Origin of the sequence: Kitasatospora sp. NPDC058184 (genome assembly GCF_042883725.1) — a bacterium.
Taxonomy (GTDB): domain Bacteria; phylum Actinomycetota; class Actinomycetes; order Streptomycetales; family Streptomycetaceae; genus Kitasatospora.
Map to the genome: position 1 here is coordinate 115,344 of NZ_JBHVVE010000001.1, position 55,669 is coordinate 171,012.

General features: G+C 73.9%; 51 protein-coding genes (1 of these 51 running past the window's edge). 31 read left to right on the forward strand and 20 right to left on the reverse strand.

Annotation, left to right across the window (positions count from 1 at the left end):
* The 3 genes from ACFVXH_RS00455 to ACFVXH_RS00465 form a co-directional block, all read right to left on the reverse strand.
* On the reverse strand, nt 1-931 hold the start of the coding sequence (locus tag ACFVXH_RS00455) for an error-prone DNA polymerase (RefSeq protein ID WP_387819298.1). The gene continues 2,336 nt to the left of window position 1, outside the view; the window shows 931 of its 3,267 coding nt (coding positions 1-931); its start codon is at nt 929-931; its stop codon lies beyond the left edge, outside the window.
* Between the two features lie 122 nt (nt 932-1,053).
* Nucleotides 1,054-2,742 carry a DNA polymerase Y family protein gene (locus tag ACFVXH_RS00460; RefSeq protein WP_387819300.1) on the reverse strand — a complete coding sequence of 563 codons (1,689 nt, stop codon included), beginning with the start codon at nt 2,740-2,742 and terminating at the stop codon, nt 1,054-1,056.
* Between the two features lies 1 nt (nt 2,743).
* A complete protein-coding gene (locus ACFVXH_RS00465; protein WP_387819302.1) occupies nt 2,744-3,379 on the reverse strand; it encodes a hypothetical protein in 636 nt (211 codons plus the stop codon).
* 383 nt (nt 3,380-3,762) lie between these two features.
* On the opposite strand from ACFVXH_RS00465, the gene ACFVXH_RS00470 reads away from it, so the two are divergent.
* The 3 genes from ACFVXH_RS00470 (at nt 3,763) to ACFVXH_RS00480 (ending at nt 5,890) form a co-directional block, all read left to right on the forward strand.
* Nucleotides 3,763-4,443, forward strand: a complete 681-nt coding sequence (locus ACFVXH_RS00470) for an ArsR/SmtB family transcription factor (protein WP_387819304.1) — start codon at nt 3,763-3,765, stop codon at nt 4,441-4,443.
* Entirely contained in the window at nt 4,440-5,213 is a 774-nt protein-coding gene (locus ACFVXH_RS00475) for an SRPBCC domain-containing protein (RefSeq protein ID WP_387819306.1), read from the forward strand. The genes ACFVXH_RS00470 and ACFVXH_RS00475 overlap by 4 nt, the downstream gene beginning before the upstream one ends.
* A gap of 104 nt (nt 5,214-5,317) precedes the next feature.
* The gene (locus tag ACFVXH_RS00480; protein ID WP_387819308.1) at nt 5,318-5,890 is read left to right on the forward strand and encodes a dihydrofolate reductase family protein; all 573 of its coding nucleotides are present in this window, start codon (nt 5,318-5,320) and stop codon (nt 5,888-5,890) included.
* A 58-nt stretch (nt 5,891-5,948) separates the two neighbouring features.
* Here the strand turns inward: ACFVXH_RS00480 and ACFVXH_RS00485 are convergent, their stop codons facing one another.
* A complete protein-coding gene (locus tag ACFVXH_RS00485; RefSeq protein ID WP_387819310.1) occupies nt 5,949-6,788 on the reverse strand; it encodes a class I SAM-dependent methyltransferase in 840 nt (279 codons plus the stop codon).
* A gap of 123 nt (nt 6,789-6,911) precedes the next feature.
* On the opposite strand from ACFVXH_RS00485, the gene ACFVXH_RS00490 reads away from it, so the two are divergent.
* Complete coding sequence (locus tag ACFVXH_RS00490; RefSeq protein ID WP_380738457.1) at nt 6,912-7,502, forward strand: DinB family protein; 591 nt, start codon at nt 6,912-6,914, stop codon at nt 7,500-7,502.
* 76 nt (nt 7,503-7,578) lie between these two features.
* Here ACFVXH_RS00490 and ACFVXH_RS00495 read toward each other — a convergent pair whose 3' ends face one another.
* Complete coding sequence (locus tag ACFVXH_RS00495) at nt 7,579-8,136, reverse strand: ATP-binding protein (protein ID WP_387819312.1); 558 nt, start codon at nt 8,134-8,136, stop codon at nt 7,579-7,581.
* A 93-nt stretch (nt 8,137-8,229) separates the two neighbouring features.
* On the opposite strand from ACFVXH_RS00495, the gene ACFVXH_RS00500 reads away from it, so the two are divergent.
* From ACFVXH_RS00500 to ACFVXH_RS00510, 3 genes are all read left to right on the forward strand, one after another.
* On the forward strand, nt 8,230-8,478 hold the full coding sequence (locus ACFVXH_RS00500) for a hypothetical protein (protein WP_387819314.1): 249 nt from the start codon (nt 8,230-8,232) through the stop codon (nt 8,476-8,478).
* Nucleotides 8,479-9,219: 741 nt separating this feature from the next.
* Nucleotides 9,220-10,356 carry an SUKH-4 family immunity protein gene (locus ACFVXH_RS00505; RefSeq protein ID WP_387819316.1) on the forward strand — a complete coding sequence of 379 codons (1,137 nt, stop codon included), beginning with the start codon at nt 9,220-9,222 and terminating at the stop codon, nt 10,354-10,356.
* Between the two features lie 144 nt (nt 10,357-10,500).
* On the forward strand, nt 10,501-10,797 hold the full coding sequence (locus tag ACFVXH_RS00510; RefSeq protein ID WP_387819865.1) for a DUF6191 domain-containing protein: 297 nt from the start codon (nt 10,501-10,503) through the stop codon (nt 10,795-10,797).
* On the opposite strand, the gene ACFVXH_RS00515 is transcribed toward ACFVXH_RS00510, so the two are convergent.
* Nucleotides 10,711-10,977 (reverse strand): hypothetical protein, encoded by a 267-nt coding sequence (locus tag ACFVXH_RS00515; RefSeq protein ID WP_387819898.1) that lies wholly within the window; start codon nt 10,975-10,977, stop codon nt 10,711-10,713. The genes ACFVXH_RS00510 and ACFVXH_RS00515 overlap by 87 nt on opposite strands.
* A gap of 259 nt (nt 10,978-11,236) precedes the next feature.
* On the opposite strand from ACFVXH_RS00515, the gene ACFVXH_RS00520 reads away from it, so the two are divergent.
* Both ACFVXH_RS00520 and ACFVXH_RS00525 read left to right on the forward strand, forming a co-directional pair.
* A complete protein-coding gene (locus ACFVXH_RS00520; protein WP_387819318.1) occupies nt 11,237-12,304 on the forward strand; it encodes a DUF2332 domain-containing protein in 1,068 nt (355 codons plus the stop codon).
* A 141-nt stretch (nt 12,305-12,445) separates the two neighbouring features.
* Nucleotides 12,446-13,204, forward strand: a complete 759-nt coding sequence (locus tag ACFVXH_RS00525; protein WP_375875231.1) for a MerR family transcriptional regulator — start codon at nt 12,446-12,448, stop codon at nt 13,202-13,204.
* Nucleotides 13,205-13,333: 129 nt separating this feature from the next.
* On the opposite strand, the gene ACFVXH_RS00530 is transcribed toward ACFVXH_RS00525, so the two are convergent.
* Nucleotides 13,334-15,727, reverse strand: a complete 2,394-nt coding sequence (locus ACFVXH_RS00530; protein ID WP_387819320.1) for an FtsX-like permease family protein — start codon at nt 15,725-15,727, stop codon at nt 13,334-13,336.
* Nucleotides 15,724-16,437 (reverse strand): ABC transporter ATP-binding protein, encoded by a 714-nt coding sequence (locus tag ACFVXH_RS00535; protein ID WP_234348522.1) that lies wholly within the window; start codon nt 16,435-16,437, stop codon nt 15,724-15,726. The genes ACFVXH_RS00530 and ACFVXH_RS00535 overlap by 4 nt, the downstream gene beginning before the upstream one ends.
* A gap of 301 nt (nt 16,438-16,738) precedes the next feature.
* On the opposite strand from ACFVXH_RS00535, the gene ACFVXH_RS00540 reads away from it, so the two are divergent.
* From ACFVXH_RS00540 to ACFVXH_RS00555, 4 genes are all read left to right on the forward strand, one after another.
* Complete coding sequence (locus ACFVXH_RS00540; RefSeq protein WP_241852852.1) at nt 16,739-18,187, forward strand: histidine kinase; 1,449 nt, start codon at nt 16,739-16,741, stop codon at nt 18,185-18,187.
* The gene (locus ACFVXH_RS00545) at nt 18,139-18,786 is read left to right on the forward strand and encodes a response regulator transcription factor (RefSeq protein ID WP_049655241.1); all 648 of its coding nucleotides are present in this window, start codon (nt 18,139-18,141) and stop codon (nt 18,784-18,786) included. Before ACFVXH_RS00540 ends, ACFVXH_RS00545 begins: the two co-directional genes overlap by 49 nt.
* A 370-nt stretch (nt 18,787-19,156) precedes the next feature.
* A complete protein-coding gene (locus tag ACFVXH_RS00550) occupies nt 19,157-20,221 on the forward strand; it encodes an isopenicillin N synthase family dioxygenase (protein WP_387819323.1) in 1,065 nt (354 codons plus the stop codon).
* 232 nt (nt 20,222-20,453) lie between these two features.
* Nucleotides 20,454-21,221 (forward strand): MerR family transcriptional regulator, encoded by a 768-nt coding sequence (locus ACFVXH_RS00555; RefSeq protein WP_387819325.1) that lies wholly within the window; start codon nt 20,454-20,456, stop codon nt 21,219-21,221.
* 78 nt (nt 21,222-21,299) lie between these two features.
* On the opposite strand, the gene ACFVXH_RS00560 is transcribed toward ACFVXH_RS00555, so the two are convergent.
* From ACFVXH_RS00560 to ACFVXH_RS00575, 4 genes are all read right to left on the reverse strand, one after another.
* Entirely contained in the window at nt 21,300-23,525 is a 2,226-nt protein-coding gene (locus tag ACFVXH_RS00560) for a 3-hydroxyacyl-CoA dehydrogenase NAD-binding domain-containing protein (RefSeq protein ID WP_074002250.1), read from the reverse strand.
* An 85-nt stretch (nt 23,526-23,610) separates the two neighbouring features.
* The gene (locus ACFVXH_RS00565) at nt 23,611-24,825 is read right to left on the reverse strand and encodes an acetyl-CoA C-acetyltransferase (protein ID WP_387819327.1); all 1,215 of its coding nucleotides are present in this window, start codon (nt 24,823-24,825) and stop codon (nt 23,611-23,613) included.
* Nucleotides 24,826-24,908: 83 nt separating this feature from the next.
* Nucleotides 24,909-26,051, reverse strand: coding sequence for an acyl-CoA dehydrogenase family protein (locus tag ACFVXH_RS00570; protein ID WP_355259289.1), 1,143 nt, complete (start codon nt 26,049-26,051; stop codon nt 24,909-24,911).
* Nucleotides 26,052-26,053: 2 nt separating this feature from the next.
* On the reverse strand, nt 26,054-27,256 hold the full coding sequence (locus tag ACFVXH_RS00575) for a CaiB/BaiF CoA transferase family protein (RefSeq protein WP_387819329.1): 1,203 nt from the start codon (nt 27,254-27,256) through the stop codon (nt 26,054-26,056).
* Between the two features lie 259 nt (nt 27,257-27,515).
* On the opposite strand from ACFVXH_RS00575, the gene ACFVXH_RS00580 reads away from it, so the two are divergent.
* From ACFVXH_RS00580 to ACFVXH_RS00625, 10 genes are all read left to right on the forward strand, one after another.
* Nucleotides 27,516-27,998: a hypothetical protein gene (locus ACFVXH_RS00580; RefSeq protein WP_049654670.1), complete on the forward strand. Its 483-nt coding sequence runs from the start codon at nt 27,516-27,518 to the stop codon at nt 27,996-27,998.
* 22 nt (nt 27,999-28,020) lie between these two features.
* On the forward strand, nt 28,021-30,171 hold the full coding sequence (locus tag ACFVXH_RS00585) for a hypothetical protein (protein WP_387819331.1): 2,151 nt from the start codon (nt 28,021-28,023) through the stop codon (nt 30,169-30,171).
* Between the two features lie 5 nt (nt 30,172-30,176).
* A complete protein-coding gene (locus ACFVXH_RS00590; RefSeq protein ID WP_387819333.1) occupies nt 30,177-31,190 on the forward strand; it encodes a hypothetical protein in 1,014 nt (337 codons plus the stop codon).
* A 49-nt stretch (nt 31,191-31,239) separates the two neighbouring features.
* Nucleotides 31,240-32,355, forward strand: coding sequence for a hypothetical protein (locus ACFVXH_RS00595; RefSeq protein WP_387819335.1), 1,116 nt, complete (start codon nt 31,240-31,242; stop codon nt 32,353-32,355).
* Nucleotides 32,356-32,451: 96 nt separating this feature from the next.
* Complete coding sequence (locus ACFVXH_RS00600) at nt 32,452-33,516, forward strand: hypothetical protein (protein ID WP_387819337.1); 1,065 nt, start codon at nt 32,452-32,454, stop codon at nt 33,514-33,516.
* A gap of 81 nt (nt 33,517-33,597) precedes the next feature.
* Entirely contained in the window at nt 33,598-34,146 is a 549-nt protein-coding gene (locus tag ACFVXH_RS00605; protein ID WP_387819339.1) for a GNAT family N-acetyltransferase, read from the forward strand.
* A gap of 128 nt (nt 34,147-34,274) precedes the next feature.
* A complete protein-coding gene (locus tag ACFVXH_RS00610; protein ID WP_387819341.1) occupies nt 34,275-35,252 on the forward strand; it encodes a hypothetical protein in 978 nt (325 codons plus the stop codon).
* The gene (locus ACFVXH_RS00615; protein WP_387819343.1) at nt 35,249-36,547 is read left to right on the forward strand and encodes a sensor histidine kinase; all 1,299 of its coding nucleotides are present in this window, start codon (nt 35,249-35,251) and stop codon (nt 36,545-36,547) included. The genes ACFVXH_RS00610 and ACFVXH_RS00615 overlap by 4 nt, the downstream gene beginning before the upstream one ends.
* Nucleotides 36,548-36,564: 17 nt before the next feature.
* Nucleotides 36,565-37,272: a response regulator transcription factor gene (locus tag ACFVXH_RS00620; protein WP_117491580.1), complete on the forward strand. Its 708-nt coding sequence runs from the start codon at nt 36,565-36,567 to the stop codon at nt 37,270-37,272.
* 157 nt (nt 37,273-37,429) lie between these two features.
* On the forward strand, nt 37,430-38,080 hold the full coding sequence (locus ACFVXH_RS00625; protein ID WP_387819345.1) for a Pr6Pr family membrane protein: 651 nt from the start codon (nt 37,430-37,432) through the stop codon (nt 38,078-38,080).
* 27 nt (nt 38,081-38,107) lie between these two features.
* Here the strand turns inward: ACFVXH_RS00625 and ACFVXH_RS00630 are convergent, their stop codons facing one another.
* Nucleotides 38,108-38,320, reverse strand: a complete 213-nt coding sequence (locus tag ACFVXH_RS00630) for a hypothetical protein (protein WP_074002239.1) — start codon at nt 38,318-38,320, stop codon at nt 38,108-38,110.
* Between the two features lie 406 nt (nt 38,321-38,726).
* On the opposite strand from ACFVXH_RS00630, the gene ACFVXH_RS00635 reads away from it, so the two are divergent.
* Nucleotides 38,727-40,166 carry a S41 family peptidase gene (locus ACFVXH_RS00635; RefSeq protein WP_387819347.1) on the forward strand — a complete coding sequence of 480 codons (1,440 nt, stop codon included), beginning with the start codon at nt 38,727-38,729 and terminating at the stop codon, nt 40,164-40,166.
* A 21-nt stretch (nt 40,167-40,187) separates the two neighbouring features.
* On the opposite strand, the gene ACFVXH_RS00640 is transcribed toward ACFVXH_RS00635, so the two are convergent.
* Nucleotides 40,188-41,801, reverse strand: coding sequence for an ABC-F family ATP-binding cassette domain-containing protein (locus ACFVXH_RS00640; protein ID WP_387819349.1), 1,614 nt, complete (start codon nt 41,799-41,801; stop codon nt 40,188-40,190).
* Between the two features lie 523 nt (nt 41,802-42,324).
* Here ACFVXH_RS00640 and ACFVXH_RS00645 point away from each other — a divergent pair.
* The 4 genes from ACFVXH_RS00645 to ACFVXH_RS00660 all read left to right on the forward strand — a co-directional run bounded on the left by ACFVXH_RS00645 (nt 42,325) and on the right by ACFVXH_RS00660 (nt 46,881).
* Nucleotides 42,325-43,557, forward strand: coding sequence for a hypothetical protein (locus ACFVXH_RS00645; RefSeq protein WP_387819351.1), 1,233 nt, complete (start codon nt 42,325-42,327; stop codon nt 43,555-43,557).
* Nucleotides 43,558-43,709: 152 nt separating this feature from the next.
* Complete coding sequence (locus ACFVXH_RS00650; RefSeq protein WP_074002235.1) at nt 43,710-45,347, forward strand: ABC-F family ATP-binding cassette domain-containing protein; 1,638 nt, start codon at nt 43,710-43,712, stop codon at nt 45,345-45,347.
* Between the two features lie 145 nt (nt 45,348-45,492).
* Nucleotides 45,493-46,176, forward strand: coding sequence for a nitroreductase family protein (locus ACFVXH_RS00655; RefSeq protein WP_049658730.1), 684 nt, complete (start codon nt 45,493-45,495; stop codon nt 46,174-46,176).
* Nucleotides 46,177-46,278: 102 nt separating this feature from the next.
* Nucleotides 46,279-46,881: a GNAT family N-acetyltransferase gene (locus tag ACFVXH_RS00660; protein WP_117487287.1), complete on the forward strand. Its 603-nt coding sequence runs from the start codon at nt 46,279-46,281 to the stop codon at nt 46,879-46,881.
* A 28-nt stretch (nt 46,882-46,909) separates the two neighbouring features.
* Here the strand turns inward: ACFVXH_RS00660 and ACFVXH_RS00665 are convergent, their stop codons facing one another.
* A complete protein-coding gene (locus ACFVXH_RS00665; RefSeq protein WP_049658731.1) occupies nt 46,910-47,863 on the reverse strand; it encodes an aldo/keto reductase in 954 nt (317 codons plus the stop codon).
* Between the two features lie 345 nt (nt 47,864-48,208).
* Here ACFVXH_RS00665 and ACFVXH_RS00670 point away from each other — a divergent pair, with 345 nt between their 5' ends.
* The gene (locus ACFVXH_RS00670; protein WP_387819355.1) at nt 48,209-49,744 is read left to right on the forward strand and encodes a carbohydrate binding domain-containing protein; all 1,536 of its coding nucleotides are present in this window, start codon (nt 48,209-48,211) and stop codon (nt 49,742-49,744) included.
* A 105-nt stretch (nt 49,745-49,849) separates the two neighbouring features.
* Here the strand turns inward: ACFVXH_RS00670 and ACFVXH_RS00675 are convergent, their stop codons facing one another.
* A complete protein-coding gene (locus ACFVXH_RS00675) occupies nt 49,850-50,272 on the reverse strand; it encodes a hypothetical protein (protein ID WP_387819357.1) in 423 nt (140 codons plus the stop codon).
* A gap of 61 nt (nt 50,273-50,333) precedes the next feature.
* Nucleotides 50,334-51,077 carry an SDR family oxidoreductase gene (locus tag ACFVXH_RS00680; RefSeq protein WP_049651400.1) on the reverse strand — a complete coding sequence of 248 codons (744 nt, stop codon included), beginning with the start codon at nt 51,075-51,077 and terminating at the stop codon, nt 50,334-50,336.
* A 115-nt stretch (nt 51,078-51,192) separates the two neighbouring features.
* On the opposite strand from ACFVXH_RS00680, the gene ACFVXH_RS00685 reads away from it, so the two are divergent.
* A complete protein-coding gene (locus ACFVXH_RS00685; RefSeq protein WP_387819359.1) occupies nt 51,193-51,864 on the forward strand; it encodes a TetR/AcrR family transcriptional regulator in 672 nt (223 codons plus the stop codon).
* On the opposite strand, the gene ACFVXH_RS00690 is transcribed toward ACFVXH_RS00685, so the two are convergent.
* The gene (locus tag ACFVXH_RS00690; RefSeq protein ID WP_387819361.1) at nt 51,861-52,460 is read right to left on the reverse strand and encodes a TetR/AcrR family transcriptional regulator; all 600 of its coding nucleotides are present in this window, start codon (nt 52,458-52,460) and stop codon (nt 51,861-51,863) included. The two genes, ACFVXH_RS00685 and ACFVXH_RS00690, sit on opposite strands and share 4 nt — an antisense overlap.
* A 130-nt stretch (nt 52,461-52,590) precedes the next feature.
* Here ACFVXH_RS00690 and ACFVXH_RS00695 point away from each other — a divergent pair, with 130 nt between their 5' ends.
* Nucleotides 52,591-53,610, forward strand: coding sequence for a hypothetical protein (locus ACFVXH_RS00695; RefSeq protein WP_387819363.1), 1,020 nt, complete (start codon nt 52,591-52,593; stop codon nt 53,608-53,610).
* A gap of 74 nt (nt 53,611-53,684) precedes the next feature.
* On the opposite strand, the gene ACFVXH_RS00700 is transcribed toward ACFVXH_RS00695, so the two are convergent.
* Nucleotides 53,685-54,221, reverse strand: a complete 537-nt coding sequence (locus tag ACFVXH_RS00700) for a hypothetical protein (RefSeq protein ID WP_049651396.1) — start codon at nt 54,219-54,221, stop codon at nt 53,685-53,687.
* Between the two features lie 106 nt (nt 54,222-54,327).
* Nucleotides 54,328-55,551, reverse strand: a complete 1,224-nt coding sequence (locus ACFVXH_RS00705) for a serine hydrolase domain-containing protein (protein ID WP_387819365.1) — start codon at nt 55,549-55,551, stop codon at nt 54,328-54,330.
* Between the last annotated feature and the right edge of the window lie 118 nt (nt 55,552-55,669).

The window sequence follows — 55,669 nt, forward strand, 5'->3', positions numbered from 1 at the left end:
GGAAGCGGGCCAGCCGGCCGGCCATCTCGCGGCCCGAACGCAGGTGCGCGGTGCCGGCCGCGCTGGTCCAGCCGACCGCGTCCTGGAGGGTGCGGCGCTCGTGCAGGGCGGCGAGGCTCTGCGCGAGGCGGCCCTGGGCGGGGCCGGCGTGGTGGGCGTTGGTGGAGGCGACGACGGGGAGCCGCGCCTTCGCCGCGAGGGCGGCGAGGGCGTCGTTGCGCCGGTCGTCGCCGGGCAGCCACTGGTCGATCAGCTCGACGTGGACGTTCTCCGGGCCGAACGCCTCGGCGAGGGTGCGGAGCCTGCGCTCGGCCTCGCCCTGGTCCGGGCCGTGCCTCCCGGCGAGCGCGGCGGGGACCCGGCCGAGGCGGCAGCCGGTGAGCACCGCCCAGTGGCCGTCGTGCGCCCCGGCGAGCGCCCCGAGGTCGTACACCGGGTTGCCCTTGGCGCCGCCGGCCAGCTGGGCGGCGGCGATCGCGGCGGAGAGGCGGCGGTAGCCGGCCGGGTCGCGGGCGAGGACCAGGAGGTGCTCCTCCGTCCCGCCGTCGCGGCCCGTCCCGCCGTCGCGGATCGTCAGCTCGGCGCCGAACACGGTGGCCAGGCCCGTGCCCCGGGCCGCCTCGGCGAGCCGGACGGCGGCGTACAGGCCGTCGTGGTCGGTGATCGCGAGGGTCTCCACGCCGAGCCGGACCGCCTCGGCGACCAGGTCCTCCGGGTCGCTGGCGCCGTCCAGGAAGCTGAAGGCGGAGTGGACGTGCAGTTCGGCCCAGGGGGTGGCGGGCTGCTCCGGTGCGGCGGGCTTCTCCGGTGCGGCGCATTCGGGAGCCGGGGCGGGGCGGCGCAGCGGGACGACCGTACGGTCCGGCGCCGCGCCGGTCAGCCGGCGGTGCAGCTCGCTCCAGGGGAGCGTGGGGTGGCTGGTGAAGCCCATCGGGGGTTGCCTTCGTCGTTCTCGTGCTCGTCCTGCTCCCCCCTGCTCGCCTACTCGGCCTTCTCGGCCTGCTCCCTTCGGCCCTGCCCTTGCGGGCCTGCTCCGTTCGGGTGCCGGGGCCGCTAGTCGTAGCCGGCCTCCAGGTACCAGGCACCCCCCTCCACGGTGAGCAGCAGCGCCCGGCCGCCCTCCACCACGACCTGGAACCGTGCCCGGCGCCGGGCCAGCGACTGGTCCCACCAGTACTCGACCGCCGGCCAGGGCCCGGTCCAGCCGTCCACCCGCTCCTCCCGGCCCCGGACCACGACCAGGGCCGGCCGGGCCGACACCCCCGCCCGGCCGTCCACCATGACCGGCCGCCCGGCCCCGTCCAGCACCCGCACCGGCGCCGGCTCCCGCAGCACCACCGCGGGCCACACCTCCGGCAGCCGCCCCGGCCACGGCGCGTCGACCGGCACCGCCGCCTCGTACGGCTCGCCCCACGGCACCTTCACCGCCTGCTCGCCCGGGCCGCGCCCGCCGGCCGGCTCGATCCGGCGCAGCCCGGCGTGGCCGAGCACCGCCTGCACCCGGGCGACCGCCCGCTCCACCCGGTCGTCCGCGACGGCCTGGCCCCACAGCGCGAGCTGGCGGCCCTGGTCCGGGGAGAGGCCGTCGGGGGCGAGCCGGAGCAGGGTGAAGCCGGCGTCCTCCCCGCCGTTGCCGTCGCCGTCGCCTGTGCCGGTGAAGGTGCCGGTGCCGGTGCCGGTGAAGGTGCCCGCGCCCTGCCAGGCCTGGAGCTGCCAGCGGACCCGCTCGGCCAGCGCCGTCGCGGACAGCCGGCCCTCGTGCCGCCACAGCCGGGAGGCCGTCCGGCCGTCCGCGCAGGCCACCTCGACGGCCACCCGGCGGCAGGTCAGCCCGGCCCCGGCCAGCCGCTGGTGCAGCTGCTCGGCCAGCGCGCGGGCGACGAACACCAGCGGTTCGGCCGACGGCTCCGGCGGGTCGAAGCGCTGCTCGACGGCGAGGTCCGGCTCCTCGTCGCGGGGCACCAGCGGACGCGGCTGCAAGCCGCGGGCCAGCCGGTGCGCGACCGTCCCGGACGGGCCGAAGCGGTCCGCGACCGACTCGGCCGGCAGCGCGGCGAAGGCCCCGACGGTGGGCAGGCCGAGCCGCCCGAGCAGTTCGGCCAGCGCCTCGTCGCCCAGCGCGCTCACCGGGTACGGGGCGAGGAACTCCGCCGTCCGTCCGGCCGGGACCAGCACCCCGGCCCGGGCGGCGAGCACGGCGGCGAACAGGCCGTCGGCGACACCGACCCGGGCCCGGGGGGCGGTGGTGGCCGGTGGAGGGGCGGTGGGCTGCCGCTCTTCGACGGCCGGCGCGCCCGGGACGGCGTCCGGGATGAGCGGCTGCCCGAGGGCGTCCGCCACCGCCCTGCCGACCTTGGCGGCCAGCGCCTCCTCGCCGCCGAAGTAGCGGCCCGGGCCCTTCACCGGGATCGCGCACAGGCCCGGGCGGATCACCTCCACCCGGGGCGTGAACGCCTCCACCGCCGCGACCACCGGCTCGAAGCGGCGGGTCTCCGCCTCCGGGTCGCGGTCGCGCAACTCCAGCTCCGGGCAGAGCCGTTGGGCCAGCTTGAGCCGCTGCCCCTGCCGCACCCCGGCCGCCCGGGCGCCCTCCGAGCAGGCGAGGATCCGCCCGCCCTCGGTCACCGCGACCGGGTCGTCGCCGGTGACGGCCGCCACCGGCCAGTCCGGGCACCAGACCACCAGCACCCGGGGGGTCCTGTCGTCCGCCGTCCCGGATGCCATCGCTGTCTCGGCCGTCACCTCAGACCACCGCCGCCACGCGGGGTGCCATCGGCTCCGCCGCCGGTATCACCGTGGGTTCCGCCACCGGCTGCGGCTGCTCCTGGAGCGGACGCACCGCGCCGTACTCGTCCGGCAGCCAGAGCCGGGCCGTCCGGCCGCGCACCGCCGAGCCGCGACCTTCGGCCACCACCTCCACCTGTCGGCCGACGAGCTGTCCGTGGCCGTCGCCCAGCCCGAACCAGCGCCCGGAGCGCACCCCCAGCCGCAGTGCCGCGCCCGGCCACGGTCCGGCGACCAGCAGCACGCAGCCGCTGCGCCGCAGCACCGCCGCCAGCCGGGCGGCCAGCTTCGGCGGCACCGGCCCGTCCGGGCGCAGCATGATCAGCTCGACCGCGCCGGCCAGCACCGAGACCACCTCGGCCCAGTGCGGCCCCGGGTCGTCCGCGACCAGCAGCCGGCGCAGGTCCAGCCCGTACCCCTCGGCGGCGGCCAGCCCCAGGTCCGGCAGTCCGACCGCCGCGGCCCAGCCGCCTCCGGTCTCCTTCACCCCGGCGGCGAGCGCCAGCAGCAGCCCGGTGTCCCCGCCCGCCACCGACACCGCCGTCCCCCGGCGCAGCCCGGCCTCGGGCAGCACCTCCCGCAGCGCGGACGGCACCGGCAGCAGCCCCCGCCCCTCCCTCTGCTCCCCGTCCTCCCCCTGTTGCCCCCGTTTTCCCGACACGGCAGCCGGGGACGCCACCGGGCGGAGCACGGGGCGTGCGGTCTGCTCGGCGGTGGATTCGAAAAAAGGTTCGAAAACGGGCACACCCCCAGGATCGAACATTCGTTCGCAAAGATTCAAGTCCGATCCGTCCACCCCACCCGTCACTCTCCGTCGCCCCACCTCGGCGGGGCTGCGCGGATCGCGGCGCGGGGCTGCGCGCCTCGGCGCGGCCGCCGGAGGCTCCGGCACCGGACGGGCGACACCGTTCGTCCGACCGGACTACCGACAAACCTTTTTTCCTTGACAAATTTTTTTGTCGGATGGATGCTGGAACGGTGCTGGAAGTCGCCGTGATCGAAGAACCCGCCGCGGCCGAGGCCTCGCTGGACCCCCTGCGGTCACGCCTCCTCGCCGCCCTGACCGAGCCCGCCTCGGCCGCCATGCTGGCCGCCCGGCTGGGCCTGCCCCGGCAGAAGGTCAACTACCACCTGAAGGAACTGGAGCGGCACGGCCTCGTCGAACTCGACGAGGAACGCCGCAAGGGCAACGTCACTGAACGGGTGTACCGCGCCACCGCGGCCTCCTACGTGATCTCCCCCAGCGTCCTGGCCGCCGTGAGCCCGGACCCCGCCCGCTCCCCCGACCAGCTCTCCGCCCGCTGGCTGCTGGCGCTCGGCTCCCGGCTGGTGCAGGAGGTCGGGGCCCTGCTGACCGGCGCCTCCCGGGCCCGCCGGCGGGTCGCCAGCTTCGGCATCGACGCGCAGGTGCGGTTCGCCTCCGCCGCCGACCGGGCCGCCTTCGCCGAGGAGCTGGCCCAGTCCGTCGCCACCCTCGTCAGCCGCTACCACGACGAGTCCGCCCCCGGGGGCCGCAGCCACCGGGTGATCGTCGGACTCCACCAGATCCCCGCCGCCCAGCCCGGCCCCGGGGCGGAACAGGACGAGACCGGGGCGGAGCAGGACGGGACCGGCACGGAACAGGCCGGGACCCGGGCGGACCAGGAGGACCGACGATGACCCACCCGTTCGAGATCGAGCTGGAGACCTCCCTGCCGGCGAGCCCGGAACAGGTCTGGGAGGCGATCGCCACCGGACCGGGGATCGACTCCTGGTTCATGGGCCGCAACGAGCTGGACCCGCGCGAGGGCGGCACCGCCGTCATGGAGACCGGGGGCCACCGCGCGGAGGCGGTCGTCACCGCCTACGAGCCCGGCAAGCGCCTGGCCACCCGTACAGCCACCGGCGAGGACGGCCGGTTCATGGCCTTCGAGTACCTGATCGAGGGCCGGGACGGCGGCGCCACCGTGCTCCGCGTCGTCCACAGCGGCCTGCTCGGCGACGACTGGCAGGACGAGTACGACGCGCTGCGCCGCGGCTGGCCCTTCCACCTCCACACGCTCCGCGAGTACCTCACCCACTTCCCCGGCCGCACCGCCGTCCCCGTCTTCGCCGCCGCACCGGCGGGTGGACGGACGGAACCGGAGGTCCGGGCCCTCCTCGCCCGCGCCCTGTCGCTGCCGCTCCCGGTCGCCGCGGGCACCCGGGTCCACGGCGAACCGGCGGGCCTGCCGCCGCTGGACGGCGAGGTGGTCTGGGCGGACGACGAGCGCTTCGAGGTCCGCACCGCCGACGGGCTCTACACCTTCCACCACGGCTCCGGCCTGGTGCTGATGTTCCACCACCTCTTCGGCCCGACGCCGGGCGGGGCCGGGGGTGAAGCCGGGACCGGGACTGGGGGCGAGGCCGAGGCCGCCTGGCAGCGGTGGCTGACCGGCGCCCTCACCTGACCTTTCGGACCTTCGGGCCATCGGACCTTCAGACCTTCAGATCTCCTTGAGACCTCCTTCAGACCCGACAGAAGCAGAACCGCACGAGAACCGAGGTACCACCCATGCGCACCCTGATCAGCACCGCCTTCATCTCGCTCGACGGCGTCGTCGAGGGCCCCGGCGGCGAACCCGGCTACCGCAACTCCGGCTGGACCTTCAAGGACATCGAGTTCCTCCCCGAGGCGTTCGAGATCAAGGGGCGGGAGCAGGAGGAGGCCACCGCGATGCTGCTCGGCCGGGCCAGCTACCAGGCGTTCAGCCCGGTGTGGCCGGACATGGCGGAGTTCGCCCACTACAAGACGCTGCCGAAGTACGTCGTCTCCACCACCCTCACCGAGGCCGACCTGGTGTCGAACTGGGGTGAGACCAGCATCCTGCGCTCGCTCGACGAGGTCGCCGCGCTGAAGGAGACCGAGGGCGGCCCGATCATCGTCCACGGCAGTGCCACCCTGAACCACGCCCTCTCGGACGCCGGCCTGATCGACCGCTACCACCTGCTCGTCTTCCCGCTGCTGCTCGGCGCCGGCAAGCGCCTGTTCAGCACGACGGACAAGGACGCCCAGAAGCTGAAGCTGGTCGAGTACGGGGCCTACGGGAACGGCATCCAGAAGCAGGTCCTCGACGTGGTCCGCTGACCGCTCTCCACTCCTCCTCTCCATCCTCCCCCGTGGGAGCGTTGACGGCCCCGGACCGTCAACGCTCTTCCGTGGTGCGCCAGATGAACACCTCACTGCTCGGCTGCCGCTCCGAGAAGAGCCCCGACGGCGAGGTCCGGGCGAGGAGGCGGCGGAGGTCCGCCTCGAAGGCCGGACGGCGCTCGGCGAAGAGGTGCGGGGCCGAGGAGGAGAGCGCGAAGACGCCCGCGACCGCGTCGTCGGCCGTGCGCTCCAGCGGCCGTCCGCCCGGGACGACGATCCGCTGCGGGCCGGCGAAGCCCGCCCGGGCGAGGACGGCGGCCTCGTCGCCCGGCGTGCCGTGCGGCAGCAGCCCCTGCCCGGCGCGGCGGACCGGGCCGAGGTAGCGCCGGACCAGCCCGTCGATCGCGGCGTACGGGACCGGCGGGTGCGGCAATCCCTCGGTGGGACGCGGTTCGCCCTTCAGGTCCGAGACGTGCGCCAGGGCGCCGCCGGGCCGCAGCACGCGCCGTACGGTCGCCGCCACCAGGTCGCGGTCCATCCAGTGGAAGGACTGGCCGAAGACCGCCAGTGTGAAGGTGCCGAGGCCCGGCGGCAGTTCCTCGGCCCTGGCCCGCACCCAGGTGGCCTTGGGCTCCTCGGCGCCCACGCGACGCGCCTCGGCGATCATCCCGGCGTCCGGGTCCACCCCGACGACCTCGTCGAACAGGTGGGCCAGCCCCAGCGCCAGCGTGCCCGGCCCGCACCCCACGTCGAGCAACCGCCCCCGCCCGTCGAGCCCCAGCGCCCCGGCCAGCGCCTCCGCCAGTCCGGGGGCGTACGGGAGCCTGCCCCGGGTGTAGTGGGCGGCCGTTCCGGCGAACAGCGTCTCGTCCCAGGACCAGGCGTCGCCGGTCATGGCTGCTCCTCACAAGTCTGTTTCGGGTGAACAGGATTGATCGTGGCACGGGTTGACGCCTGGTCGGGGCGGGTGGGACCGGAAGTCGATGGACAGGCATCATGCGATCAACAGACTGATCCCATGACCACTGCAGATGACAAGAACGACCTCCGGATCTACATCCAGGACGCCCGCGACGCCCTGCTCTGGAAGCTCGAAGGCCTCTCCGAGTACGACCTGCGCCGCCCGCTCACCCCCACCGGAACCAACCTGCTGGGCCTGGTCAAGCACGTCACCGGCGCCGAGGCGCTGTACTTCGGCGACACCTTCGGCCGCCCCTTCCCCGAGCCGGCCCCGGTGTGGATCACCGGCCAGACCGAGCCGAACGGCGACCTGTGGGCGCGGGCGGACGAGAGCACCGACGAGGTCGTTGGGCGCTACCGACGGGTCTGGGCGCACTCCGACGCCACCATCGAGGCCCTGCCGCTGGACGCCGTCGGCAAGGTGCCGTTCGGCGCCCGCCATGAGCAGACCCTGCACCGGGTACTCGTCCACATGATCGCCGAGACCCACCGCCACGTCGGCCACGCCGACCTGGTCCGCGAACTCGTCGACGGCGCCACCGGCCAGCGCTCCGACGGCGCCAACACCGCCCCCGGCGACACCGACTGGTGGCGGGCCCACCACGACCGCGTGGAGCGGGCGGCCCGGGAGGCCGGCGGCCTCGCCTGAACCGGAGAACACCGGGAGGGCGGCGGCCTCGCCTGAGCCGAAGAGCACCGGGAGGACGGAGGAGCGGCCGGGGATCTCAGCCTCCGTGCCGGGCGGGCGCGCCGACGTGCCGCACGACGGCCACCGCCCGGTCGGCGAGCGGCCCCGGGGCGATCGGGACGCACACGTACCCGAACCCGGCATAGGCCTCCCGGTGGATCCGCTCGAACCGCAACGACTCCTCGTACGAGATGCGCCGCGCCTCGGTCGGGGTGACGAAGCCCGGGCTCTCCACGAAGAACACCTCGCGTTCGTACACCTCCTCCGCCCGGATGCGATTCAACTCCCGGGCGAGGAAAGGGGTCACGGGATGACCGAGGTACACCGCCAGGGCGTACGTGCACACCGGCGAGCGGTCGAAGAACCGCACCTCCCCCGGCCCGCCGACGGCCCCCTCCTGCCGCTGCCGCTGCAGGGAGACCACCGCGTCCACGAACGACGGGTCCGTCCACGGCTCCGGCACGCCCTGGGCCTGCCGCAGCGCGATGACGTCCGTGGCGGCCTCCTCGACCACCGGGTAGCCCGCGCACTCCAACCACCGCAGGACCGCCGTCTTCCCGGCCCCCGGGGTGCCGGTCAGCAGATAGCGCTTCATCCCCGCACTCTACGGGGCCGGGGGTGGCGGGTGCGGGGCGCCGTAGGGTGTCGGACATCGGGGGCAGGGCACGGGCACACGGGAGCATGGGGCATGGGGGCATCCGGCGTGACGGACGAGGGGCAGGGTGTGAGGACGGCCGTCCGGTGCCCGGACTGCGGGGGCACCGCCGTCCGCAGCGTCGGCCAGTCCCTGCTGCACGGGCGGGAGTTGCGGTGGGACGCCGAGCGGTTCTGCCCCCAGTGCGTCGCCGTCTGCTGCGACTGGGGCCAGGAGGCCACGCGGGGCTCCCGCTCCGGCAGACCCGGGAACTCCTCGACGAGCTGCGGGACTTCGGCCTGAGCGGGACGACCGTCAAGATGGCGTACTGGCGGGTGCGGCTGGCCGAACGGGGAGTCGCGGCGGAGACGGCGGACGGCTTCGGACGGGCGTACCGGTACGTGGGACCGCCGGAACTGCGGCCGGGGGGACGACGGCGGGACGGGCACCGGACACGGCCAACCGGTACGGACAGCAGGCGAGTTCGCCGCCTGGGCGGAGGAGCGGGCGGAGCGGACGGCGGCGGAGCTCGCGGAGCCGTTCACCTTCGTGGTCGGCCTCGGCGGCACACTGCGGCTCGCTCCGCGCCGTAGCGAGCATGTGGCCTGCGCGGGTGGGGAGTTGGTGCTGAGCGCCGGGGAGATCGGGTTCCGGCGTTCGCGGGACGGCTGGGAGGTCGAGACGGTCGGCAACCATTCCACCGGCTACTGCCCCGACAGCACCTCCTGGCCCCGCCGTCGCCGCCGCCCTCACCCTCGTCGGACTCCCGCACCCCGGCGCCTTCACCCACGCCGCGGTCTTCCGCTGCTGCCCGCGGTGCGGCAACTGCAACCTCGTCCGCGAGGAGCACTACGCCTGCGCCTTCTGCGACGCGGACCTGCCCGAACACTGGAACGTCGACGAGGTCGCGCTGCCGTGACCCGGGCGGGCCACCGCACACCTCCCCCACCCACCGCACACCTCAGCACTGTCAGGCCGGACCGCTAGGGTCTGTGGGTCACGGGGCAGGCCGGGAAAGGGTGGGGGCACGTGAGGTGTGAGCGGGTGGCGGAGCTGCCGGGTGGGGTGGTGCACGCGGGGAGCCGGGAGTTCCTGGTGCGGGAGGGGCTGCCTGCGGCCGGGGCGTTCCTGGACTTCGAGGCGCTCCGGGGCGGGGAGCTGACGGCGCTCCCGGCGGAGGCGGAGCGGCTGTTCGTCCTCGGGGAGACGGAGTACTGCACGCCGTTCGCCGCCGGCGGCAGCCTGGTGCTGCTGGACGGGGTGACCGGTGAGGTGTTCCTGGACAACGGCGGCCCGCGCCGCGACCTGCTGGCCTCCGGCCTGATCGCGCTCGCGGGCCTGGTGCGCGAGGTCGACTCGGTGGCCGAGGCTGCCCTGCGCCCGGAGGCGCTGGACGGGCGGCGCGGGCCGGCCGTCCTGGCCGAGGTGCTGGCGGGGGCCGAACGGCGGATGCGGGAGATCGATCCCGGCCTGTTCGGCGACGGCTCCGCACCGCCCCCGCACTGGGGCACCGCGCTGCTGGTGCGGGCGCTGGGCTGGGGCGCCCTGCCGGGCGGTCCGGACGGGCCCGCGTACGCGATAGCCCCGGAGCTGGTGGCGGAGCTGGCCGCACTGACGGACGAGGACGGCGGCCCCGGCCGGGTGCACCGCTTCCGGCCCGCCGAGCTGCCCGCCGCCCTGGTCCACGAGCCGACCCGGCGGCTGCTGACCGAGGTCGGCCTGCCGCTGGGCGGGGCGATGTTCGGGGTGTGCGAGGAGCCGTTGGTCACCATGGGCGAGGCCTACCCCGAGTACTTCGACGGCGAGGAGGAACGCCCGTACCAGCGGGACTTCCTCGCCCTCGGGGACTGGCCGACCGACCTCACGATCGCCCTGGACGGCGCCACCGGCCGGCTGGAGCTGCCGGACTGGTACGACGACGGCCACCCCGAGGCCTACCTCAACCGCGACCTGTCCGCCCTGCTCTACGCCCTCTGGACGTACGAGCGGCTGCGCGCCGAATGGGACCGCTGGGACTACGGCCGGGCCCGGGAGACATGGTCGGTGTTCGATCCGCAGGCACTGCTGAGCGCGGTGGTGGACCGGCTGGTGGAGGCCGTCGACCCGGAGGCGTTCGCCTCGCCCGGCTGCTCCTGGCGGCTGCTCGCCGAGGACGGCCACATGGGCGGCCTGCTCGGCTGAGCACCCAGGAGCCGTTGCCGCCGGTGGGCGACAAGCCCGGTCGGCGGCCGATCGGCGCCGCCGTGGACGGCGGCAACGGCCAGGAACGGATGTGTCACCTCCACGCGTTGGACCGACATGGTGATGATGGCGGGTCTGCTCCTCATGGCAGTACTGGTGATCGTGCCCTTCACACTGGCCTCGATCCGGCATCTCGTGGTGCGATCGGGCAGCCCGCGATGGTTGTGCCGCCGCCTGACCACTCGGACGCGAAGGAGCGGACTCGGCCTTGGCGCCACCGCGACCGAGGAGTTGCACGCCTTCTTCAATGCCAACAAGCGCGTGCAGATCGAGCAGCGGCGGACTCAACTGGTCCTACGGGACGACGACCACGCCGGCGCCCCGCCTCGCCTGGGTGTCGACTTGGGCGCCGGCACCGCAGTCGTCCGACAGCAGCGGTAGTTCACCCTCCTTCTCCTTGCGCCCGACGCGTGCTGGGGCCTGCCGAACTCGCGGACGAGCCCTGGGAAGCGGCCTGGGGAGCTGCTCCTGGACGATGACGCGCTCGCCCTCGCCGTTGGGTTCCTCGAAGGCGGCGAAGTGGCGTTCCAGGAGGTCATCGGAGACGGTGATGCTGTTCACCGCAGGCCCAACACCGAACTCGTGCTCACCCGACGGGCCACCTGCCGGTCACCCGGTGGCCGATCCGCCGGGCCGGTACGCCCCGAACCCAGTCGCTCCCAAGGCCGTGAGCTCCCCACCACCCGACGGTCACGGCGGACCGCGCCACTCCCGCTTCACCGTCCCGGAGAGCACTTGGGGTCAGCGGGTGGCACATCGGGCCGGGCGTAGGCTGGGCCGATTCGATCACTCGCGAAGGCGTCGAAAGGACCGGTGGGGGATGCGCGGCGACACGGAGGAGCTCTACCGGGCGTTCGCGGAGCGGGAGGCACGCGGGAACTCGCCGATCTACCAGGAACTGGCCGAAGGCGTCGCCGGGGACGGGCAGTTGCGCGCACTGCTGGACGGGCTTCCGGCCGTGAAGCGGCAGCCGAACCTGCTGTTCGGCGCGGTCCGGCACCTGGGTGGGCCGGTGACGGAGGGCTGGCCGGCCTTCCGCGACTGGGCGGCGCAGCGGTGGGCCGAGGTCTCGGCGACGATGCTGGAGCGGCGGACGCAGACCAACGAGGCGGGGCGCTGCGCCACCCTGCTGCCGCTGCTGGCCGCGCTGCCGCAGCCGCTCGCCCTGATCGAGGTGGGCGCCTCGGCCGGGCTCTGCCTGTACCCGGACCGCTATCGGTACCGGTACCTGGCCGGGGACCGGGACAAGGACGGGCAGCGGGACGGGGACGGGCAGGGGGACGGGGACGGGGACGGACATGAGCGTGGGGCCGGTGCCCTGGTCGCCGAGTTCGGCGCCGCCGCGAGCCCGGTGACGCTGGACTGCGTGGTGAGCGGGCCGGTGTCGCTCCCAAACTCCCTGCGGGAACGGCTGCCCGAGGTGGTGTGGCGGGCCGGGATCGACCTCAATCCGTTGGACGTGCGGGCCGAGGAGGACATGCGCTGGCTGGAGTCGCTGGTCTGGCCCGAGCAGACCCACCGGCTGGAGCGGCTGCGCGGCGCCGTCCGGGTCGCCCGGGCCGAACCGCCGCTGCTGGTGCGCGGCGATCTCAACGCGACGGTACGGGAGTTGGTCGCACAGGCCCCGGCGGGGGCGACGCCGGTGGTGTTCCACAGTGCGGTGCTCGCGTACCTGCCACCGGAGGAACGGGAGGAGTTCGCGGCGACGATGCGTGAGCTGCCCGGGCACTGGATCTCCAACGAGGCCGTCTCGGTGCTGCCGGCCGTCGCCCGACGCCTCCCCCGCCCGGCGGCCGTCGCCGGGTTGTTCGCGCTCGCCCTGGACGAGCGGCCGGTGGCCTTCACCGGACCGCACGGGCAGTCCCTGGACTGGTTCGGCGAGGTCTGAGCGGCCGTACGACAACGTGCGGGCAGCGTGGAAGTCCCGGGCTTGAAGCTGCCGCAGCGGCAGCTTCTACCGTCGTGACCAGGGCCGGAGAACCGGCCCTGGTCCACGCGAACGTGGGATGTGGAAACGAGGGAGGCAACCATGGCCTGGCCCATCGCCGAGGTGGCCCGGATGTCCGGCGTGACGGCCAGGACCCTGCGGCACTACGACGAGATCGGGCTGCTGCCCCCGGCCTGGATCGGCTCCAACGGCCACCGCTACTACGAGGAGCGGCAGCTGCTCCAGCTGCAACAGATCCTGGTACTGCGGGCACTGGGCGTGGGGCTGACCGAGATCGCCCGGATCCTGAGCGATCAGGTGGACGAGCTGGAGGCCTTGCGGGGCCACCGCCGGCGGCTGGTCGCCGAGCGCGACCGGCTCGACGCCCTGGCCGCCACCGTTTCCCGCACGATCGCCGACCTGGAACGTTCCCAGAAGGACGGCACACCCATGACCATCAACCGCCCCGAGAACCTGTTCGAGGGCATCCAGCCCGACGACGTCGACGCGAGCCTGCGCGACTTCCCCGAGCACGCCGAGGCGGCCCGGCGCGCGACCGCCGCGATGACCCCGGCCGAGATCGAGGCCGGGCAGCGCGAGCGGACCGCCCGCATGATCCGCCTGGCGGAGCTGAAGGCGGCCGGCCACCCGGCCGACGCCGAGGCCGTGCAGAGCACGGTCGAGGAGGAGTACCGGCTGCTCCACGACTTCCGGTCCGTCTCGACCGAGGAGTACCTGGCGATCGCCCGATCCTGCACCGAGAACGAGCAGTGGAGCGCCGCGTACGAGGCCATCGCCCCGGGCCTGGCCGCTTACCAGCGTGCTGCCATGGAGGCGTACGCGGCGGCACGGCTGTCCTGATCCGGGCCTTGATCGGACGGCCTGGGTCGGCCCTGCCCGGCCCGGCCCTGTCTGGGAGCCTTACGGGGGGGTTCCCAGACGGGGCCGGGTACCGGGTTTTGTTTCCTCTCCTGGCCCTCCCCCGCGTCGTCACTCCGTCCGCAGCGCCGTGACCGTCCTGGTGCGGGCCGCCCAGGTGGCCGGGAGGACGGCTCCGAGCAGGGCCAGCACCAGGCCGCCGAGTATCAGCGGCCCCACCACCGACGGGGCGAACACGGCGAGGTCGGCGTCCGGCACCCCGATTCCGGCGGCCCGTGCCATCGCGGGCATCACCCGGTGGTGCACCAGGATGCCGATCGGGACCCCGATCACCCCGGCCGCCAGCCCGCTGCCGCAGACCGAGGTGAGCACCATGCCGACGGTCTGCCGGGGTGACATCCCGAGCGCCTTGAGCACCCCGAGGTCGTGCACCCGCTCCCGGGTGTCCAGCAGCACGGTGTTGAGCACCCCGAGTCCCGCCACCACGGAGAGCAGCAGCGTGAGCGTGCCCGCCAGGGTGTTCATCGCCAGCACCACGATGCTGAGGTGCTCCTCTCCGGGGTCGGCGCTCAGGCCCAGCGGCTTCACGGCCTGGTCCAGCCCGTCGGCGTAGGACTTCGCATCGGTGCCCGGGGTGAGGTCGATGTGGAAGGTGAGCGCCTCGGCGTGGATCGCGCCGCCGAGCGGCGCCAGCGTGGACCGGTCCGTGAACACCAGGTCGTTGGTGGTCAGGACCTCGCCGGTGATCTTCGCCGGGGTGCTGCGTCCGTGGTCGGTGAGGGTGACGGTGTCACCGACCTTCGCCTGGGTGGCCCGCAGGGTGGCGGCGGCCACCACGACCTCTCCGGGGCCGTGGAACCAGCGGCCGGAGACCAGTTGGAAGCCGCTCCAGGAGGTGTCGCCGCTGAACGCGACCACTTCGGAGCGCCCGGTGCTGCCGGCCAGGGCGACCGGGGTCGGGACGGTGCTGTACCAGGCCCGGGTGCCCGGGCGGGAGTCGACGGCCCTGGCCACGGCCGCCTCGTCCACGTGGTCGGCGGACGGCGCGGAGCCGTCGAACGGGGTCTGGACCACCACCTTGCCCGCGCGGTCGGCCGCCAGACCGTCCTGGATCGAGCCCAGCGAGAGCGTCAGACCGACGCAGAGCGTGACCCCGACCGTGCCGAGCACCACGGCGGCCCCGGTGGTCGCCGAGCGGCCCGGCCGGTTGAGCGGGGAGGCCAGCCCGAGGCTGAGCGCCCGTGGCACCGGCAGCCGGCCGATCAGCTCCTGCGCCCGGGACACCGGGCCCACCGCCCCCGCCCCGCCGACCGTGCCGCGGGCGGCTGCCCGCTTGGCGCCCGGCGCCGTCCGGCCGACCGCGAGCGCCTCCACCGTCCGCAGCCGCCCGGCCCGCAGCGCCGGTACCAGCGCGGTGCCCGCCACCGCCCCCAGGGCCGCCACCCCGACCACGACGTCCACCCAGACCGGGATGCCGAGCAGCCCGCCGCGCAGGGCCTTGTGAGCCAGCCCGAGGACCGGTACGGACAGCAGGTTGCCGAGGAGCACACCGAGCGCCGTGCCGACCCCGGCGGGTATCAGCGCCTGGCCGACGTAGGCGCGCGCCACCTGGGCCGGGGTGAAGCCCAGGGACTTGAGGATGCCGATCCGCCGGGTGGCGGCGCTGACGGCGCCGCTGACCACGACTCCGATGATCAGCACCGACATGGCCAGGCCGAGCACCCCGAAGGCCGTGACGAACGGGACGAAGGTCGAGGCCGTCCGGTTCGCCTCCTCCTGGGCGGGCCGGTAGGAGGTGGCCCTGGCGAGCGCCCCGCCCGGGACCGCGGCGGCCAGTGCGGCGCGGTCGGCCTCCACCTCGGCGTCGCCGCCGGCGTGGGCGAAGCGGTAGAGGTACTGGACGGAGGGCTCTGTGCCGGGCGCCGTCAGCCCGGCCACCTGCTCCGGGGCGACCCAGCCGTCCGCGCTCCAGGAGACCGAGGCCGCCAGGCCGACGACCTTGAGCGTCGGGTGCCCCGGCAGCTCCGGGAACTCCATGCTGTCGCCGACCGCCAGCGGGGAGTGCCCGTCCAGGAACACCACCTCGCCGGGGCTGGCGACCCAGCGGCCTTTGGTGATCCGCAGGCCGTCCAGCGGGCCGTCCTGGGCGCGGCCGACCAGCGTCATCGGCGGCAGCGGGCTCCCGGCCGGCGGGATCCGGGTATCGGGGCCGGAGCGCGGCTGGACGGCGACCGCCTGGTAGGGGCCGGCCGAGGCCGTCACGCCGGGCGCGTGGGTCGTCGCGGCGAGCTGGGCGGGGCTCGCCCTGGCCCGGTCGTACAGCACGTTGAGGTGGGCGCCGCGCTGGTCGGCGAAGGAGCGCTGGTACGGGCCCTGGGCGGCGACCAGCAGCCCGAGCGCGAGGATGCACGCCGTCACGGACACCATCGTGGTGAGCACCATCACCAGGGTCTGCACCCGCCGGCGGCCGACCCCGGCGCGCACCACCTTGCCGAGCGCGCTCATCGGCCACCGCCCGGTGCCGGCACGGCCGCCGTGTCCCGGACCAGCCGGCCGTCGAGCAGTTCGATCGTCCGGTCGGCGCAGGCCTCGGCGAGCGCGGTGTCATGGGTGACCAGCAGGATCGTCTGGCCCTCCGCGTTGAGCCCGCGCAGCAGGTCGCGGACGTCGGCGGCGGAGGCGGTGTCCAGCGCCCCGGTGGGCTCGTCGGCCAGCAGCAGCGGCGGACGGTTCATCAGCGCCCGGGCGACCGCGACCCGCTGGCGCTCCCCGCCGGAGAGCCGGCCGGGGAAGGCCTTGGCGTGCCGGGCCACCCCCAGCCGCTCCAGCAGCTCCCCGGCCCGGGCCCGCGCCTGCTCCCGCCGCATCCCGGCCAGCTGGGCCGGGAGCAGCACGTTGTCCTCCGCGGTCAGGTCGTCCAGCAGGTTGAAGAACTGGAACACCATGCCGATCCGCGCCCGCCGGTACTCGGCCAGCGCGGCCTCGCCGAGCCGGTGCACGGCGACGCCGTCCACCTCCACCTCGCCCTCGCTCGGGCGGTCGAGGCCGGCGATCAGGTTCAGCAGGGTGGACTTGCCGCTGCCCGAACGGCCAAGCACGGCCAGTGCCTCGCCGGCCCGGACCTCCAGGTCAAGCCCGGCCAGGGCGGGACGGGCGGCGTCGGATCGGTCGTACGTCTTGCTGACGCCGCGGATCCGGATGATCGGCGCGTTCACGGGCCCTCCACTGTTCGGCGTCCGGCCCCGGGAAGCCCGGGCCGGCTGACGGAACATCACGCTACGAATCGGCGGCGGGGTGCCGACAGCCGTCTGGACGGCCTCTGCGGGGTGTATCCAGATACACCCCGAACTGGGTGTTCAGGCCTAGAGCACCAGGGGCCCCGGCCGGGCAGACTGACCCAGCGAAAGATCGGAACCGGGGTCCGCGGGGCCCCGGAACGACAGCTTCGGAACCGCGGCTTCGGGCCGCGGCGCCGCGGCCTCCGGGCGGGGCCGCGCAAGGGAGAGGGGGCGCGTCATGGACGCGGGAGTGCTGAACGGACTGGCCCTGCGGGTCGGCCGGGCGTGTGCGGACGGGGTGCGCGCCTGGTACGCGGTGACGCTGGCCGTGACGGGGTTCCTCGCACTGCTGGCGGGGCCGGTCCTGCTGGCCACCGCGCTGTTCGGTCCGGACGAGCCCGGGGGCTTCACCCCGGGCGGGCCGCTGATCCTGGCGGTGCCGATGGCACCGGTCGCCCTGTGGGCGCTCTGCTGGGCCACCGGGGGCGGCGGCCGGGCGGTCGGCGCCGCGCTGTTCGCTCCGGGGACGATAGCGCTGATGGCGGCCCACCTCTACGGCGGTGCGGCGCCGGGCGGCCGGTCCGGTTCGGTCTGGCTGGCGCCCGCACTGCTGGTGCTCGGGCTGTTCGGCGCCCGCTGGATCGCGACGGAGAGCAGGCGCACCGTCGGGAAGTGGAGCGGGCGGCCGATACCGGTGCCGTACCGCCGGCCGGTCCGCGCCGGGGCCTGGCCGCGACTGCGGGCCGGCGGCTGGCTCACCGACCCGGCGACCTGGCGGGACTTCGCCTGGACGTTGCTCACCGGCGCCACCGTGCTGCTCACCGCCGCGATCGTCGTGCTGACCCCGGTCGCCCTGGAGGTCTTCGGCCGGAACGGACCGTTCTTCGCCCTGGGCGTCGTCTACTCGATGGGCCTGACCATCGCCCCGTTGGCCGTCCTGTGGGCCGCCCCGCCGGCCCTGCGGATCCACGAGAAGGCCGCCCGGGCCCTGCTCGGGCCCTCCCGCCGGGCCGAGCTGGCCCGCCAGGTCAGCCATCTCGCGCGGACCAGGGCGGACACCATCGACGCCGGCGCGGCCGAGCTGCGCCGGATCGAGCGGGACCTGCACGACGGGGCGCAGGCCCGGCTGGTCGCACTGGGCATGCTGCTGACCGTGGCCGAGCAGCTGAAGGACGACCCGGACGCCCTCGGGCCGCTGCTGGCCGAGGCCCGGCTGTCCTCGGTGAAGGCGCTGGGCGAGCTGCGGGACCTGGTCCGCGGGATCCACCCCCCGGTGCTCGCCGACCGCGGCCTGGCCGACGCGGTGCGGGCGACGGCGCTGGACCTGCCGCTGCCGGTCGGCTTCACCGGCGGCCTGCCCGGCCGGGCTCCCGCCCCGGTGGAGTCGGCCGCCTACTTCGCGGTGACGGAGCTGCTGGCCAACGTGGTGAAGCACGCCGGGGCCTCGCGGGTGTGGATCGAGATAGGGCACAGTGACGGGCTGCTGCGGATATCGGTCACCGACGACGGGCGCGGCGGCGCCGAGCCGTCCCGGGGAACCGGCCTCAGCGGAACCGAACGCCGACTGGCCGCCTTCGACGGGGTGCTCGCGATCAGCAGCCCGCCCGGTGGGCCGACCATCGTGAACCTGGAGATCCCGTGCGCGTTGTCATCGCCGAAGACCTCTTCCTCCTCCGGGACGGACTGACCCGGCTGCTGGAGGCCAACGGCATGAAGGTCACCGCGGCGGTGGAGGACGGCGAGCAGCTGCTCGCCGCGGTGGCCGCGGACCGGCCCGACATCGCCGTGGTGGACGTCCGGCTGCCGCCGAGCTTCACCGACGAGGGCCTGCGGGCGGCGCTGGCGGCCCGTCAGGCCCACCCGGGCCTGCCCGTCCTGGTGCTGTCGCAGTTCGTGGAGCAGCTGTACGCCCGCGAGCTGCTGGCCGGCAGCACCGGCGGGATCGGCTACCTGCTCAAGGACCGGGTGATGGACGGCACCCAGTTCATCGACGCCGTACGGCGGGTCGCCCAGGGCGGCACCGCGATGGATCCGGAGGTGATCACCCGGCTGCTCACCCACAACTCCTCGGCCGGCCCGGTCTCCACGCTCTCCCCGCGCGAGCGGCAGGTGCTCGGACTGATGGCGGAGGGCCGGTCCAATGCGGCGATCGCCCAGCAGCTGGTGATCACCGAGCGGGCCGTCGCCAAGCACACCGCGTCGATCTTCGTCCGGCTCGACCTCCAGCCCTCCGACGACGACAACCGCCGGGTCCTGGCCGTCCTGGCCTACCTCAACAACTCCTGAACGACTCCCGAACGACTCCCGAAAGGAGCCGCCACCGCCCACACTCCGGCGCCACCGTCCCACAACTTGATAGATCACCGACAAATGGCGAGTGGCCCTCCGCTGCAGGGGGCTCGCCTGCCGCAGAACGGGTCAATTAGGCTGGTGGGGTGCTCATCCTTGTTCGCCGCCGCCACGTGGACCTGCTCCGCGTGACGACCATGTCCTGTCGACGCTCCGGCTGAACCTCGCGCCACCCACCCTCAACGGCGACCCCTGCCCGGCCGCCACCACCTCCCGGCCCCGGAGCACCCGCCGCACCAGGCACAGCTCCGGCCGCCCCCGGTCGACCACCGGGACCAGCCGGGACGAGACCCAGCGGATGTCACACATGACGCAGCAGTACACGCCCATACCCGAGACCGGCACCGGCACCGGCTCCCCCTCGGCGGAAGCCCCCTCGGCAGACGCCCTCCCGGTGATCGACCTCTCGCTCGCCGACGGCAGCCCGGACGACCGCCGCCGCCTGCACGACGAGCTCCGCGCCGCGGCCACCGGCGTCGGGTTCTTCCAGCTGGTCGGCCACGGCGTCACCCCGGAGGAGACGGCCGCGCTCGCCCGAGCCATGCGTGCCTTCTTCGCCCTCCCCGAGGCCGACCGGCTCGCCGTGAGCAACCTCAACTCCCCCCACTACCGGGGCTACACCCGCACCGGCGACGAGCGCACCGGCGGCAGCCAGGACTGGCGCGACCAGCTGGACATCGGCGCCGAGCTGCCCCCGCACGTCCCCGGCAGCGGCGAGCCCCCGTACTGGTGGCTGGAGGGGCCCAACCAGTGGCCCGAGGCCCTCCCCGAGCTGCGCACCGCCGCGCTCGGCTGGATCGACCACCTCGGCGCGGTCGCCCGCCGCCTGCTGCACGAACTCCTCGCCGCGATCGGCGCCCGCCCCGACTTCTACGACGAGGCCTTCGCCGGCCACCCCCACCTGCGCCTCAAGCTGGTCCGCTACCCCGGCACCGCCCCGGACGGCGCCGGCCAGGGCGTCGGCGCCCACAAGGACTACGGCTTCATCACCCTGCTGCTGCAGGACACCGTCGGCGGCCTCCAGGTTGAGCGCGCGGACGGCACCTTCCTCGAGGTCCCGCCGCTCGACGGCGCCTTCGTCGTCAACCTCGGCGAGCTGCTGGAGGTGGCCACGGACGGTTACCTCAAGGCCACCAACCACCGCGTGGTGAGCCCGGTCGGCGCCCGCGAGCGCTTCTCGGTGCCGTTCTTCTACAACCCCCGCCTCGACGCCCACATCGAGCCGCTGGACTTCCCCCTCGCCCACCACGCCCCCGGCGCCACCGCCGACCCGGCCAACCCGCTCTTCGCCGACTTCGGCCTCAACGAGTGGAAGGGCTACACCAGGGCCCACCCCGAGGTCACCCGCCGCCACCACGCCGCCCTCGCCTGACCCCCGGTACCGCCGCAACCCCGACGCCCCACTCCCGACGCCCCTGCCCGAAGCCGGTCCCCGGCGGACGGCAGGGGCGTCGGCGTCAGCGCCCCCACGCGCCCGGGCTCCCGCACACCCCCGCCGCCCGCCTGCCGCCCGCCGCCCGCCGCCCGCATCGGTGGACCGGCCCGCCCACCACTGTCACACTGCTGCTGTCACAGCAGGAGTGTGCCAGCGCGGGAGGCGGCGGATGGGGGAGCACGGCGGGGTGGGGGGCGGAGTGCGGCTGACGGTGGACGAGCTGGCGGCGCGGGCCGGGGTGACGGTGCGGACGGTGCGGTTCTACGGGACGAAGGGGCTGCTGCCGCCGCCGGAGCTGGGGCCGCGGCGGGTGGGTCTGTACGGGGCGGCGCACCTGGACCGGCTGGAGCTGATCGAGGAGTTGCAGCGGCAGGGCCTGACGCTGGCCGCGATCGAGCGGTACCTGGCGCGGTTGCCGGAGGACAGTACGCCGCTGGATCTGGCGATCCACCGTGCGCTGGTGGCGTCGTGGACGCCGGAGACCCCGGAGGAGGTCACCCGGGCGCAGCTGGAGCGGCGGGCCGGGCGGGGTCTGACGGAGGGGCAGGTCGAGCGGCTCGCCGCGATGGGGGCGCTGGAGCGGACGCGGGATCCGGAGGTGTTCCGGGTGGATCCCGGGCTGCTGCCGCTGGGCGTGCGGATCCTGGACGTGCCGATCCCATTGGAGACGCTGCTGGCCGCCCGGGCGGTGGTGCTGGAGCACAGCCGGGCGACGGCACGGGAGTTGCAGCGGCTGTTCCGCGAGACGGTGTGGAAGCCGTACCGGGAGAGCGAGCCCGCGCCCGCCGAGCTGGCCCGGATGCGGGCGCTGACGGACCACATCCAGCCGATGGTGGCGCAGGCGCTGGTCACGGCCTTCCAACGCTCGCTCCGGGAGGAACTGGGCGAGGAGCTGAGCCGGGAGTCGGACCTGGAGCCGGGCCTGGAACCCGGGTGAGGCCGTACGGGCCACGGCCTCACCCAAGTCCGAGCAGGTCAGCAGGTCGGCAGATCGGTAGGCCGGTAGGCCGACCGGTCAGTCCGTGAAGGTCCGCCCCTCGGCCGCGACCCGCTCCAGCAGCGCCGGCGGCGCGAACCGCTCGCCGTACGCGGCGGCGAGTTCGCGGGCGCGGGCCGCGAAGCCGGCCGGGCCGCCCTCGTACCCGTTGATGTACTGGAACACGCCGCCCGTCCAGGCCGGGAAGCCGATGCCGAGGATCGAGCCCACGTTGGCGTCGGCGACCGAGGTCAGCACGCCCTCCTCCAGGCAGCGCACCGAGTCCAGCGCCTCGCTGAACAGCATCCGCTCCTTGAGGTCCTCGAACGAAACGTCACCCGGAGCACCAGCGGGAGCGCCACCCGAGGCATCCGCGGCAGCACCGGCCGGAGCACCGGAGAAGTGCTCCAACAGCCCCGGCCAGAGCCGCCCGCGCCTGCCGTCCTCGCCGTACTCGTAGAAGCCCGCCCCGCCGCTGCGCCCCGGGCGGCCGAACTCGTCGACCATCCGGTCGACCACCGCGTCCGCCGGGTGCGGCGTCCAGCTGCCGCCGACGGCCTCCACCGAGCGCCGGTACTCGTCGCGGATCTTGCGCGGCAGGGTGAGGGTCAGCTCGTCCATCAGGGAGAGCACCTTGGCGGGGTAGCCGGCCTGGGCGGCGGCCTGTTCGATGCTGGACGGGTGGATGCCCTCGCCGACCATGGCGACGCCCTCGTTGAGGAACTGGCCGATCACCCGCGAGGTGAAGAAGCCACGGGAGTCGTTGACCACGATCGGGGTGCGGTCGATCTGCCGGACCAGGTCGAAGGCGCGGGCCAGCGCCTCGTCGCCGGTGCGCGGCCCACGGATGATCTCGACCAGGCGCATCTTGTCGACCGGCGAGAAGAAGTGCAGCCCGATGAAGTCGCCCTGGCGCTCGACGCCTTCGGCGAGCAGGCCGATCGGCAGGGTGGACGTGTTGGAGCAGAGCAGCGTGTCGGGGCCGACCACGCCCTCGATCTCCTGGAACACCTTGTGCTTGAGCTCGGTGTTCTCGAAGACCGCCTCGATCACCACGTCGCAGCCGGCCAGGTCGGCGGCCTCGGCGGTGGGGGTGATCCGGGCCAGCAGCTCGTCGCGGTCGGCCTCGGTGGAGCGCCCGCGCGCGACGGCCTTGTTCAACAGCCCCTCGGAGTAGGCCTTTCCGCGCTCGGCGGCCTCGATGCCGACGTCCTTGAGCACGACCTCGATGCCGGCCTTGGCGCAGGCGTAGGCGATGCCCGCGCCCATCATCCCGGCGCCGAGCACCGCGACCTTGCGGACCGGCCGCTTCTCGACGCCCTTCGGGCGTCCGGCACCGGAGTTGACCGCCTGCATGTCGAAGAACAGCGCCTGGATCATGTTCTTGCTGGTCTGCCCGCAGGCCAGCTCGGTGAAGTAGCGGGCCTCGATCGTCATCGCGGTGTCGACGTCCACCTGGGCGCTCTCCACCGCGGCGGCCAGGACGTTGCGCGGGGCCGGGTAGGGCGCGCCGTTGAGCTGCTTGCGCAGGTTGGCCGGGAAGGCGGGCAGGTTGGCGGCGAAGGCCGGGGTGGCCGGGGTGCCGCCGGGGATCTTGTACCCCTTGACGTCCCAGGGCTGGACGGCGGTCGGGTTGGCCTCGATCCAGGCCTTCGCGCGGGCGGTCAACTCCTCCGGGGTGTCCACCAGTTCGTGCACCAGTCCGTGCTCCAGCGCCTGCGCCGGGCGGTACTGGCGGCCCTGGAGGAGGAACTTCAGCAGGGCGTCGGTGATGCCGAACAGCCGGACCGTACGGACCACTCCGCCGCCGCCCGGCAGCAGGCCGAGGGTGACCTCGGGCAGGCCGATCCGGCTGGCCGGGGTGTCGAGCGCGATCCGGTGGTGGCAGGCGAGGGCGAGCTCCAGGCCGCCGCCGAGCGCGCTGCCGTTGACGGCGGCGACGACCGGCTTGCCGAGGGTCTCCAGGGTGCGCAGCGCGCGCTTGATCCGCATCGACTTCTCGAAGACGGCCTCGGCGTCCTCGGGTCGGGCGGCGGAGAGCATCCGCAGGTCTCCCCCGGCGAAGAAGGTCTTCTTGCCGGAGGCGATCACCACGCCGCGCAGCGCGTCCGCGGCGGCCAGGGCGGCGAGCCGCCCGACGACGGTCTCGAAGTCGGCGGTGAAGGCCTCGTTCATGGTGTTGACGGACTGGGTGGGGTCGTCGAGGACGAGGGTGACCACGCCGTCCTGGTCCTGCTCCCAGCGGATGGTGGTGGTGTCGCTCATCAAGTTCTCCAGGTCTACCGGTCTGCAGAGGGAGGTACCACGCGCGGCGTGTCCCACGAAGGGAGGCGGCGGGCGACGCGTGGGCTCAGATGCGCTCGACGATGGTGGCGATGCCCATGCCGCCGCCCACGCAGAGGGTGATCAGGCCGTACCGCAGGTCGCGCCGCTCCAGTTCGTCGACCACGGTGCCGAGCAGCATCGCGCCGGTGGCGCCGAGCGGGTGGCCGAGCGCGATCGCGCCGCCGTTGACGTTCACCTGGTCGTGGCGGAAGCCGAGTTCGCGGATGAAGCGGAGGGCGACCGCGGCGAAGGCCTCGTTGATCTCGACCAGGTCGATGTCGGCGGCGGTGAGCCCGGCCTTGGCGAGCGCCTTGCGGGTGGCCGGGGCGGGGCCGGTGAGCATGATGGTCGGCTCGGAGCCGGAGACGGCGGCGGAGACGATCCGGGCGCGCGGGCGCAGCCCGTACCGCTCGCCGACCTCGCGGTTGCCGATGGCCACCAGTGCGGCGCCGTCCACGATGCCGGAGGAGTTGCCCGCGTGGTGGACGTGGTCGATGGCCTCGACCCAGTGGTACTTCTGGAGGGCGACGGCGTCGAAGCCGCCGGCCTCGCCGATGCCGGCGAAGGACGGCTTGAGGCCGGCCAGGGTCTCGACGGTGGTGCCGGGGCGGATGAACTCGTCGCGCTCCAGCACGACCAGGCCGTTGCGGTCGCGCACCGGGACGACCGAGCGGTCGAACAGGCCGTCCGCCTGGGCCTTGGCGGCGCGGGCCTGGGACTCGGCGGCGAAGGCGTCCACGTCGGTGCGGGAGAAGCCCTCGATGGTGGCGATGAGGTCGGCGCCGATGCCCTGCGGGGCGAAATTGGTCTCGTACGCGGTCATCGGGTCGGCGAACCAGGCGCCGCCGTCGGAGGCCATCTTCACCCGGGACATCGACTCCACGCCGCCGGCCAGGACCAGGTCCTCCCAGCCGGAACGGACCTTGGCGGCGGCCAGGTTGACGGCTTCCAGGCCGGAGGCGCAGAAGCGGTTCTCCTGGACGCCGGCGACGGTGTCGGGCAGGCCGGCCGCGATGGCCGCGATCCGGGCGATGTCGGAGCCCTGGTCGCCGACCGGGCTGACCACGCCGAGCACGATGTCGTCGATCGCGGCCGGGTCCAACCCGGGGTAGCGGCCGCGCAGTTCGTGGATCAGGCCGACGACCAGGTCGATCGGCTTGGTGCCGTGCAGCGAGCCGGTGGCCTTGCCCCGGCCGCGCGGGGTGCGGATCGCGTCGTAGACGTACGCTTCGGTGGTCACGGTGGGAACGCCTTTCAGCGGGTTTTCGGGGCGGGGGGCTTGTTCGGGGCGGGGGCTCTGGGGGCTCGGAAGGACGGAGGCGCTCAGCCGAGGATGGAGCGGCCGACGATCTCCTTCATGATCTCGGTGGTACCGCCGTAGATGGTCTGGATGCGGCCGTCGGTGAACGCCCGGGCGACCGGGAACTCGCTCATGTAGCCGTAGCCGCCGTGCAGTTGGAGGCAGCGGTCGGCGGTGCGCTTCTGCAGTTCGGTGGCCCACCACTTGGCCATCGAGGCGTCCGCCGGGGTGAGCGCCCAGCGGTTGTGCTCGGTGATGCAGCGGTCCACGAAGGCGCGGGTGACGGCGCACTCGGTGGCCAGTTCGGCGATCTCGAAGCGGACGTGCTGGAGTTTGGCGAGCGGACGGCCGAAGGCCTCGCGCTGCTTGACGTAGTCGGTGGTGATCTCGACCAGGTACTCGGCGCCGGCGATCGCCGCGGCGGCGATGGTGAGCCGCTCCTGGGCGAGGTTCTGCATCAGGTGGACGAAGCCGCCGTTGAGCTCGCCGATCAGGTTCTCCTTCGGCACCCGGACGTCCTCGAAGAACAACTCGGCGGTGTCCTGGGCCTTCTGGCCGATCTTGTCGAGGTTGCGGCCGCGCTCGAAACCGGGCGTGCCGCGCTCGACGGCCAGCAGGCTCAGCCCGTGGGCGCCGCCCTCGGGGGTGGTGCGGGCGACCACGATCACCAGGTCGGCGAGGATGCCGTTGGAGATGAAGGTCTTGGCGCCGTTGAGCAGGAAGTGGTCCCCCTGGTCGACCGCCTGGGTGCGGATGCCCTGGAGGTCGGAGCCGGTGCCGGGCTCGGTCATCGCGATCGCGGTGATCAGCTCGCCCGAGCAGAAGCCGGGCAGCCAGCGGCGCTTCTGCTCCTCGGTGGCGAGCGAGGTGAGGTACGGGCCGATGATGTCGTTGTGCAGACCGATCGCCAGTCCGGACGCGCCGGCCCGGGCGAACTCCTCGGCCAGTACGGCGGCGTAGCGGAAGTCCGGGGTGCCGCCACCGCCGTACTCCTCGGGGACGGCCAGGCCGAGCAGGCCCTGGCGGCCGGCCGCGAGCCAGGCGGAGCGGTCGACGATACCGGCCTTCTCCCAGCGGTCGTAGTGCGGCAGCACCTCCTTGGCCAGGAAGGCCCGCACGGTGGCCCGGAAGTCGTCGTGCTGCTCGGTGAAGATCTCGCGCTGCAACGCTACTCTCCTTGCTCTGCCGTGGAGTCGGGGAAGGTGCCGCCGACCCCTGGGGCCGGTACATCAGGATCGAGGGCGGGGACGCTCCAGTCGCGTGCCACCTCGGCGGTGTCCGCGCCCGGCCGGGCCGGCGGGCGGCGCAGGGCGCCCGGGGTGGCGGAGAAGCGCGGGGCGGGGGCCGGCTGGGTGACGCCGTCCGCCTCGACGTACGTCCCGCGCGCCGACAAGTGGGCGTCCGCCGATGCCTGACGCATCGTCAGGACAGGCTCCACGCAGGCGTCGGAGCCCGCGAAGACGGCCTCCCACTCGGCCCTGGTCCGGGTGGCGAAGCGGGCGGCGATCAGGGCGCGCAGTTCGGGCCAGCGGGCCGGGTCGTACTGGCCGGGCGCGTCCGGGCCCAGCTCCAGCAGCCGGGCGAACTCCGCGTAGAAGCGCGGCTCCAGCGCGCCGACGGCCAGGTGGCCGCCGTCGGCCGCCCGGTACACCGCGTAGAACGGCGCGCCGCCGTCCAGCAGGTTGACGCCCCGGCGGTCCTGCCAGTGGCCGGCCGCGAGCAGGCCCCACAGCATGGAGCCGAGGTGCGCCGCGCCGTCCACGATCGCGGCGTCGACCACCTGCCCGGCGCCGGTGGCGCGGGCGTGGTGCAGCCCGGCGAGCAGGCCGACGACCAGGTAGAGCGAGCCGCCCGCGTAGTCGCCCAGCAGGTTGGCCGGGATACCGGGGGCCTCCTCGGCCCCGCCCGGCGCCGCCACCATCCCGAGCACCCCGGCGACCGCCGCGTACCCGAGGTCGTGCCCGGCCGTCGCCGCCCGGGGGCCGTGCTGCCCCCAGCCGGTCATCCGCCCGTACACCAGCGCCGGGTTGCGCGCCAGGCACGCCTCGGGACCGACCCCGAGCCGCTCCGCGACGCCCGGCCGGTAGCCCTCGATCAGCAGGTCCGCCCGCTCGACCAGGTCCAGCACCCGCCCGGGGCCCTCCGGGGACTTCAGGTCGATCAGCACCGAACGCTTGTTGCGGTTGCTGAGGTCGTACGCCGGGTCCGTACCGAGCGGCGACGGCTCCGGCCGGTCCACCCGCACCACGTCCGCCCCGAGGTCCCCCAGCAGCATCGCCGCGAACGGCCCCGGCCCGATCCCGGCGAGCTCCACCACCCGCACACCCGCCAACGGCCCCCCGGCCTCCGGCGCCCTGCTCGCGTCACCCACTGGCTGCTGAACCCTTCCCGACGGGTTTGACAGTAAAGCTGTCACACTCGGGATGATAGGCAAGCGACTCGCCGGTAACAAGACCTCCAGCCTCGCGCCGAGCCGCCAATTCCCCCTCGACCCACGCCCGGTGAACCCGGACACTCCCCGCGCCCACGGAATCACGGAGGGTGGGTCGGTGCACTGACGGAGGCCCCCTGTACGGTCGTCATGCCGCAGGGGAGCGGCCGCTTTGCCGATTGGGGAGGATTCCGCGCACATGGGTAACCCGAACTTCGTCACCGGACCGGTCGCACCGGCCAAGGACCCGGTGCCGAGCCTGGAGCTCGCCTCGGCCAAGGACTCCCCCTACGCCGACCCCGCGCCGCCCTCGTCCAACGGCGGCACCGTGCCGGCCCTTCCCTTCATCCACCCCGGCAAGGTCACCACCCAACTGGACACCCCGTACGAACTCAGCGCCTCGGCCGGGATGGCCCGACAGATCGCCACCGACCTCGACAGCGCCAACGGCAAGGCCGGCCCCGGCGCACACAGCCTCACCGAGTACGCGAGCACCGCGTCGACGAAGATCCGCGGCTTCGCCTTCAGCGGCGCACTCACCGGCGCCACGGAGCGGTGGCTGAAGGAGTGCAAGGTCCTGCACGACAAGCTCACCAACGCCGCCGACGGCCTTGAGCAGACCCGGCAGAACTACCACTCCAACGAGATCACGACCGCCGCCGACCTGCGCGCCACCCGGTAGACACCAGAAGGGGGAAAGACAGATGGTGTCCTTCAAGGAACTGCACGAAGCCGACTTCTCCGGGGTCAGCGACGCGGCCGAGGCCTGGGCCGGCGTCGCCAAAGCCCTCACCGCCCTGGACGGCCGGGCCGCCAAGGACCTCACCACCGCCGCACAGCGGGCCGGCTGGAAGGGCGATGCCGCCGACAGCGCGACCAGGAAGCTCCAGGACATGGACGGCGACTTCAAACAGGCCTCGGCCGTCGCCACCGCCCTCGCCGCGGTCATGAAGACCGCCGCCGAGGACTTCGCCGCCGCCCGCCGTGACCTCGACACAGCACTCCACGACGCGCAGACCCAGGATCTGACCGTCTCCGCGGACGGCACGGTCAGCTGGAACATGCCGAAGGACGCGCGCAACGACACGGACGGCGAGGTGCTGGCACGGGACATGGCCGCCAAGGCCAAAGCCGTCGCGGACCGCCTGGGCAAGGCCGTCGAGAAGGCCACCGCCGCCGACCAGCGGGCCGCCCTCCACCTCCAGAGCGACATCGGCACCAGCGACACCGCCTTCAACCCCGCCCCTGGCGGCACCGGCCCGGTCCCCGACGCCAACCGGGCGCGGGACCTGATGGCCAGGGCGTACGACCTCTCCGACGACGAACTCCGGCAGCTGCAGGCCCTCCTGGTCGCCAACGCCGAGAACAGGGAATTCGCGACCACCCTGCTCAACGGCCTCCAGATCGGCGGGAAGACCGGCCCGGAGGCTTTCCTGGACTACACCAAGGTCCTCGACGGACTGGCCCACGGAAGCCACAACGCCAAGGGCTACCAGGACGTTTACGGCAACCTCGCCGTCGTCCTCGCCACCGGCACCCGGGACGCCGGCATGGGCAAGGCCTGGGAGGACGGCCTCTTCCAGGCTGCCCGCCGCCAGGGCGGTCCGGCCGGCGGGCTGAACGACAACTACCCGGCGCTCACCGCGCTCATGGAGACGAAGGGGACCTTCGACCAGGCCTTCGTCCGCAGGGTCGGCACCGACCTGCTCGACTACGAGGCCTCCAGCAAGGCCAAGGGCGTGGATCTGTGGGGCCCGGCATTCACCGAAGACCCCACGAAGGGCGACCCCCTCGCCCCGCTGCTGAGGTTGATGAGGGGCGACCGGGAGACTGCCCAGGAATTCCTCGACCCGAGCCAGAACAAGAACCTCGTCCACCTGCTCAAGGACCGCGGCTGGCTCGACGAGGGCCAGGAGCGCAAGCTCCCCGGAGACGTCCTGCGCGACACCTCGCACGAGATGTTCGCCGAGATGCTCGAGAACGCCACGACCAGCCACGACGCTTCCCGGTACCCCACCCCGCACGACAAGGTCAGCGCGCGGATCATGGACGAGACGCTCAAGACCGTCGGCGGCACCACGCCCGGCGACAGCCTCCCGGTACCCGAGGTCCTCCGCAAGCCGATGGCCAGGATGCTCGCCGACTACGCCCCGGACATGCACGAGATCCTCGGCAAGGATCTGCAGAACCCGTCCCAGCCGAACGGGCTGACCGCCAAGCCGGAGCAACTGCTGCGCGTGGTCCGCGGCGCCCTGGAGGACACGGACACGTTCCGGATCATCCACCAGGCAGAGACCAGGGAGATCGCCCGCCGCCTCGACACGTACGGGCCCGAGGCCTTCGAACCCGACAAGACGGGCCGCCCGAACCACGTCCTGTCCGCCTTCACACAGGAGTCCTCCAAGGTCCTCGGTTCGCTCGACGCGGCGTTCGTCAACGCGACCGTCGACCACGCGGACGCGAAGAAGGCGGGCATCGACTGGCAGCAGAGGATGGCGTACCACGCGATCGGAACGCCCGCGAACGTGGTCCCGGGGCTTCTTCTACCGGGAGTCTCCCAACTGGTGCCGCTGGGCGACATGGCGCAGCGCCTCGTTGATGTCGGGACTGCCAAGTACGCCGAGAACGCCAAGGCCGAGATCGACACCGCCACCACGACCAGCGTGAGCACCCGGTACTCAGGGGGGCAACAGCAGCTGGACGCCATGATCGTGGACAAGGCGAGCCAGTACGGCATCGACCCCGAGGCCGCTGACCGTACGGGCACTGTGACGGAGCAGCTGGTACTCGACGTGGGGAAGGCCTACCAAACCGGGATCGACAAGGCCTACCGAGGCGCGTTCGGCAAGGGGTGAGCGCTGTGAAGACCAAGAAGACCAACCACGAAGAGAACTCCGACAACCCCGACGAGCCACGCTACCGGCTGCAACGACCCTGGCGCGGGATCGTGGTGACGGTGGTGCTGGCCGCGCTGGGCGGCGGGTCGCTCCTGCTGACGGACAACCTGACGAACGCCTTCGGGCCGGACGTCGTGTGCGACGGCGCGGTGAGCGCGGACGAAGTGAACGACGCGCTCGGGTGGGGCAAGGTCAGCTCCACGATGTACGGCGACGGGAAGCTGGACACCCCCGGCGCGTCCTGTGCGGCGATGGTGAGCAACGGGATCTTCGGCAACGACCGGTTCGCCGTCATCGAGCTCCCCAAGGCCGGAGACCTCGCCAGGTTCAAGTACGACGCGGAGTCCCAGCTGTTCGCCGCCTCCGCGAACGGAGGCGCGGCCGGTGCCGTGCACAAGTCGTCGTACGCCTTCGCGCTGCTCCCGAAGGACTGCGCCAACGGGCAGCGGGCCACCGTCAAGTCCCGGTCCTCCGACGCCCGGAAGCTCGCCGGGCTCGCCACGGCGGTGGCCAACCGCGTCGCGGCACAACAGGGTTGCGGCGGGGCGCCGCTCCCCGCACCGCGCGAGCTCACCCCGGCGGGTGCGGACCGCCCCCTCAACCGCGACGCCGTCTGCGGCCTGCCGGGGCTGACGATGCCCGACACTCCCGGTGGCCCCGTCTATCAGGAGACCGTGACCAACGCGACCGATCCGCTGTGGGCCTGCAGGATCCACTCGGACGCGGACCTCAGGTCCGCGATCACCTTCTCCATCGGCACCGATCCGCGCCTCGTCCAGCCGTGGACCCTCGACCCCGGTCCGGCCTTCGGCCGAGCCCACTGGGTCGGGCAACACGAAGTCATGGCGACATGCCAGGGACGGCCCACCCGCTTCCGGTTCGAAGTGGACGGTTTCCGGGACCTCATCGGCAAGACGACCTGGGAACAGTTCCTCACCGCCGGTGCCAAGGCGATCAACTGCGAGCCGATCCTCTGACACCTCCCGCAGGCGGCCGGTTCGCGACCGTCCGCCCACGGAGGCACGCGTGATTCCGGCCGACCGAGCAACACACAGGGGACAGCACATCGTGGAAACGAAGGACGACGACAAGCCCGACGGCTCCGCCACGGGCCTCGCCCGGCGCGTCGATGCGGCGCTCGACCGGCGGGGGTTCACCACGCGGGGGCTGCGGGTACGGCTGGCGGTCGTACTCGTGGCGTTCTCCCTCGTTCCGGTAGGGGCGGTGGGGTTCGGGCTGTACCGGCTGACGAACCTCGGCGGGCCGGACAGTGTGTGCGACGGGGCGGTCACCGCGGACCAGGTGCACCACCTGCTGGGGTCGGGGCGGATCAGTGAGAGCAAGGGTCGCTACTCCGCCACGGAGGACTACACCGGGAACACTTGCACCGCCAGGGTCACTTCCGGCCTGTTCCAGACCTCCACGGCGGTCGCACAGTTCACCATCACCCACAACACCGATGACGGTCCGGGCGCGTTGGCCTCCTCGGACGCCCGGCTGTTCTCCGGTGACTCTGCCGGTTCGGTGACGCCGGACGTCGCATGGGCCGTACTCCCCGAGGGGTGCGAGAAGGGCGTTCGAGCCGAGGTCCGCACCAGTGAGACCGGCCAGGACGAGACCAGGGCCCGGCTGGCCGTAGCCCTCGCCAACGACGTGGCCAAGGCGCGCGGATGCGGCAACGGGGTGCCCCCGGCACCGGCGAGCCTGTCGGAGAAGGGCATCGATTCGGACCCGGACTGGGCCAACCTCTGCGGCCTGCCGGGGTTCGCACCCGCGAAGAACCCCGAGGCCCGGTGGCGCATGCCACAGCAGGTCACCACCGCCACCGCCCCGATCTGGTCCTGCACGATCGGCGGGGACCCGCGACGCGATAGCCGGGTGCAGCAGTTCGCGATCACCACCGAGCCGCAGACAACCGCCCTGGGTCGGAAGAACGGTACGGCCTCCGATCTGGGTCGGGCCCAGTGGGTGGCCGGCGGAACGCTCGTCACGAGCTGTCAGGGCAAGGACGTCTTCTTCACCGTCACCGGCGGGTACTCCTCTCAGCTTGAGAAGCGCTACCTCTTCCCCGACCAGGACGACCTGGTGCGCCAGTTCCTCACCGCCGGTGGCAAGGCGATCGGCTGTGAGCCGATCCTGTGACGCCTCCCCTCCTGCGGGCGGCCGGTTGACGACCGGCCGCCCGCAGGAGCACGCCTGAATCCGACCGACCGAGCAGCAACCGGGGAACGACACACCATGGAAGACAAGAACGGCTCCGCCAGCGGCCCGGTCGGGCGGATGGACGCGGCGCTCGACCGGCGGGGGTTCACCACGCGGGGGCTGCGGGTGCGGGCCGGGGTCATGGCAGTGGCGGCGGTCGGGCTGGTGGCCGGGCTGGGGGTCGCCGGGTGGGCGCTGCTGGCGGACGACATGACCAACAGGTTCGGGCCGGACAGCGTGTGCGACGAGGTGGTGAGCTCACGGGCGGTGAACGAAGCGCTCGGGTCGGGCAAGGTCAGCGCGGAGCCGTACGAGGGGAACGTCAGCCGCGGCACGGCGGTCTGCACCGTGAAGGTGGCCGGGGGGATGTTCGGCGACGACCGGAACATCCGGGTGTCCCTCGGCGAGAGCAAGGACGTGTTCCACCTCCCGATCCCTCCCGGCGCCCGGACGTTCGCCGCCTCGGCGAACGGTGGCGCGGTCGGCGCCGTCCGTGGCGACGAGGCGTGGGCACTGCTCCCCGAGGGCTGCCCCAACGGGCTCTGGGCCAGGGTCACCGCGTACTCCGGGAAGGATCCCGACCCGCTGAAGCTCGCCCGGCTCGCCGTGTCGGCGGCCGACCGCATCGCGGACCAGCGCGGCTGCGGCAAGGCGCCGCTGCCCGTCCTGCACGAGCTGGCCCCGGCCGCCACCGAGCGGGAGCTCGACGGCGACGCGGTCTGCGGCCTGCCGGGGGTCTCCGTCCAGCGCTCGCCCGACAAGCGCTACAGGGAGGCCGTGACCGTGGGATCCGATCCCCTGTGGACCTGCGAGATCACGCCTGAGGATGCGCACGGGAGCACCTCTTCCCTCGTCATCGCCACCGAGTCCCGGCTCCGGCCGGAGGCCACCGAGCGGGACACCAGGCAGGCGTTCGGCCGTGCCCGCTGGGTGGGGTCCCTCCCCCGGGACGAGATCGTGGTGACCTGCCACGGTCGCCCCGTCTACTTCCGGATCGGCGCGATCAGGCACCTGGGGCACCTGTTCTCCACCTCCGACGAGGCCTGGAAGCAGTTCCTCACGGCCGGCGGCCAGGCGATCGGGTGTGAGCCGATCCTGTAGCGGGCGGAAAATGGGCGGGCGGGCGTCGGGGTAATGGTCTATCTTGCGATGGACCTATTACGTGAGACACGGGGGAGCGCCATGAGCACCACCACCACCGACCGTACCGACCGCACCGCCCGCACCGTCGTCGCCGTCTCCGAGCGGCTGGTGCTGACGCGGCCGCGGGAGGGGGACGTGGGGGCGGTGTTCGCGATCCACGGGGATCCGGAGACCAACCGGTACAACCCGCACGGGCCGCAGCGGGAGCTCGTCCAGGCGCGGGAGATGCTGGACGGGTTCGTCGCCGACTGGGTGCGGGACGGGGTGGGGTACTGCGCCGTCGCCACCCGGGAGGACCCGGGGACGGTGATCGGGTTCGCCGGGCTCTACCTCCACACCCTGGACGGGGAGCGGGTGTTCAACCTCTACTACCGGTTCCGGCCGTCCGCCTGGGGCCTCGGGTACGCGGCGGAGGCGGCCCGGGCGGCGATGGCGGAGGCGCTGCCGCGCCACCCCGGGGTCCCGGTGGTCGCCCTGATCCACGCGGACAACCTGCCCTCGCGCCGGCTCGCCGAGCGGCTCGGGCTGGTCGCCGACCCGGACGGCCGCACCGACGAGGAGGACCGGGTGATCCACCGGATGGCCTGAGGCCGGAGCCCGCCGCCCGGAGAGGACCCGCCGGAGGAGCCCCCGCCCGCCGAGATCCCCCGCCAGGGGGAGCGGGATCGCGCCCCGGGCGGAGGCCCCGGCGCCCGGCCTGGCGGGACCGTGGGGGCATGAGGATCAACGAGCACGTGGTGCGGGCCGGGGCGGCGTGGACGGCGGTGGCGGCGACCGGGCCGTACCTGACGCTGAAGCTGCTGTGGCTGACCGGGCATCCGGTGGGGGCGGGCGATCCCGGCGAGATGGACCGGCTGTGGCTGGTGAACCTGCTGACCTTCGGCATGGACGCGATCGCCGTGGCCCTGGCGCTGGCGTTCGTCCGGCCGTGGGGGCGGCGGGCGCCGGCCGGGCTGGTGGCGTTCCCGATGTGGGTGGCGACCGGTCTGCTCGGCACGATCCTGGTCGCGCTGCCGCTGTACCTGCTGAGCCTCCTGGTCCTCGGGCCGGAGAGCGCCGACCCGGACGACAAGGGCCTCGGCGGCTGGGTCTTCCCCGTCGTGTACGGCGGCTTCGCCGTCCAGGGCCTCGCGCTGATCACCGCCTTCGTGCTGTACGCCCGCCGGCGCTGGGCCGGGCTGCTGCGGGAGCGGATCGGCGACCTGCCCGACTCCCCCACCCTGACCGTGCAGCGCGTCCTCGCCTGCGTCGCCGCGCTGCTCGCCGCAGGTGTCGCGGCGGCCCGGGTCTACTGGGCGTTCGGCGGCACCGCCGGAGTGCCGCGGGACCTGGTGGACGGCCGGTCCCGGGGCGTGGCGGTGATGAACGGGGTGACGGCGGTGATGGCGGTGGCCGCGGCGGCGGCGCTGCTGGTCCTGGTCTTCCGGTTCCGTCCGGGGCGCCGGCTGCTCGGGCCGCTGCTGGCGGTCTGGACGGCGGCCGGCTCGCTGTTCGGCTGGGGCGCCTGGCAGTTGGTGGCCTTCGGGGCGACGACGACCCGGGTGACCGAGCTGCGGACGGCCGTCCCCGGGCTGACGCCCCTGGTCCAGGGCGCCCAGGTGGTGGCCGCGGTGCTGGTCCTGGCGGTCGGGGCGGTCGCGCTCACCGAACGCGGCACCCTCCGGCGCGCCGCTGCCGTAGAGTCGCGCGGGTGATCACGGGGGTGGGCATGCGACTGCGGCGTACGGGAGCGGTGGGCGTCCGGCTGCGGCGTGCGGCGGGGGCGTCGGTCGGCCGGCGGGCCCGGCTGCGCTGGGTGCACCTGGTGCTGGGCGGCGCGCTGCTGATGCCGTACTGGATGCTGTCGGTGGTGCTGTACGGGGCGCTCAACCCGAACCAGCCGCCCGGACGCCAACTGCTGCTCTACGTCCTGTCGTTGCTCACCTCGCTGCCGATGGCCGCCGTCACCGCGCTGGTGCCGATGGTGCGGGGGCTGGAGGGCGCGGCGGCGCGGGCGCTGTGCTCGGCGGCCCGGCCGGAGGAGCTGGCCACCGGACCGGCCCGCTCCTGGGGCGCCCGGTGGCGTACCGCGCTCTGGTACGTGCTGCACGTCCTGTTCGGCGGGGTGGTCGCCGGGATGACGCTGGCGGGCACCCCGTTCGCGGTGGTGCTGGTCTGCGGCTTCGCGGGGACCAGGGAGTTCGTCCGGTTGTGGGAGCGGCACTTCCCCGGCTGGCTGGTCACCGGCCCGGCCCTCGGCCTCGGCGTTCTGCTGCTGATCGTCGGCACCAACGCCGTCTGCGGCGCGCTGCTCGCCCGCTGGGCGCCCGCCCTGCTCGGCCCGACCCCGGAGGAGCGGGTGGCCGCCGCCGAGCGCCGGGCCACCGTGCTCGCCCAGCGCAACCGGCTGGCCCGCGAGCTGCACGACTCGGTCGGCCACGCGCTCAGCGCCGTCGGCATCCAGGCCTCGGCCGCCGCCCGGGTGCTGCGCAGCAACCCGGACTTCGCCGCCGAGGCGCTCGCGGCGATCGAGGAGACCGCCCGGGCGGCCGTCGCCGAACTCGACGCCGTACTGGGGCTGTTGCGCGAGGAGGACCCGGAGGCCGCCGGACCCGCCGGGCCGACCCTCGCCGGGCTGGACGACCTGCTGCGCCAGCTCGGCCGCGCCGGGGTGGCGGTGGACGCCGAGCTGGCGCCCGGGCTGGCCGGCCTGCCCGAGCCGGTCTCCCGCGAGGCGTACCGGATCGTGCAGGAGGGTCTGACCAACGTGCTGCGCCACGCCGGGCCCGCCCCGGCCGGGCTGCGGGTCCGGCTCGCCGACGGCCGGCTGGAGATCGACCTGACCAATCCGCTCGGCCCCGCCCGGCCGAGCCGCCCCGGCGGCGGGCGCGGGCTGCGCGGGATCGGCGAGCGGGCGGCGGCCCTGCACGGCGGCAGCGCGGCGGGGCCGGACGGGGACGGAACGACGTGGCGGCTGGCCGTCTGGCTGCCGGTGGGAGGGACGACGTGAACGAGGACATGAACGAGATGGGGTACGACGCCGTGGACGAGGGAACGCGGCAGGGCGCCGACGGCATCCGGGTGGTGATCGCGGACGACGAGCGGCTGGTCCGCCTGGGCCTGCGGGTGGTGATCGACAGCGAACCGGACCTCACCGTGGTCGGCGAGGCCGCCGACGGGGCCGAGGTCGTCCCGCTGGTGCGCGAACTGCGCCCGGACGTGGTGCTGATGGACGTCCGGATGCCCGGCATCGACGGCATCCGGGCCACCGAACAGCTGGTCAACGGGATGGCCCCGCCGCCGCGCATCCTGGTGGTCACCACCTTCGAGCACGATGACCACGTGTACGACGCGCTGCGCGCGGGCGCCGCCGGGTTCCTGCTGAAGCGGGCCCGGGCGGAGGAGATGGTGCAGGCGGTGCGGCTGGTCGCGCGCGGCGACTCGCTGCTGTTCCCGGCGGCCGTCCGCGACCTCGCGCTCCGCCACGGCGCGGACCGGCGCCGGGAGGCCGGGTCGGGCGACCGGGGGCCGATCGGGCGGCTGACCGAGCGGGAGGGGCAGGTGCTGCGGCTGATGGCCACCGGGCTCAACAACGGCGAGATCGCGCGGCAGCTGGTGGTGAGCCAGGAGACGGTGAAGACGCATGTCGGCAGCGTGCTGGCCAAGCTGGGCGCGCGGGACCGCACCCAGGCGGTCATCGCGGCGTACGAGTCGGGCTTCGTGCTGCCGGGCTGACGCCCGCTCAGGATCCACCGCGACCATCACCCGTGCCCCCGGTACGCCCGAACGGCTCGAACGTGGATTCCATCCGATCGGTACCAGCGAGTAGAGTGCGGGTTTCCCCCTCGACGTCCGATACCTCCCGTATCGCCTGGAACGAACTGGTGACCGCATGACAGTCCGGACCCGACCCGCGCTCTGGTGGCGCATGGGCATCGTGCTCTCGGCGGGCCTCGGCCTGACCCTCGGGACCGCGCCGCTGGTCTACTTCACCGTGCAGAGCAACGTGATCGTGTTCGGCTACTTCATCGGCGCGGTGTACTGGATGCTCAAGCGCGGCACCGTGGACGCGCCCGCGCCCCGGCTGCGCGGCGCCGCCACGCTGTACATCCTGATCACCGGGCTGGTCTCGCACATCCTGCTCGAACACGGCGCCAACCCGCTGCCCGGGCTGGTCAGCGGGCCGGACAGGCTGGCGCACTGGTCGTCGTTCTTCCTGCACTACGTGACGCCGGTGATGGTGATCGCCGACTGGCTGGTGCTCAAGCCGCGCAACGCCTCGGCGTGGAAGGACATCCCGCTCTGGCTGGGCTTCCCGCTCGGCTACGCGGCGATCGTGCTCACCCGCAACGCGCTGTTCGACGACTACCCGATGCCCTACCCGTACTTCTTCTTCGACCCGACCACCAAGGGCTACGGCTACGTCTGGGGCCAGATAGCCCTGCTGACCGTCGAGTTCGTGGCGCTCGCCGCACTCGTCGTCGGGCTGGACCGGCTCGGGACGCGGATCGCGGGAAGGCTGCGGTCGACGCCGCAGGCATAGCCCCGGGAGTCCACGCTCCCCCGTCGCTCACGCGGCGGGCGCGTCCTCGGGGAACGCGGCGTCGAACTCGGCCCGGTGCGCCTTCCAGAACGCCACCGCGTGGTCCACGAAGACCCGGCGCTGCTGCTCGCGCACGCTCAGGTCGTGGACGTAGGCCTTCACGGTCTTGCCGTCCGCGGCGGCGGCCTCGCGGATCGCGGCGAGCTCGTGCTCCGTGTACTCGATGGTGAGCGCAGGCATGCCGCCGATGGTACTGGAGCGACGGGTAGTTGGGGCCGCGGACGGCGGTTTTTCACCCGCAGTCAAAACGGTCGCTGTCGAGACCGCCGAGGACCATTGCGCCCGGCTCCGGGTCGGCCCGGAGAAGGAAGCCGGTGCGCCCGGAGGAGGAAGCGGGTGCGGCTCGTCGGATGACGCCCGGGCGGTGGGGCCGGCCGTAGCGTCGACGGGGAGCGGTGGCGGAGGGGTTCCGCGGGGGAGACCGGGGTTTCGGCGGAGGCCGGAGATGACACGCAGGTCAGGAATGGCACGCAGGTCAGGGATGACGCGCACGGCGGGAACGGCGCGCAGGACGGGAACAGGACGCACGACGGGAACGGCGCGCAGCAGGACCGGAAGCGGCATCGGCAGGACCGCGGCCGCGGCGGTGGCCCTCGCGACGGCGGTGGGGCTGGCGGCACCGGGGGCGGCCGCGGCGCAGGAAGGGCGGGGGAACCCGCTGGAGGGGGTCTGGCGGACGGAGGGCTACGGCCTGCTGATCGCGGTCTCCGGGGGCCGGGTCACCACCTACGACGTGACCGCGCACAGCTGCCTGCCCGGGTGGGTCACCGGGACGCAGGCCTCGGAGCCCGGCCCGGACGGCACCACCCGCTACACCGTGGGCAACCTCGCCATGACGCTCACCCCCAAGGGCCGGAACCGGGCCGTGGAACGCGAGGAGAGCGGGGTCGGCACCAAGTCGCTCACCCGCCTGGACGCCCTGCCGCCGCTGTGCGCGCGGCCGGCTCCGAACGACCCGCTCGCGGTCTTCGACCGGTTCTGGGAGGACTTCGAGGAGAACTACCCGTTCTTCGCCGCCAAGGGCATCGACTGGCACGCCGTCCGGGACGAGAAGCGGCCCACGATCACCCCGGCGACGACCGCCGACCGGCTGCAGGACGTCTTCACGGACATGCTCGGCCCGCTCGGCGACGCGCACACCGGGCTGGCCCGGGTGGTCGACGGGCACGCCAAGGAGGTCTTCGGCGGGCAGCGGCCGGATTCGACGGTGCAGACCCCGGAGCTGACCGCGCGGGCCCTGCAGGCCTCGGCCGCCCAGCTCACCGGCCCGGAGCAGCAGTTCGCCGGCGGCCGGCTCGGCGTGGGCCGGCTCCCGGACGGCCTCGGCTACCTCCGGGTGAGCAGCTTCGACGGCTACACCGACGGCGACTTCCGGAGCCAGGTCGACGAGCTGGACCGGGCGCTGGACGCCGTGCTGGCCGGCCCTGACCGGCCCACCGGCCTGGTCGTCGACGTGCGGCTGAACGGCGGCGGCTCGGACGCGCTCGGGCTGCACATCGCCGCCCGGCTCACCGACCGCCCGTACGTCGCCTACCGGAAGGTGGCGCGCAACGACCCGGCCGACCCGACGAAGTTCACCCGGCCCGAGCCGATCACCGTACGGCCGTCGGCGGGCGGGCACTTCACCGGGCCGGTGGCGGTGCTCACCTCCTCGATCTCCACCAGCGCCGCGGAGACCTTCACCCAGGCCATGACGGGCCGCTCCCCGCGGGTGCTCCGGGTCGGCGAGAACACCCAGGGCGTCTTCTCCGACATCATGATCAAGTCGCTCTCGCCGGAGTTCATGGCCGTCCTGCCGAACGAGAAGTACCTGACCAGGAACGGCAGCACCTTCGACGGCCCGGGCATCCCGCCGAACGTCCGCACACCGGTGTTCACCCCGGACGAGCTGGCCGCGCTCAGGGACTCGGCCCTGAGCACGGCCCGCCGGATGCTCACCGAGGACGCCCAAGGCAACCAGAGCAGCCAGGGCGACCAGGGCGACCAGGGCGACCAGGGGGACGCCGAGAACGACCAGGAGCAGTAACGGCAGGAGCAGCGGTAGGCGCTACATCGGCTCCACCGTCCGCAGTTCGCCGTCCAGCTCCAGCCACCGGGTGAGGCCCAGGCCGCGCAGGAACGGCAGGTCGTGGCTGGCCACGATCAGCGCGCCCCGGTACGCGGACAGCGCCTGGGTGAGCTGGCGGACGCTGGCGAGGTCCAGGTTGTTGGTCGGCTCGTCGAGCAGCAGCAGCTGCGGCGGCGGGTCGGCCAGCAGCAGGGCGGCCAGCGTCGCCCGGAACCGCTCGCCGCCGGAGAGGGTGGCGGCGGGCTGGTCGGCCCGGGCGCCGCGGAACAGGAAGCGGGCGAGTCGGGCGCGGACCGCGTTGTCCCCGGCGGTGGGGGCGAACAGCTTGACGTTCTCCACGACGGAGCGCTCCTCGTCCAGCAGGTCGAGCCGCTGCGGGAGGTGCCGCAGCGGCACCGGGGTGACGACCTCCCCCGCCGGCGGGCCGAGTTCGCCCGCGATGGTGCGCAGCAGCGTCGTCTTGCCGGCGCCGTTGCGGCCGACCAGGGCGATCCGCTCGGGCCCGCGCAGGTCGAGGTCGGCGGTGGTGCCGTGGGGCAGCCGGACCCTGTCCAGGGTGAGCACGGTGCGCCCGGCCGGGACGGCGGTGCGCGGCAGGTCGATCCGGATCTCGGCGTCGTCCCGGACGGCCTCCTCGGCCGCGTCGAGCCGGGCCTTGGCCTCCTCCAGGCGCTCGGTGTGCATGCCCTGGAGGCGGCCGGCCGTCTCCTGGCCCTTGCGCTTGAGCATCCCGGCGAAGATGTGCGGGTCGTTGCGGGTGACCGAGCGCTTCTTGCCGTACGCGGCGCTGCGGTCCAGCCGGATGCGGGCCTCGGCCAAGTCCCGCTTCTGGCGCCGGACGTCGGCCTCGGCGTTGCGCAGCAGCCGCTCGGCTGTCTCCTGCTGGGCCGCGAGGGTGCGTTCGTACTCATCGAAGTTGCCGCCGTACCAGGTGACTTCGCCGTCCCGGAGGTCGGCGATCTGGTCGACGTGCCGGAGCAGCTCGCGGTCGTGGCTGACGATCAGCAGCACGCCGTTCCAGCCGGCCACCGTCTCGTAGAGCCGCTCGCGGGCGGCCCGGTCGAGGTTGTTGGTGGGCTCGTCGAGCAGCAGGACGTCGGGGCGGGCCAGCAGCAGGGCGGCCAGCCGCAGCAGCACGGCCTCGCCGCCGGAGAGTTCGCCGGTGGTCCGGTCGAGGCCGAGGCGGTGCAGGCCGAGCCGGTCGAGGGTGGCGCGGGCGCGCTCCTCGACGTCCCAGTCGTCGCCGACCGCGTCGAAGTGGCGCTGGTCGGTGTCGCCGGACTCGATGGCGTGCAGGGCCTCGCGGGCGGCGCGGATGCCGAGCGCCTCGTCCACCCGCAGGGTGGTGTCGAGCGTCAACCCCTGTGGCAGGTAGCCGAGTTCGCCGTCGATCCGGACGGTGCCGCCGGTCGGGGCGAGCTCGCCCGCGATCAGCCGCAGCAGGGTGGACTTGCCCGCGCCGTTGAGCCCGATCAGGCCGGTGCGGCCGGGGCCGACGGCGAGCTGGAAGCCGTCCAGGACGGGCTTGCCGTCGGGCCACTCGAACGAGAGCTCGGTGCAGAGGACGGCGGTGGTGGTGGGGTGGTGTGCCATACAGGCCTCCCGGGGTGGTTGCCGAAGGGGTGGTGAGCAACACGGGGAGACACCGCGGGTGCGGAAACCGGGCACGGCCGGGGGAACGAAGGGGTGGCGTCACGCAGAGGAGTGCCACGGGCCGTGACTGAGGTCGCACACTCGCGCACCGCGCGACGGCAGCAGGGCCTGCGCGGCGGGGGCGGTGTCCCGGGACCTCAGTAGAGCAACGGCCTTCTCCTTGTCTGGCTGATGACCCGGACCACGCTAGGCAGCCCGCCCGGGGCGTGCAACCGATTTACCGGCCGCCGGGCCCGCCGGGACCACCGCGCGACCCGCCGAGCGCACCCCCCGGGACCGCTCCTCGACGGGCCCCCGGTGCCGATCCCGTGCCCATCCGGTGACGGCCCCGTCCCGGTCCGGTGCGGAATTCGGGAGTCCCCCGGACGCATGGCAGACTCCTCACCTGCCATGCCTGCGGCCGAGTGGGGCCGCACCCGGGGAACGGGCCGCGTGGCGGTAGTCAACAGGGGGATTTGAACTCATGTCACCGATATCCCGGCCGGGCCGTGCCGTCCTGGGCGCCTCCGTCGTCGCGCTGACCATGGTGGTCGCCACCGCGTGCGGCCCCGACAACGCCGACCCGGCCGTGACCGCGGCTCCCGGCGTCACGGCCGGCGCCTCCGGCACGCCGGGCGCGGCTCCGATCAAGCTTCCGACGCTCGAAGAGCTGAAGACCTGGAAGCTGGAGGACTGGGACAAGTGGGCCCAGGCCAACGTGATCACCCCGGCGGTCAAGGGTTACTGGACCCTGCAGAAGCTGCTGGACGCCAAGCCGAAGCCGCTGCCGCAGCCCGCCCCGGAGGGGACCCAGCCGCCCGCGCAGCCCACCGGCGCCGCGCCGGCCACCAGCGCGCCCGCCTCGGCCGCGCCCACGGCCCAGCCCACCGCGGCCCAGCCCGGCGGTGGCGGCGGCGCGGACCAGCTGCCCGCGATGGTCCCGGCCAAGCCCGTGGCGCACCCGTTCCCGAAGAACATGCACGTCAACGGCAAGATCTTCTTCAAGGACGGCAACGAGGACTACGTGTGCTCCGGCACCGTCGTCTCCGACCCGGCCAACCCCGGCAAGAGCAACCTGGTGTGGACCGCCAGCCACTGCCTGCACGGCGGCAAGGGCAACAAGTACTACACCGACATCACCTTCGCCCCGGCCTTCAACAGCAACGGCGTGCTGAGCAACGGCAACAAGCAGGCCAAGCTGGAGGACGCCGAGCCGTACGGCGAGTGGACCGCCACCTCCGGCATGGTCTCGCCGCAGTGGGCCGCGGAGGCCGACCCGGAGAAGGGCGGCCCGTGGAGCCAGTACGACTTCGGCATCGTGAAGGTCGCCAACCCCAGCCCGGGCGGCAAGTCGCTGGAGGAGACCGTCGGCGGCTCCGTCCCGCTCTGGTTCAACGCCCCGCGTGACCAGGTCGGCTCCGTCAGCAACTACGGCTTCCCGGAGGGCAAGCCCTTCGACGGCGTGGAGCTGGAGCACTGCGACGGCGGCAAGCCGTCCAAGAAGACCGGCGACCCGAGCCGCCCGGCGATGCTGCTGATCGGCTGCAACATGACCGGCGGCAGCAGCGGCGGCGGCTGGTACGCGACCAAGGACGGCAAGCCCGCCCTGGTCAGCGACACCTCCATCGGCAACGGCGCGAACACCTACGAGGCCGGTCCGTACCTGGAGGACGTGGCCCAGCACATGTTCGAGTACTTCTCGAAGAAGGCCAAGTGAAGAAGGCCGAGTGACCCGCTCCGACGAAGGCCGAGTGGTCTTCCGAGCGGCGCGGTGACCCGCTGAGCGGTGATCCGGGGGCCGCGGCCGCGACGGCCGCGGCCCCCGTCTTTTCGGCCGGACGCCCGGCTCCTCCTACAATCGGGCTCATCATGAGCGCCACACTCGTAGTCAAGGACCTCAGCGCCGGCCACGGCGAACGCACCCTCTTCTCCGGCCTGGACCTGGTCGTCGCCCCCGGCGACGTGATCGGCCTGGTCGGCGTGAACGGCGCCGGCAAGTCGACCCTGCTGCGGCTGCTGGCCGGCCTGGACACCCCCGAGGGCGGCTCGCTGCGGCTGAGCCCGGCGAGCGCCAACGTCGGCCACCTGCCGCAGGAGCCGGAGCGGCGCGAGGGCGAGTCGGTGCGCGACTTCCTGGCCCGCCGCACCGGTGTGGCGGCCGCGCAGGCCGCGCTGGACGAGGCCACCGAGGGCCTGGTCGAGGGTCGGCCGGGCGCCGACGACGCGTACGCCGTCGGCCTGGAGCGCTGGCTGGACCTCGGCGGCGCCGACCTGGAGGAGCGCGCCGAGGAGGTCGCCGACTCGCTCGGGCTGAAGGTCTCGCTGGACCTGCCGATGACCGCCCTGTCCGGCGGCCAGGCCGCCCGGGCCGGCCTCGCCTCGCTGCTGCTCTCCCGCTACGACGTCTTCCTGCTCGACGAGCCCACCAACGACCTCGACCTGGACGGCCTGGAGCGGCTGGAGTCCTTCGTCAAGGGCCTGCGCACGGGCACCGTGCTGATCAGCCACGACCGCGAGTTCCTGGCCCGCACCGTGACCAAGGTGCTGGAGCTGGACCTCCACCAGCAGCAGGTCAACCTGTACGGCGGCGGCTACGAGGCGTACCTGGAGGAGCGGGCGGTGGCCCGCCGGCACGCCCGCGAGGAGTACGACGAGTACGCCGACACCAAGGCCTCGCTGGAGGCCCGGGGCCAGATGCAGCGCAACTGGATGGAGCACGGCGTCCGCAACGCCCGCCGCAAGAGCAGCGACAACGACAAGAACGCCAAGGCGAAGCGCACCGAGTCCACCGAGAAGCAGGCCTCCAAGGCCCGGCAGACCCAGCGGATGATCGAGCGGCTGGACGTGGTCGAGGAGCCGCGCAAGGAGTGGGAGCTGCGGATGGAGATCGCCACCGCGCCGCGCTCCGGCTCGGTGGTGGCCACCCTGCGCGCGGCCGTCGCCAAGCGCGGCGACTTCTCCTTCGGCCCGGTGGACCTGCAGATCGACTGGGCCGACCGGGTCGCCATCACCGGCGCCAACGGCGCGGGCAAGTCCACGCTGCTGGCCGCCCTGCTCGGCCGGCTCGAACTCGACGGCGGCAGCGCCTCGCTGGGCTCCGGCGTGGTGGTCGGCGAGGTGGACCAGGCGCGCGGGCTGTTCCTCGGCGGGGAGCCGCTGCTGGAGGCCTTCGCGGCCGCCGTGCCGGAGCTCGCGCCGGAGGACGTGCGCACCCTGCTGGCCAAGTTCGGCCTCAAGGCGGTGCACGTGCTGCGCCCGGCCGGCACCCTCTCCCCCGGCGAGCGCACCCGGGCCGCGCTGGCGCTGCTGCAGGCCCGCGGGGTCAACCTGCTGGTGCTGGACGAGCCCACCAACCACCTGGACCTGCCCGCGATCGAGCAGCTGGAGTCCGCGCTCGGCTCGTACACCGGCACCCTGCTGCTGGTCACCCACGACCGGCGGATGCTGGACACGGTGGCGGTGAACCGGCGGATCGAGGTCCGGGACGGGCGGGCGCACGAGCTGTAGGGGTCGCCGGGCCCGGGGAGCGGGACCGGCCGCCGGCCGGATCGGCCTCCGGGGATGGCCTCCGGGATGGGTCTCCGGGGATTGGTCTCTACCTCTTCCCGGAAACCCCCTCCCGGAGGGGCCGTCATGTGCTGTGCTGTGCGCCATGGTTGACAGCACTGACAGCGCCGTGGCGGGGACGTCCCACCCGACCGTCCCGCTCACCCCCATGACGGTGCCCGCCCACGAGGCCGAGGCCCGCAGCAGGTCCTTCCACGACGTGATGGCGCAGCGCCGGACCGTCCGCGACTACTCCACCCGCCCGATCCCGGACGGGGTGGTCGAATGGGCGGTCCGGACCGCCTCCACCGCGCCCAGCGGCGCGCACGTCCAGCCCTGGCGGTTCGTGGTGATCACCGACCCGGAGCGCAAGCGGCGGCTGCGCGAGGCGGCCGAGACCGAGGAGCGCGAGTTCTACGGCCACCGGGCGTCCGAGGAGTGGCTGGCCGCGCTCGCCCCGATCGGCACCGACTGGCGCAAGCCGTTCCTGGAGGACGCGCCGGCCGTGATCGTGGTGTTCGAGGTGCACAAGGGCCCCGAGTCGCCGCGCCCGTACTACACCAAGGAGTCGGTGGGGATCGCGGTCGGGCTGCTACTGGCCACGCTGCACCAGGCCGGCCTGGCCACGCTGACCCACACCCCGAGCCCGATGAAGTTCCTCAACGAGGTGTGCGACCGCCCGGCGGAGGAGCGCGCCGCGTACGTCATCCCGGTCGGCTACCCGGCCGAGGGGGCGCGCGTGCCGGACCTGCGGCGCAAGGAGCTCGACGAGGTGATGGTCCGGCTCTGACGCGCCGGGGTGCGGCCGGGCGCGCCCGCCACCGGGGGACGCGCCCGCCACCAGAGGGATATCCGATGGTGACAGGTCCCGGCCAAGGACATAATCGCCGCCATGAGCCAAGCACAGCCACGGCCCTGCGGCCTCGCCCCGCCGCTGGTGGAGGCGACCGCCGGGCGGCCGCCGGAACGGCTGCGGCTGCCCGGCGGCCTCTGGCTGCGGCGCCGCCGCAGCAGCCACACGGCGGCGCTGAACCAGGCCGTCCGCGCCAACCTGGACCACCTGCGGCCCTGGATGGAGTGGGCGGCCGAGGCCCCCTCCCGGGCCCGGACCGCCGAGCTGACCCGGGCCGGCGCGGCCGCCTGGGAGGCCGGCACCGACTTCATGTACCTGGCCGGCCTGGACGCCGAGCCCGGCGGCGTGATCGGCGCCTTCGGCCTGCACGGGCGGATCGGCCCGGGCGCGCTGGAGATCGGCTACTGGGTCGCCGCCGGGCACGTCGGCCGGGGCATCGCCACCGCCGCGGCCGGGGCACTGACCGAGGCCGCGCTGGCCCTGCCCGGGATCACCCGGGTGGAGATCCGCTGCGACCGGGCGAACGGCGCCAGCGCGGCCGTCCCGCGCAAGCTCGGCTACCGGCTGGACCGGGTCGCGGAGGCCGCCGTCCGGGCTCCGGGCGAGACCGGACGGCAGCTGGTGTGGGTGCGGGAGCGCTGACGGCGCGGGTACGGGGGCAGCGCCGCCGTCAGTAGCGCTCGCCGGTCGCGGCCGGCAGCGCGTCCAGCTCGGCCAGGTCCGCCGCCGAGAGCTCGATCCCGGCCGCCCCCACGTTGTCCACCAGGTAGCGCGGCGTCCTGGTGCCCGGGATCGGGAAGACGTACCGGCCCTGCGCCAGCACCCAGGCCAGCGCGACCTGCGCCGGGGTGGCGCCGATCCGCTCGGCGACCGCCCGGACCTTCCCGACCAGCGCCAGGTTGGCCCGCAGCGCGTCGTGCTGGAAGCGCGGCAGCCGGCGGCGGAAGTCGTCGGCGGGCAGCTCCTCGATGGAGGTGATGCCGCCGGTCAGGAAGCCCCGGCCGAGCGGCGAGAACGGCAGGAAGGCGATGCCCTGCTCCTCGGTGTACGGCAGCACCTCGGCCAGCGCGTCCCGGGTCCACAGCGACAGCTCGGACTGCACCGAGGCCACCGGGTGCACGCTCTGCGCCCGCTTGATCTCCTCGACGCCCGCCTCGGAGAGGCCGATGCTCCGGGCCTTGCCCGCCGCGACGACCTCGGCGAACGCGCCCCAGGTCTCCTCGATCGGGACCTGGGGGTCGACCCGGTGCAGCTGGTAGAGGTCGACGTGGTCGGTGCCCAGCCGGCGCAGGCTCTCGTCGATCGAGCGGCGCACGTGCTCGGGCCGGCCGTTGCGCTCCTGCTGGCCCGCGCCGCCCGGCACAATGCCGACCTTGGTGGCCAGGAAGGCGCGCTCCCGGTACGGGCCGGCCAGCGCGGCGCCGACCACCTCCTCGTTGGTGTACGGGCCGTACATGTCGGCGGTGTCGATCAGGCCGACGCCGAGGTCCAGCGCCTGCCGGATCACCCGGACCGACTTCTCGTCGTCCCGGTCCCGCTCGGTGTAGGCCCAGGTCATGCCCATGCAGCCGAGACCGATGACGCCGATCTCCGGGCCGCTGGTGCCGAACGAGGCGTTGCGCATGGTGGTGCTCCCGTCGTGATTTCCGCGGCTCCCGTGGGGGTGGCCGCGGTGTTCGCGTGGTGGTGCGTGATCAACGCCTTCAGCTTTCACCTTGGAGTGCACTCAAGGTCAAGCCCCTTCGTCCCCGGGCCCGCCGCGACCGCCGCCCGGCATCGTCTTAACCGTTCCTAAAACCTGTCCCTGACGGGGCGTCCGAGGCCGGGAAACGCTTGACGTGCACAGCTGGTCTAGTCCAGTTTGATGCTCAGCACCGCGCTCCCCCACCCCGGACCACCCCAGGCCGCCGCCCGCCCCGCGCCTCCCCCTCGCGGCGCGGGCGGCCCCCACGTCCCGAGAGGCACCCCCATGCCCAGCGCGCCCCAGCACGCCCCCACGCACCGCCGCCCCGCCCGCCGGACCACCCTGCTGAGCCTCGCCGCCGCCACCGCGCTCGCCGCCGGCGGCCTGGCCGTCCTCGCCGGGAACGCCGGCGCCGCCGACGGCAACCTGCTCGCCAACGGCGGGCTGGAGAGCGGCGCGCTCGGCCCGTGGAGCTGTTCGGCCGGCACCGGGAGCGTGGTCGACTCCGGCGCGCACAGCGGGACGTACGCGCTCAAGGGGGCGGTGGGCGCGAGCGACACCGCGCAGTGCGGCCAGACCGTCAGCGTCCAGCCCAACACCACGTACACGCTCAGCGCCTGGGTGCAGGGCCGGTACGTCTACCTCGGCGCCACCGGCAGCGGCGTCACCGACCCGGCCACCTGGACCGCCGGCGGCGCCGACTGGCAGCAGCTGTCCACCAGCTTCACCACCGGGGCGGCCACCACCAGCGTCACCGTGTACCTGCACGGCTGGTACGGGCAGGGCGGCTACCTCGCCGACGACATCGCCCTGACCGGCCCGGGCGGCGGCAACCCGACCACCCCGCCGCCGAGTTCGACCCCGCCGAGCCCGACGGGCACCCCGACCGGCACGCCGACCGGTACGCCCACCGGCGGCCCGGGCACCCCGGCGCCGAACGTCGCGCTCCCGGTCGCCCCGTTCATCGACATGGGCGCCTGGCCGACCCCCTCGATGCCCGACCTGGCCAAGGCCGCCGGCCTCAAGGGCTACACGATGGGCTTCGTCACCGGCGTCGGCTGCAAGGCCAGCTGGTTCAACGCCTACGACCCGCGCACCGCCTGGGCCAAGGACCAGGTGGACGCGCTGCGCGCGGCCGGCGGCGACGTCAAGGTCTCCTTCGGCGGCGCCGCCGGCACCGAACTCGCCGCCGCCTGCACCACGGTGGACTCGCTGTTCGCCGAGTACGACGCGGTGGTGAGCGCCTACAACCTGCGCTACGTCGACTTCGACATCGAGGGCGCGGCCATCGCCGACACCGCCGCCAACGACCGCCGCTCGGCCGCCCTCGCCAGGCTCCAGCAGGCCCACCCGGGCCTCAGGGTCTCCTTCACCCTGCCCGTCCTGCCCGAGGGCCTGACCTCCGAGGGCGTCGCCATCGTCAAGTCCGCCCGGGACGCCGGGGTGGCCGTCGACCTGGTCAACATCATGGCGATGGACTACTACCGGAGCGGGACGGACTACGGCAACGCCGCCGTCCAGGCCGCCCAGTCGCTGTTCGGCCAGCTCAAGGCGCTCTACCCGGCGAAGACCGACGCCCAGCTGTGGGCCATGGTCGGCGTCACCCCGATGATCGGCGAGAACGACGACCACCAGGTCTACAACCAGGCCGACGCCCAGCAGTTGGTGGCCTTCGCCCGGCAGAACCACCTCGGGATGCTCTCCTTCTGGGACGCCACCCGGGACGCCAACGCCTGCACCGGCGGCTCGCTGTCCAAGTGCACCAACATCCCGCAGCAGCCGTACGAGTTCGCGAAGATCCTCGGCCAGTACGCGGGCTGATCCCACCGGCCACCGGCCGCCGGGCAGTCGACCACACGCCCGGTGGTCGGCCGGCCGCCGGCCCCGCCTACCGGGAGGCGGAGTGGTGACGCGCCCCGGGGCGGCTCAGGTGTCGTAGCAGCCGCACCAGGGGGCGTCGAAGCCCAGGCCGTCGGGGTAGAGCTCGAAGTGGACCCGATCCTCCTCGTCGTCCACCTCGTCCGGTTCGTAGTCCTCGCGCACCAGGCCGAACAGTTCGCCGTCGACCTGCACGGCGAACGGGGCGATCGCGATGTCCCCGTACTCGCGGCCGGGCAGGGCGTCGAGCCACTCCGCCAGCAGCAGCCGGGCCTGCGGCGCCTCGTCGGCGGGGCGTATCCGCGAGTCGAGGTGGCGGCCGGCGCCGTCGAAGCGGTGCAGGACGGCGTAGTACCGGCCGGCGCCGAGGCAGAGCGCCGAGGCGAGGAACTGGCCGCCCTGCCAGCGGCCGATGGTGTCGGTGCGGTGGTCGGGCCGGTGGCTGACGGGGATGACCTCGGGAACGTTCACGGTCGAACCGTACGGGCGAGCTGTGACAGCACCGCCGGCTCCGCGCGGCCCAGCGGCCGGCTCAGCGGCCGGTCGGAAGGTTCGCCCCGCCGGTGCAGTCGAGTACCACACCCGTGACGAAGCCGTTGGCGGCCAGCAGGTGGATCGCCCGGGCGACGTCCTCCGCCCGGCCGACCCGGCCGACCGGGGTGGTGGCGGCGAGGCCCTCGAACAGCGCGGCCCGCTGCTCGGCCGGTACGCGGTCCCACCACGGGGTGTCGATCACGCCGGGCGAGACGGCGTTGACCCGCAGCGGGGCCAGCTCGACGGCCAGCGGCGGCACCATCGCCTCCAGCGCGCCGTTGATGGCGGCCAGTCCGGCGGTGCCGGGGAAGGCGGCGCGGGCCGAGGCGGCGGTGATCAGGGTGACCGAGCCGTCCTCGCGCAGGTGCGGCAGCGCCGCCTGGAGCACGCGCACCTGCGGCCAGAACTTGGCGTCGAAGCCGGCCGCGAGTTCGGCCAGGTCGAGCTGGGCGAACGGGCCGGCGCCGGCCGCGCCGCTGACCGCGACGACCAGGTGGTCGACCACGCCGGTCGTGGCGAAGAAGGCGGCGAGGGCGGCCGGGTCGGTCGCGTCCAGCGGGTGCCCGGTGGTCTTGCCGCCGATCCTGGCGACGGCGGCGTCCAGCCGGTCGCGGTCGCGGCCGGTCACCACGACCTCGGCGCCGTCGGCGGCGAAGGCGGTGGCCGTGGCCTCGCCGATGCCCGAGCTGCCGCCCATCACGACGACGCGCTGTCCGGCGAAGGGGGTTGACGCAGTGCTCATGGTGGTGGGGCCTTTCGACTTGTCGAGACTGTCGGTTCCGGAAATGATGGTTGTCGAGACTGATAGTCTTGTCAAGGGGAATCGGGGAGAGGCACACCGGAGGAGAGGGAGCACGATGAGCGAGACCGAGGGCACCGAGGCCACCGAGGGCACCCCGGCGGCACGCCCGCACACCGGACGCCGCCGCAACGAGGCCGCCCACCGCGCGATCCTCGACGCCGCGCTGCGCCTGCTCGCCGAGTCCGACGGCACCCCCGTCACCATCGACGCCATCGCCCGCGCGGCCGGCGTCGGCAAGCAGACCGTCTACCGCTGGTGGCCCTCCAAGGGCGCCGTCCTGCTCGACGCCCTCACCGACCGCGCCGGCCAGGACGTGTCCGGCCCCGACACCGGCGACCTGCGCGCCGACCTGCGCGCCTTCGTCAGCACCACCTTCGAGGCGGCCCAGCGCGACACCACCGCCCCCGCACTGCGCACCGTCGCCCGCGAGGCCGCGCGCGACCCGCACCTCGCCGACCTGATGCGGAGCTTCACCGCCACCCGCCGCGACGCGCTGCGCGAACTCCTCACCCGGGGACGCGAGCGCGGCGAACTGTCCGCGGACGCCGATCCGGACCTCATCGCCGACCAGGTCTACGGGGTGTTCTGGTATCGCTTCCTGCTCGGGCACGGGCCGCTGGACGCGGGCACCGCGGAGCGGCTCGCCGACTCACTGCTCACGGGGAACGCCAGCGGGAACGCCCGCGGGAACGCCGAGGCAAACACCGAGGGGAACCGCACCCGCTAACCCCGCTGCCGCCCCTGGCCGCGCCCGCGCACCAGGGGCAGGTACACCTCGTCGACGATCTCCACCAGGACGTCGTCCGGCGCCGTCGGCACCCCGCGCGCCATGAACTCGTTGCGCAGCAGCACCATCGCCACCGTCGCCACCCGGGGGTGCAGCGCCTCGGGGGCGGCCTCGCCGCGGGCGACGGCGCGGCCCAGGACGGTGAGCCAGGGCGCGGCCACGGCGTCGCCGGACTGGTCCTGCAGCTGGGCCAGGAACTCCGTGGCACCGCCGGCCGCGGCCAGCAGCTCGCGCAGTACGGCGCCCAGCGGGGAGCTCCAGTGACGGTTCGCCTGGCGGAGCAACTCCAGGGCGTCGCCGCGCAGTTCACCGGTGTCGGGGAGCGGGGCGGTCTTCGCGAGCTGCTTGTACGCGGCGATGCCGAGTGCCAGCCGGTTGGGCCAGCGGCGGTAGATGGCGTTCTTGTTGGTGCCCGCGCGGGCGGCGACCTTGTCCATGGTCAGCCCGGCGTACCCGGCCCCGGTGAGCTCCTCGACCGCGGCGTGCAGGATCGCCTCCTCCAGCGCCGCTCCGCGCCGCCGCGTCTGCCCGGCCATGCCCTCGCTCCGCCCAGTCCGCCCGCCGATACCGCCCGTACCCTCCCCATCCTTCTTGCCGTGCCGGGCCGTCGGCAACTACGGTACCGGCCGTACCGTAAATTCTCTCTCGCCGGAAAGGCGGAAGAACGTGCGCACCAAGGGAATCAGCTACGACACCGGCTTCATCAGGGACGGGGCGTACTCCCGCGCCTGGTTCGACTCCGAGGCGGTCGAGCGCGAGCTGCGGATCATCCGGGACGACCTGCACTGCACCGCGGTCCGCATCATGGGCGGCGACCCGGAGCGGATCGAGCTCGCCGCCGGCCACGCCGCCGACCTGGGCCTGGAGGTCTGGTTCTCGCCCTACCCGCTGGAACTGACCGCCGACGCGATGCTCGCGCTCCTCACCGACTGCGCCGAGCGCGCCGAGCGGCTGCGGCGGCGCGGCGCCGAGGTGGTGTTCGTCACCGGCGCCGAACTCAGCCTGATGAACCCGGGGTTCCTGCCCGGCTCCGGCATCGGCGAGCGCCTCGCCCTGCTCGCCCGGCCCGAGCAGGTGCGCGAACACCTCGGTGCGGTGAGCGGCCGGGTCAACGCGTTCCTCGCCGAGGCGGTGGCCGCCGTCCGGGCCCGCTTCGGCGGGCGCGTCACGTACGCCGCCGTACCGCTGGAGCGCGTCGACTGGGAGCCCTTCGACCTGGTCTCCCTGGACCTGTACCGCTCCGCCGAGACCGCCGACCGCTTCGCCGGCGGCGTCCGCGACCTGACCGCCCAGGGCAAGCCGGTCGCCGTCACCGAGTTCGGCTCCGCCACCTTCCGCGGCGCCGGCGACCGGGGCGCGAACGGCCTGGACATCGTCGAGTACGCCGACGGGGGCCCGGTCCGGCTGGACGGCGTCTACGAGCGGGACGAGGCCGGGCAGGCCGCGTACGTCCGGGAACTGCTGGAGGCCTTCGACGCCGGCGGCATCGACGCCGCCTTCGTCTTCACCTTCGCCCTCTACGACCACGTCCACCGCCCGGACGGGGACCCCCGCGACGACCTCGACCTCGCCAGCTACGGCGTCGTCAGGACCTACGAGGACCGCGTGGGAACCACCTACCCCGGCCTGCCCTGGGACCCGAAGGAGGCGTTCTCCGCCGTCGCCGACTACTACCGCACCCACTGAGCCGCCCGCCGCGGAAGCGCGGGAAGTCGGCCGGGCCGACCTCCCGCGCACGGCGGCCCGCCCGCGGCCGGGCGTCAACGGGCCGGAGCGGCGGCGGGGCGACGGCGGCGGTGGTAGGCCCAGGCCAGGGCGAGGGTGATCGGGCCCCAGAACATCGCCGTCGAGGTGCAGACCCGCCCCAGGAGCAGCCACCAGCCGTTGCTGTAGCCGACCTCCTCGAACACCCCCAGCCAGCCGAGCGGCATCCCGTCGAACAGGGCCGCCAGGACCAGCCCGCCGAGCACGGCCGGGACGACCGCCGCGAGCGGCGGCACCCGGCGGCCCCGCAGCACGGGCACCCAGCGCGGGAACACCTCGCCCCAACCGCTGACCAGCCCCAGGGTCAGGAGCGTCAGCGCCTCGGTGAGCACGCTCAAACCGATCACGTACGGGGCGGCCCACCAGACGTAGGCCGGGGCCTGCGGGTCGACGGTGCCCATCCGGAAGTCGAACGCGAACGGCAGCCGCCACAGGCAGTGCGGCAGCACGATGAACGGGAGGGCCTTGGCGAGCCGCAGGGCCCACCGGGGAACGGGGCGCTCGGTGTCGCCCACCGGGATGGTCTTCAGCATGCGTCCACGCTCCCGGACACCGCCCCCGCCGCACGTCCACCGCTCGGCCCGTCCCCCTCCCCCGCGCGAGCCAGCCGCCCGTCCGCCCAGGGTCGGAGACGGGCCGTCAGCTGATGGACCCCAACCCGAAGGCGGACTTCAGCAGCCCGAGGGCGTACGGGGTCTCGGTGCCCTTCAGCGTGGTCGGGTCGACCGAGTACACGACCGTCCGGGAGAGGTCGCGGGTGGCGAAGACGCCGCTGGTGGAACCGGGCCGGGAGCCGGTCTTGCCCCAGGCCACGACGCCGCCGGAGGCGAGGCGCACGAGGCCCATGCTCATGCACGCCGTGTCGTCCGGGCAGTAGCGGTTGCCCGGGGCGACGGGCACCTCCGGGACGGTGAACAGCTCCTCCTGCTGGGCCGGCGGGAGGAGGCGGCCCCGGAACAGGGCGGTCATGAAGCGGTCCAGGTCGGGGGCGCTGGAGATCATGCCGCCCTCGGCCCAGGGCCACGGGCTCTGCTCGGTGACGTCCACGCGGTGCGAGCCGCCGTCTGCGTCGGGGACGGTCAGGTACGGGCGGGTCGCGGGGCGCCGCAGCGCCGGGTCGTCGGCGTCCGGGAGGGAGGTGTCGCGCAGGCCGAGCGGGCCGATGATCCGACGGCGCAGCTCGTCGGCGTAGCGGTGGCCGGTGACCTTCTCGACGACCAGCCCGGCGACGAAGGTGTTCATGCCGTTGTACTGCTGGGCGGTCCCGGGGTCGAAGGCCGGCGACTGCCCGGCCGTCGAGGCGACGATCTCCTCGGGGGTGGGCGCGTCGAGCCGGTGCTCGGCGAACCAGCCGGTGGTGCCGTCGCCCCAGAACGTGTTGTCGCCGGTGGGCAGTCCGCTGGTGTGGTTGAGCAGCTGCCCGACCGTGACCGCCCCGAACTGGGCGGGGAGGTCCGGGAGGTACCGCCGGACGCTGCCGTCGAGGTCGATCCGGCCCTCGGCGGCGAGTTGGAGGACGACGGTGGCGGTGAAGACCTTCGAGATCGACCCGATCCGGAACCGGCCCTGCGGGTCCACGGCCGCCCCGCCCTCCGCCGAGCTGCCCTCGAACCTCCCGGCGGAGCCGGTGACCCGCACGAACCCGGCGGAGACGTCGGCGGCGGGCCGCTGGGCGAGGGCGGCCCGGAGCGCCGCCGGGTCCAGCGGCGGCAGCGCGGACGGGTTCGCCGCCGTCGTCGCCGACACGGTGGCGGTGGAGGTGGTGGCGAGGGCGGGCGTGCCCGCCCCGACCGTCAGCGCGGCCGCCAGGGCGGCGGAGGCGGCCACGACGGCCCAACGGTTGCGGTTCGTGTGCGCGTTCACGTGCGGTCCGGCTCCAGACTGGTCGTGGGGGGGGGCGGGGGGTGGCCGCCCCCCCGGAGATGTTTAAGGTAACAGGCGCCCCGGGGCGGACGGGGGGGGGGGCGCCCGCCCCCGATGT

Coding starts and splice junctions, on each gene's coding strand:
- ACFVXH_RS00475 (WP_387819306.1), top strand. CDS start 4,440: ATGACCCACCCGTTCGAGATCGAGCTGGAGACCTCCCTGCCGGCGAGC.
- ACFVXH_RS00480 (WP_387819308.1), top strand. CDS start 5,318: ATGCGCACCCTGATCAGCACCGCCTTCATCTCGCTCGACGGCGTCGTC.
- ACFVXH_RS00485 (WP_387819310.1), bottom strand. CDS start 6,788: ATGACCGGCGACGCCTGGTCCTGGGACGAGACGCTGTTCGCCGGAACG.
- ACFVXH_RS00490 (WP_380738457.1), top strand. CDS start 6,912: ATGACCACTGCAGATGACAAGAACGACCTCCGGATCTACATCCAGGAC.
- ACFVXH_RS00495 (WP_387819312.1), bottom strand. CDS start 8,136: ATGAAGCGCTATCTGCTGACCGGCACCCCGGGGGCCGGGAAGACGGCG.
- ACFVXH_RS00500 (WP_387819314.1), top strand. CDS start 8,230: ATGGGGGCATCCGGCGTGACGGACGAGGGGCAGGGTGTGAGGACGGCC.
- ACFVXH_RS00510 (WP_387819865.1), top strand. CDS start 10,501: ATGGCAGTACTGGTGATCGTGCCCTTCACACTGGCCTCGATCCGGCAT.
- ACFVXH_RS00520 (WP_387819318.1), top strand. CDS start 11,237: ATGCGCGGCGACACGGAGGAGCTCTACCGGGCGTTCGCGGAGCGGGAG.
- ACFVXH_RS00525 (WP_375875231.1), top strand. CDS start 12,446: ATGGCCTGGCCCATCGCCGAGGTGGCCCGGATGTCCGGCGTGACGGCC.
- ACFVXH_RS00530 (WP_387819320.1), bottom strand. CDS start 15,727: ATGAGCGCGCTCGGCAAGGTGGTGCGCGCCGGGGTCGGCCGCCGGCGG.
- ACFVXH_RS00540 (WP_241852852.1), top strand. CDS start 16,739: ATGGACGCGGGAGTGCTGAACGGACTGGCCCTGCGGGTCGGCCGGGCG.
- ACFVXH_RS00550 (WP_387819323.1), top strand. CDS start 19,157: ATGACGCAGCAGTACACGCCCATACCCGAGACCGGCACCGGCACCGGC.
- ACFVXH_RS00555 (WP_387819325.1), top strand. CDS start 20,454: ATGGGGGAGCACGGCGGGGTGGGGGGCGGAGTGCGGCTGACGGTGGAC.
- ACFVXH_RS00560 (WP_074002250.1), bottom strand. CDS start 23,525: ATGAGCGACACCACCACCATCCGCTGGGAGCAGGACCAGGACGGCGTG.
- ACFVXH_RS00580 (WP_049654670.1), top strand. CDS start 27,516: ATGGGTAACCCGAACTTCGTCACCGGACCGGTCGCACCGGCCAAGGAC.
- ACFVXH_RS00585 (WP_387819331.1), top strand. CDS start 28,021: ATGGTGTCCTTCAAGGAACTGCACGAAGCCGACTTCTCCGGGGTCAGC.
- ACFVXH_RS00600 (WP_387819337.1), top strand. CDS start 32,452: ATGGAAGACAAGAACGGCTCCGCCAGCGGCCCGGTCGGGCGGATGGAC.
- ACFVXH_RS00605 (WP_387819339.1), top strand. CDS start 33,598: ATGAGCACCACCACCACCGACCGTACCGACCGCACCGCCCGCACCGTC.
- ACFVXH_RS00610 (WP_387819341.1), top strand. CDS start 34,275: ATGAGGATCAACGAGCACGTGGTGCGGGCCGGGGCGGCGTGGACGGCG.
- ACFVXH_RS00620 (WP_117491580.1), top strand. CDS start 36,565: ATGGGGTACGACGCCGTGGACGAGGGAACGCGGCAGGGCGCCGACGGC.
- ACFVXH_RS00625 (WP_387819345.1), top strand. CDS start 37,430: ATGACAGTCCGGACCCGACCCGCGCTCTGGTGGCGCATGGGCATCGTG.
- ACFVXH_RS00630 (WP_074002239.1), bottom strand. CDS start 38,320: ATGCCTGCGCTCACCATCGAGTACACGGAGCACGAGCTCGCCGCGATC.
- ACFVXH_RS00640 (WP_387819349.1), bottom strand. CDS start 41,801: ATGGCACACCACCCCACCACCACCGCCGTCCTCTGCACCGAGCTCTCG.
- ACFVXH_RS00645 (WP_387819351.1), top strand. CDS start 42,325: ATGTCACCGATATCCCGGCCGGGCCGTGCCGTCCTGGGCGCCTCCGTC.
- ACFVXH_RS00650 (WP_074002235.1), top strand. CDS start 43,710: ATGAGCGCCACACTCGTAGTCAAGGACCTCAGCGCCGGCCACGGCGAA.
- ACFVXH_RS00655 (WP_049658730.1), top strand. CDS start 45,493: ATGGTTGACAGCACTGACAGCGCCGTGGCGGGGACGTCCCACCCGACC.
- ACFVXH_RS00660 (WP_117487287.1), top strand. CDS start 46,279: ATGAGCCAAGCACAGCCACGGCCCTGCGGCCTCGCCCCGCCGCTGGTG.
- ACFVXH_RS00665 (WP_049658731.1), bottom strand. CDS start 47,863: ATGCGCAACGCCTCGTTCGGCACCAGCGGCCCGGAGATCGGCGTCATC.
- ACFVXH_RS00670 (WP_387819355.1), top strand. CDS start 48,209: ATGCCCAGCGCGCCCCAGCACGCCCCCACGCACCGCCGCCCCGCCCGC.
- ACFVXH_RS00680 (WP_049651400.1), bottom strand. CDS start 51,077: ATGAGCACTGCGTCAACCCCCTTCGCCGGACAGCGCGTCGTCGTGATG.
- ACFVXH_RS00685 (WP_387819359.1), top strand. CDS start 51,193: ATGAGCGAGACCGAGGGCACCGAGGCCACCGAGGGCACCCCGGCGGCA.
- ACFVXH_RS00690 (WP_387819361.1), bottom strand. CDS start 52,460: ATGGCCGGGCAGACGCGGCGGCGCGGAGCGGCGCTGGAGGAGGCGATC.
- ACFVXH_RS00700 (WP_049651396.1), bottom strand. CDS start 54,221: ATGCTGAAGACCATCCCGGTGGGCGACACCGAGCGCCCCGTTCCCCGG.